At 61.0% G+C, this 56,239-nt stretch carries 54 protein-coding genes and 1 pseudogene (1 of these 55 cut by a window edge); 32 read left to right on the forward strand and 23 right to left on the reverse strand.

Annotation, left to right across the window (positions count from 1 at the left end; genetic code table 11):
• Positions 1–276: 276 nt before the first annotated feature.
• A complete protein-coding gene (locus tag BFQ00_RS11300) occupies positions 277–1,497 on the reverse strand; it encodes a CaiB/BaiF CoA transferase family protein (RefSeq protein ID WP_065933570.1) in 1,221 nt (406 codons plus the stop codon).
• Positions 1,498–1,510: 13 nt separating this feature from the next.
• Entirely contained in the window at positions 1,511–2,692 is a 1,182-nt protein-coding gene (locus BFQ00_RS11305; protein ID WP_065886800.1) for an acyl-CoA dehydrogenase, read from the reverse strand.
• A gap of 158 nt (positions 2,693–2,850) precedes the next feature.
• Here BFQ00_RS11305 and BFQ00_RS11310 point away from each other — a divergent pair, with 158 nt between their 5' ends.
• The 19 genes from BFQ00_RS11310 (at position 2,851) to BFQ00_RS11400 (ending at position 23,269) form a co-directional block, all read left to right on the forward strand.
• Positions 2,851–3,786, forward strand: a complete 936-nt coding sequence (locus tag BFQ00_RS11310; protein ID WP_065933571.1) for a LysR family transcriptional regulator — start codon at positions 2,851–2,853, stop codon at positions 3,784–3,786.
• Positions 3,787–4,201: 415 nt separating this feature from the next.
• The gene (locus BFQ00_RS11315) at positions 4,202–5,323 is read left to right on the forward strand and encodes a Re/Si-specific NAD(P)(+) transhydrogenase subunit alpha (RefSeq protein ID WP_065933572.1); all 1,122 of its coding nucleotides are present in this window, start codon (positions 4,202–4,204) and stop codon (positions 5,321–5,323) included.
• Positions 5,324–5,338: 15 nt separating this feature from the next.
• Positions 5,339–5,659 (forward strand): NAD(P) transhydrogenase subunit alpha, encoded by a 321-nt coding sequence (locus BFQ00_RS11320; RefSeq protein ID WP_003187417.1) that lies wholly within the window; start codon positions 5,339–5,341, stop codon positions 5,657–5,659.
• Positions 5,659–7,095: an NAD(P)(+) transhydrogenase (Re/Si-specific) subunit beta gene (locus tag BFQ00_RS11325; RefSeq protein ID WP_065933573.1), complete on the forward strand. Its 1,437-nt coding sequence runs from the start codon at positions 5,659–5,661 to the stop codon at positions 7,093–7,095. Before BFQ00_RS11320 ends, BFQ00_RS11325 begins: the two co-directional genes overlap by 1 nt.
• Before the next feature lie 234 nt (positions 7,096–7,329).
• Complete coding sequence (locus BFQ00_RS11330) at positions 7,330–8,823, forward strand: acetyl-CoA hydrolase/transferase family protein (RefSeq protein ID WP_065933574.1); 1,494 nt, start codon at positions 7,330–7,332, stop codon at positions 8,821–8,823.
• A 318-nt stretch (positions 8,824–9,141) separates the two neighbouring features.
• Positions 9,142–9,357 carry a DUF1127 domain-containing protein gene (locus BFQ00_RS11335; protein WP_012721550.1) on the forward strand — a complete coding sequence of 72 codons (216 nt, stop codon included), beginning with the start codon at positions 9,142–9,144 and terminating at the stop codon, positions 9,355–9,357.
• 332 nt (positions 9,358–9,689) lie between these two features.
• A complete protein-coding gene (locus BFQ00_RS11340) occupies positions 9,690–10,010 on the forward strand; it encodes a DUF2388 domain-containing protein (RefSeq protein WP_065933575.1) in 321 nt (106 codons plus the stop codon).
• Positions 10,011–10,101: 91 nt separating this feature from the next.
• Entirely contained in the window at positions 10,102–10,410 is a 309-nt protein-coding gene (locus tag BFQ00_RS11345; protein WP_065933576.1) for a DUF2388 domain-containing protein, read from the forward strand.
• A gap of 38 nt (positions 10,411–10,448) precedes the next feature.
• Positions 10,449–10,769: a DUF2388 domain-containing protein gene (locus BFQ00_RS11350; protein WP_056790589.1), complete on the forward strand. Its 321-nt coding sequence runs from the start codon at positions 10,449–10,451 to the stop codon at positions 10,767–10,769.
• Positions 10,766–12,727 (forward strand): DUF7844 domain-containing protein, encoded by a 1,962-nt coding sequence (locus tag BFQ00_RS11355; RefSeq protein ID WP_065933577.1) that lies wholly within the window; start codon positions 10,766–10,768, stop codon positions 12,725–12,727. Before BFQ00_RS11350 ends, BFQ00_RS11355 begins: the two co-directional genes overlap by 4 nt.
• Before the next feature lie 368 nt (positions 12,728–13,095).
• Positions 13,096–14,403 (forward strand): CitMHS family transporter, encoded by a 1,308-nt coding sequence (locus BFQ00_RS11360; protein WP_065886794.1) that lies wholly within the window; start codon positions 13,096–13,098, stop codon positions 14,401–14,403.
• A gap of 67 nt (positions 14,404–14,470) precedes the next feature.
• Positions 14,471–15,238, forward strand: coding sequence for a TerC family protein (locus tag BFQ00_RS11365; protein ID WP_017139071.1), 768 nt, complete (start codon positions 14,471–14,473; stop codon positions 15,236–15,238).
• A gap of 278 nt (positions 15,239–15,516) precedes the next feature.
• The gene (locus BFQ00_RS11370; RefSeq protein WP_065895299.1) at positions 15,517–17,175 is read left to right on the forward strand and encodes a Na/Pi cotransporter family protein; all 1,659 of its coding nucleotides are present in this window, start codon (positions 15,517–15,519) and stop codon (positions 17,173–17,175) included.
• A 58-nt stretch (positions 17,176–17,233) separates the two neighbouring features.
• Complete coding sequence (locus tag BFQ00_RS11375; RefSeq protein ID WP_065933578.1) at positions 17,234–18,616, forward strand: M16 family metallopeptidase; 1,383 nt, start codon at positions 17,234–17,236, stop codon at positions 18,614–18,616.
• Between the two features lie 70 nt (positions 18,617–18,686).
• On the forward strand, positions 18,687–19,718 hold the full coding sequence (locus BFQ00_RS11380; protein ID WP_065933579.1) for a DUF5924 family protein: 1,032 nt from the start codon (positions 18,687–18,689) through the stop codon (positions 19,716–19,718).
• A 54-nt stretch (positions 19,719–19,772) separates the two neighbouring features.
• On the forward strand, positions 19,773–20,921 hold the full coding sequence (locus BFQ00_RS11385) for an ABC transporter permease (protein WP_065897863.1): 1,149 nt from the start codon (positions 19,773–19,775) through the stop codon (positions 20,919–20,921).
• The gene (locus BFQ00_RS11390) at positions 20,918–21,721 is read left to right on the forward strand and encodes an ABC transporter ATP-binding protein (protein WP_065886789.1); all 804 of its coding nucleotides are present in this window, start codon (positions 20,918–20,920) and stop codon (positions 21,719–21,721) included. Before BFQ00_RS11385 ends, BFQ00_RS11390 begins: the two co-directional genes overlap by 4 nt.
• A 1-nt stretch (position 21,722) precedes the next feature.
• Complete coding sequence (locus tag BFQ00_RS11395; RefSeq protein ID WP_065886788.1) at positions 21,723–22,661, forward strand: MlaD family protein; 939 nt, start codon at positions 21,723–21,725, stop codon at positions 22,659–22,661.
• Positions 22,658–23,269 (forward strand): ABC-type transport auxiliary lipoprotein family protein, encoded by a 612-nt coding sequence (locus BFQ00_RS11400; RefSeq protein ID WP_065933580.1) that lies wholly within the window; start codon positions 22,658–22,660, stop codon positions 23,267–23,269. The genes BFQ00_RS11395 and BFQ00_RS11400 overlap by 4 nt, the downstream gene beginning before the upstream one ends.
• Positions 23,270–23,363: 94 nt before the next feature.
• Here BFQ00_RS11400 and BFQ00_RS11405 read toward each other — a convergent pair whose 3' ends face one another.
• The 5 genes from BFQ00_RS11405 to BFQ00_RS11425 all read right to left on the reverse strand — a co-directional run bounded on the left by BFQ00_RS11405 (position 23,364) and on the right by BFQ00_RS11425 (position 27,735).
• Complete coding sequence (locus BFQ00_RS11405; RefSeq protein WP_048721443.1) at positions 23,364–24,593, reverse strand: nucleoside recognition domain-containing protein; 1,230 nt, start codon at positions 24,591–24,593, stop codon at positions 23,364–23,366.
• A gap of 97 nt (positions 24,594–24,690) precedes the next feature.
• On the reverse strand, positions 24,691–26,022 hold the full coding sequence (gltP, locus tag BFQ00_RS11410; RefSeq protein WP_065886786.1) for a glutamate/aspartate:proton symporter GltP: 1,332 nt from the start codon (positions 26,020–26,022) through the stop codon (positions 24,691–24,693).
• A 715-nt stretch (positions 26,023–26,737) separates the two neighbouring features.
• Positions 26,738–27,205, reverse strand: coding sequence for an inhibitor of vertebrate lysozyme family protein (locus BFQ00_RS11415; protein WP_065933581.1), 468 nt, complete (start codon positions 27,203–27,205; stop codon positions 26,738–26,740).
• A gap of 2 nt (positions 27,206–27,207) precedes the next feature.
• Entirely contained in the window at positions 27,208–27,372 is a 165-nt protein-coding gene (locus BFQ00_RS11420; RefSeq protein ID WP_003187386.1) for a DUF1328 domain-containing protein, read from the reverse strand.
• A gap of 78 nt (positions 27,373–27,450) precedes the next feature.
• On the reverse strand, positions 27,451–27,735 hold the full coding sequence (locus BFQ00_RS11425; protein WP_065933582.1) for a hypothetical protein: 285 nt from the start codon (positions 27,733–27,735) through the stop codon (positions 27,451–27,453).
• A 401-nt stretch (positions 27,736–28,136) separates the two neighbouring features.
• Here BFQ00_RS11425 and algB point away from each other — a divergent pair, with 401 nt between their 5' ends.
• Entirely contained in the window at positions 28,137–29,483 is a 1,347-nt protein-coding gene (algB, locus tag BFQ00_RS11430) for a sigma-54-dependent response regulator transcription factor AlgB (protein ID WP_057725682.1), read from the forward strand.
• Between the two features lie 10 nt (positions 29,484–29,493).
• Positions 29,494–31,281 carry an ATP-binding protein gene (locus BFQ00_RS11435; RefSeq protein WP_065933583.1) on the forward strand — a complete coding sequence of 596 codons (1,788 nt, stop codon included), beginning with the start codon at positions 29,494–29,496 and terminating at the stop codon, positions 31,279–31,281.
• Positions 31,282–31,289: 8 nt separating this feature from the next.
• Here BFQ00_RS11435 and BFQ00_RS11440 read toward each other — a convergent pair whose 3' ends face one another.
• The 6 genes and pseudogenes from BFQ00_RS11440 to BFQ00_RS30445 form a co-directional block, all read right to left on the reverse strand.
• Entirely contained in the window at positions 31,290–32,066 is a 777-nt protein-coding gene (locus tag BFQ00_RS11440) for an N-acetylmuramoyl-L-alanine amidase (RefSeq protein WP_065897861.1), read from the reverse strand.
• Positions 32,067–32,155: 89 nt separating this feature from the next.
• Positions 32,156–34,192, reverse strand: a complete 2,037-nt coding sequence (locus BFQ00_RS11445) for a diguanylate cyclase (protein ID WP_065933584.1) — start codon at positions 34,190–34,192, stop codon at positions 32,156–32,158.
• Positions 34,189–35,067 (reverse strand): endonuclease/exonuclease/phosphatase family protein, encoded by an 879-nt coding sequence (locus BFQ00_RS11450; protein WP_065933585.1) that lies wholly within the window; start codon positions 35,065–35,067, stop codon positions 34,189–34,191. Before BFQ00_RS11450 ends, BFQ00_RS11445 begins: the two co-directional genes overlap by 4 nt.
• Positions 35,068–35,077: 10 nt before the next feature.
• A complete protein-coding gene (gene dsbA / locus BFQ00_RS11455) occupies positions 35,078–35,713 on the reverse strand; it encodes a thiol:disulfide interchange protein DsbA (RefSeq protein ID WP_065886779.1) in 636 nt (211 codons plus the stop codon).
• Positions 35,714–35,881: 168 nt separating this feature from the next.
• Positions 35,882–36,493: a c-type cytochrome gene (locus tag BFQ00_RS11460; RefSeq protein ID WP_065933586.1), complete on the reverse strand. Its 612-nt coding sequence runs from the start codon at positions 36,491–36,493 to the stop codon at positions 35,882–35,884.
• A 33-nt stretch (positions 36,494–36,526) separates the two neighbouring features.
• Positions 36,527–36,628 (reverse strand): annotated as a pseudogene (locus BFQ00_RS30445) (cytochrome); the annotation flags it as partial.
• 211 nt (positions 36,629–36,839) lie between these two features.
• Between BFQ00_RS30445 and yihA the strand changes: the two are divergent.
• Entirely contained in the window at positions 36,840–37,481 is a 642-nt protein-coding gene (gene yihA / locus BFQ00_RS11465) for a ribosome biogenesis GTP-binding protein YihA/YsxC (protein WP_042943980.1), read from the forward strand.
• Between the two features lie 269 nt (positions 37,482–37,750).
• Here yihA and polA read toward each other — a convergent pair whose 3' ends face one another.
• On the reverse strand, positions 37,751–40,546 hold the full coding sequence (gene polA / locus BFQ00_RS11470) for a DNA polymerase I (protein ID WP_065933587.1): 2,796 nt from the start codon (positions 40,544–40,546) through the stop codon (positions 37,751–37,753).
• A 74-nt stretch (positions 40,547–40,620) separates the two neighbouring features.
• On the opposite strand from polA, the gene BFQ00_RS11475 reads away from it, so the two are divergent.
• Together BFQ00_RS11475 and BFQ00_RS11480 are read left to right on the forward strand one after the other, a co-directional pair.
• A complete protein-coding gene (locus BFQ00_RS11475; RefSeq protein WP_017528747.1) occupies positions 40,621–40,911 on the forward strand; it encodes a DUF2782 domain-containing protein in 291 nt (96 codons plus the stop codon).
• A gap of 56 nt (positions 40,912–40,967) precedes the next feature.
• Positions 40,968–41,921 (forward strand): homoserine kinase, encoded by a 954-nt coding sequence (locus BFQ00_RS11480; RefSeq protein WP_065933588.1) that lies wholly within the window; start codon positions 40,968–40,970, stop codon positions 41,919–41,921.
• A 143-nt stretch (positions 41,922–42,064) separates the two neighbouring features.
• Here BFQ00_RS11480 and BFQ00_RS11485 read toward each other — a convergent pair whose 3' ends face one another.
• Positions 42,065–42,994, reverse strand: coding sequence for a zinc ABC transporter substrate-binding protein (locus BFQ00_RS11485; RefSeq protein WP_065933589.1), 930 nt, complete (start codon positions 42,992–42,994; stop codon positions 42,065–42,067).
• Between the two features lie 58 nt (positions 42,995–43,052).
• Here BFQ00_RS11485 and zur point away from each other — a divergent pair, with 58 nt between their 5' ends.
• From zur to BFQ00_RS11505, 4 genes are read left to right on the forward strand one after another with little or no spacing between them, the layout of a single operon-like run.
• On the forward strand, positions 43,053–43,535 hold the full coding sequence (zur, locus tag BFQ00_RS11490; RefSeq protein ID WP_065933590.1) for a zinc uptake transcriptional repressor Zur: 483 nt from the start codon (positions 43,053–43,055) through the stop codon (positions 43,533–43,535).
• Positions 43,535–44,314 (forward strand): zinc ABC transporter ATP-binding protein ZnuC, encoded by a 780-nt coding sequence (gene znuC, locus BFQ00_RS11495; RefSeq protein WP_065886773.1) that lies wholly within the window; start codon positions 43,535–43,537, stop codon positions 44,312–44,314. Before zur ends, znuC begins: the two co-directional genes overlap by 1 nt.
• The gene (gene znuB / locus BFQ00_RS11500) at positions 44,307–45,095 is read left to right on the forward strand and encodes a zinc ABC transporter permease subunit ZnuB (RefSeq protein WP_065933591.1); all 789 of its coding nucleotides are present in this window, start codon (positions 44,307–44,309) and stop codon (positions 45,093–45,095) included. Before znuC ends, znuB begins: the two co-directional genes overlap by 8 nt.
• 37 nt (positions 45,096–45,132) lie before the next feature.
• Entirely contained in the window at positions 45,133–45,852 is a 720-nt protein-coding gene (locus tag BFQ00_RS11505) for a PA5502 family lipoprotein (RefSeq protein WP_065886771.1), read from the forward strand.
• Between the two features lie 99 nt (positions 45,853–45,951).
• On the opposite strand, the gene katE is transcribed toward BFQ00_RS11505, so the two are convergent.
• Positions 45,952–48,093, reverse strand: a complete 2,142-nt coding sequence (gene katE / locus BFQ00_RS11510; RefSeq protein ID WP_065933592.1) for a catalase HPII — start codon at positions 48,091–48,093, stop codon at positions 45,952–45,954.
• Positions 48,094–48,358: 265 nt separating this feature from the next.
• Between katE and BFQ00_RS11515 the strand changes: the two genes are divergently transcribed.
• Genes BFQ00_RS11515 through BFQ00_RS11525 form a run of 3 tightly spaced genes read left to right on the forward strand, consistent with a single transcriptional unit; the run spans position 48,359 to position 50,862 of the window.
• Complete coding sequence (locus BFQ00_RS11515) at positions 48,359–49,366, forward strand: methionine ABC transporter ATP-binding protein (protein WP_065895278.1); 1,008 nt, start codon at positions 48,359–48,361, stop codon at positions 49,364–49,366.
• Positions 49,366–50,040 carry a methionine ABC transporter permease gene (locus tag BFQ00_RS11520; protein WP_065933593.1) on the forward strand — a complete coding sequence of 225 codons (675 nt, stop codon included), beginning with the start codon at positions 49,366–49,368 and terminating at the stop codon, positions 50,038–50,040. The genes BFQ00_RS11515 and BFQ00_RS11520 overlap by 1 nt, the downstream gene beginning before the upstream one ends.
• A gap of 51 nt (positions 50,041–50,091) precedes the next feature.
• A complete protein-coding gene (locus BFQ00_RS11525; protein WP_065886768.1) occupies positions 50,092–50,862 on the forward strand; it encodes a MetQ/NlpA family ABC transporter substrate-binding protein in 771 nt (256 codons plus the stop codon).
• A gap of 156 nt (positions 50,863–51,018) precedes the next feature.
• Here BFQ00_RS11525 and BFQ00_RS11530 read toward each other — a convergent pair whose 3' ends face one another.
• Genes BFQ00_RS11530 through BFQ00_RS11550 form a run of 5 tightly spaced genes read right to left on the reverse strand, consistent with a single transcriptional unit; the run spans position 51,019 to position 54,942 of the window.
• Positions 51,019–51,654 (reverse strand): SCO family protein, encoded by a 636-nt coding sequence (locus tag BFQ00_RS11530; RefSeq protein WP_065933594.1) that lies wholly within the window; start codon positions 51,652–51,654, stop codon positions 51,019–51,021.
• Positions 51,651–52,550: a heme o synthase gene (gene cyoE / locus BFQ00_RS11535; protein WP_065933595.1), complete on the reverse strand. Its 900-nt coding sequence runs from the start codon at positions 52,548–52,550 to the stop codon at positions 51,651–51,653. The genes BFQ00_RS11530 and cyoE overlap by 4 nt, the downstream gene beginning before the upstream one ends.
• Positions 52,538–53,617, reverse strand: a complete 1,080-nt coding sequence (locus tag BFQ00_RS11540; protein WP_065933596.1) for a COX15/CtaA family protein — start codon at positions 53,615–53,617, stop codon at positions 52,538–52,540. Before BFQ00_RS11540 ends, cyoE begins: the two co-directional genes overlap by 13 nt.
• A 10-nt stretch (positions 53,618–53,627) precedes the next feature.
• The gene (locus BFQ00_RS11545; protein ID WP_065933597.1) at positions 53,628–54,212 is read right to left on the reverse strand and encodes a hypothetical protein; all 585 of its coding nucleotides are present in this window, start codon (positions 54,210–54,212) and stop codon (positions 53,628–53,630) included.
• Positions 54,178–54,942 carry an SURF1 family protein gene (locus tag BFQ00_RS11550; RefSeq protein ID WP_065933598.1) on the reverse strand — a complete coding sequence of 255 codons (765 nt, stop codon included), beginning with the start codon at positions 54,940–54,942 and terminating at the stop codon, positions 54,178–54,180. The genes BFQ00_RS11545 and BFQ00_RS11550 overlap by 35 nt, the downstream gene beginning before the upstream one ends.
• A gap of 31 nt (positions 54,943–54,973) precedes the next feature.
• Here BFQ00_RS11550 and BFQ00_RS11555 point away from each other — a divergent pair, with 31 nt between their 5' ends.
• Positions 54,974–55,177 carry a twin transmembrane helix small protein gene (locus tag BFQ00_RS11555; protein WP_057725706.1) on the forward strand — a complete coding sequence of 68 codons (204 nt, stop codon included), beginning with the start codon at positions 54,974–54,976 and terminating at the stop codon, positions 55,175–55,177.
• 6 nt (positions 55,178–55,183) lie between these two features.
• On the opposite strand, the gene BFQ00_RS11560 is transcribed toward BFQ00_RS11555, so the two are convergent.
• Complete coding sequence (locus BFQ00_RS11560; protein ID WP_065886763.1) at positions 55,184–56,071, reverse strand: cytochrome c oxidase subunit 3; 888 nt, start codon at positions 56,069–56,071, stop codon at positions 55,184–55,186.
• A gap of 35 nt (positions 56,072–56,106) precedes the next feature.
• Positions 56,107–56,239, reverse strand: the 3' end of a protein-coding gene (locus tag BFQ00_RS11565) for a cytochrome c oxidase assembly protein (protein ID WP_065933599.1). 419 nt of this gene lie beyond the right edge of the window; only the last 133 of its 552 coding nucleotides appear in the window; the start codon falls outside the window, past its right edge — the gene reads right to left on this strand; the stop codon is at positions 56,107–56,109.

A 56,239-nucleotide genomic window follows, 5' to 3' on the forward strand; every position in this document is an offset into this window, starting at 1 on the left:
CGATCTCTCGTAAGCGGGAGGCGAATTCTACAGCGTTACACGCTGCTGTCAACACCTCTTTTTCAACTTCCTTTTGGCTTCGATGAACTGAAGCAACCTGCCGCCGAAACTCATTTAACTCATTGTTTACCAAGGAGTTTTCCGTTTCGACTGCGCCGGAAGTGGGGCGAATTATAGGCGCACAGAATCCGCCGTCAACGACTAATTTCGTTTTCTTATCAAATAGTTAGAATTGATCAGAAAACGACCGACGCTCCTCTATATAGAAGAGATCGCTCAGATAACGCCGGCCTCTCTTAAAGCAGCTACATTCGACGGCGCCAGCCCCAGCACACTTTGCAGCACTTGAATCGTATGCTCACCCAACAGCGGAGGCGCATTGCGATATTCCACGGGCGTCTTGGAAAGCCGGATGGGACTGGCAACCTGAGGGACCATCCCCGCCAACGCGTGAGGCAACTCTATGGCCAACCCACGCGCCTTGACCTGCGGATCGGCAAACATCTGCGCCAGATCATTGATCGGCCCACACGGCACACCTACCTTCTCCAACTGCGATACCCACTCTGCCGTAGTCTTGAACACGGTCGCCTGCCGAATCAGCGGGACCAGCACCGCACGATTGGCAACTCGCATCTTATTCGTAGAGAACCGCGGATCATCCGCCCACTGGGGTTGCCCGGCCACCTCGGCGAACTTGCGAAACTGCCCGTCATTACCCACGGTCAGGATGAAATCACCATCAGCCGTAGGAAAGTCCTGATAAGGCACGATGTTCGGATGCGCATTGCCCAGACGCTTTGGCGAAACTCCAGTGGTCAGGTAGTTCATCGCCTGGTTAGCCAGGCAAGCTACCTGCACATCCAGCAGCGCCATATCAATATGCTGCCCACCGCCGTCGTGATCCCGGTGAGCAAGCGCCGCCAGGATGGCTACGGTCGAATAAAGCCCGGTGAGAATATCGGTCAATGCCACCCCAACCTTCACCGGCCCCGCGCCCTCATCCCCCTCAGGCCGACCGGTGAGGCTCATCAACCCACCCAGCCCTTGAATCATGAAGTCATAGCCGGCACGGGTTGCATAAGGGCCGGTCTGGCCAAAGCCGGTAATCGAGCAATAGATCAGCTCCGGATTGATCGCCTTGAGCGACTCATAATCCAGACCATAAGCTGCCAGGCCACCCACTTTGAAGTTCTCGATCAGAATGTCCGACTTGGCAGCCAGGTCACGCACCAGCTTCTGCCCCTCAGGCCTGGTGAAGTCGATGGTCACCGACGCCTTGTTCCGGTTGGCGGACAGGTAGTACGCGGCCTCACTGGTGTTCTCACCATCAGCATCCTTGAGAAAAGGCGGCCCCCAGGCGCGCGTGTCGTCACCATTGCCCGGCCTTTCGACCTTGATCACCTCGGCCCCAAGGTCCGCGAGTATCTGCCCGGACCAAGGGCCCGCCAGTACTCGCGATAAATCCAGTACACGCAGATGCGAAAGCGCGCCCATGTCCGTGCTCCTATTAATAGAAGGCCTGAAGACCGGTTTGCGCGCGCCCCAGGATCAAGGCATGCACGTCATGCGTACCTTCATAGGTGTTGACCACTTCCAGGTTGACCAGATGACGCGCCACCCCGAACTCGTCGGAGATGCCGTTGCCGCCCAGCATGTCCCGGGCCATGCGCGCGATATCCAGGGACTTGCCGCATGAGTTGCGCTTCATGATCGAAGTAATCTCAACCGCCGCCGTTCCCTCGTCCTTCATCCGCCCCAGGCGCAGACAACCTTGCAGCGCCAACGTGATCTCGGTCTGCATGTCGGCCAGCTTCTTCTGGATCAACTGCGTCGCCGCCAACGGGCGACCAAACTGATGACGATCAAGGGTGTACTGGCGCGCGGTATGCCAGCAGAACTCCGCAGCCCCCAGCGCGCCCCAGGAGATGCCGTATCGCGCCGAGTTCAGGCAAGTAAACGGACCTTTCAAGCCACGCACGTCGGGAAAGATGTTCTCTTCGGGCACAAACACGTTGTCCATGACAATTTCGCCCGTAATGGACGCCCGCAAACCGACCTTGCCGTGAATCGCCGGAGCACTCAGGCCTTTCCAGCCCTTCTCCAGTACAAAACCGCGGATGTCGCCGGCGTCGTCCTTGCCCCACACCACGAACACATCGGCGATCGGGCTGTTGGTGATCCACATCTTCGCGCCGGTCAGGCTGTAGCCGCCTTCCACTTTGCGCGCACGGGTAATCATCGCGCCTGGATCAGAGCCGTGGTTGGGCTCGGTGAGACCGAAGCAGCCGATCCATTCGCCGGAGGCCAGTTTCGGCAGGTACTTTTGCTTTTGCGCTTCGGTGCCGAATTCATTAATCGGCACCATGACCAATGAGGACTGCACACTCATCATCGAGCGATAACCGGAATCGACACGCTCGACTTCTCGAGCAATCAACCCATAGCTGACGTAGTTCAAGCCACTGCCACCGTATTGCTCGGGAATCATGGCCCCCAGCAAGCCAGTTTCGCCCATCTCGCGGAAAATCGCGGGGTCGGTCTTTTCATGACGGAAAGCTTCAAGCACACGGGGCGCCAACTTGTCCCGAGCAAATTGCTCGGCGCTGTCGCGCACCATGCGCTCTTCTTCGGTGAGCTGTTGATCCAGCAGCAGCGGATCGATCCAGTTGAAGCTTGCCTTGCCAGCCATGAATAAGTCCTCACGAAAAGAATCAAAACGTCGTGCAGGCAGACTAGGCCGGGGCGACGCCGAGGGCAAACGAGGTTTCTGCATGGGGTTGTGCTAATTTCTCACTTCGTAACGCCTGACAAGGCCAAAAAAGCGCCTTATATGTGAGGACAATGTACATGCGCAGGAAAATCCCCAGCACTACCGCGCTTATCAGTTTCGAAGCAGCCGCCCGCCATGAGAGCTTCACCAAGGCAGCACAGGAGCTTTCCATCACTCAAGGTGCGATCTGCCGACAGATCGCCAGCCTTGAAGAGTTTTTGAGTGTCGAACTGTTTCGACGCTCGCGGCGCGGGGTAAAGCTGACCGAGGCGGGGCTGTCTTATAGCCGCAGGGTGGCAACGCAACTGGATGCAGTAGAACGCGACACTCTTTCAGTCATGGGCCAGCAGGGCGCGAATGTCATCGAACTGGCCGTGGTACCGACTTTCGGCACCCAATGGCTGATCCCGCGCCTGAAGGACTTTCAACAGCGGCACCCGGAAGTGACGGTCAACCTGACCAACCGCACGCGCCCCTTCCTGTTTGCCGACACCGAGTTCGACGCTGCGATCTATTTCGGCGATGCCGACTGGTCCGGCACCGAATCCCACAGGCTCATGGGGGAAAACCCTGTCCCCGTGTGCAGCCCACGCTTACTCGGCGACCGCGCGCACTTTACCCCCCAGGAAATGGCCGACCTTCCCCTCTTGCAGCAGACAACGCGCCCTTACGCCTGGCGCCAGTGGTTCAACGCCCAACAGGTGAGCGTTCCCCGCGACATGACAGGCCCGCGTTACGAGCTATTCTCAATGTTGTCCCAGGCGGCAATGCATGACATGGGCATTGCGCTGATCCCGCCCTTCCTGATCCAGCGAGAGTTGAAAGAGCAGCACCTGGTGATCGCGAGCCACCAAACCCTGCCCAGCGATAAGGCGTATTACCTGATGATTCCGGAACGAAAGGTCAAATCCGCGTCCCTGCATGCGTTCCGCGACTGGCTCATCGAGCAATCTCGGCGCTACAACCCCGACACCCAAGGCCAACCCCCATTTGCTGACCTTGTAGTCAACTAAATCAAAGCACTACAGATATACGCGGATGTCGCATTTAAACAGACTGTATCTGCTGAACAAAAAAGGGGCGCAAAGCCATGAATGATACGGCTTGTAGCGACTATTACGGTTCAATAACCGACTAATTACGCTGACGATTAAAAAACCGCGCGTTACCGCCTACAAGCCTTTAATTGCTTGTATTTAAAGAGGTTATTTCGGCGCATTGCGACAATCAGTCACAGGGTGACTTGTAGTTAATTTTTCGTCACCCGTCATAATCCCTTGAAGGCCGTAAAGTTCGCCTGCAAAATGCCGCGCCCCGCTGTCATTTCAGCGGGATCGTGCTGATCGGCCGCCCCAGCTGCGCCACTCACGGCGCACTGGCCTTTTTACAAAAAGATCAAAAGCAAAAAGATCATGCAGGAGATTTGACGTGCACATTGGTGTTCCTCTCGAAACCCAGACCGGTGAAACGCGGGTGGCTGCCACCCCGGAAACCATCAAGAAGCTGATCGGCCAGGGCCATAAGGTCACTGTACAAAGCGGCGCCGGCATCAAAGCCAGCATCGTCGACAGTGCCTATGAAACGGCAGGCGCAACCATTGGCAGCGCCAGCGATGCGTTTGGCGCCGAACTGATCCTCAAGGTGGTTGCGCCCAGCGACAGCGAACTGGCGCTGATCAAAAGCGGCACCGTATTGGTGGGCATGCTCAACCCGTTCAGCAACGAAACCATCGCCAAGCTCGCAGAGCGCGGCATCACGGCCTTCGCGCTCGAAGCTGCGCCACGCACCTCCCGGGCCCAGAGCCTGGATGTGCTGTCCTCCCAAGCCAATATCGCCGGCTATAAGGCCGTGTTGCTGGCGGCCCACCACTACCCGCGCTTCATGCCGATGTTGATGACCGCCGCAGGCACGGTGAAAGCCGCTCGCGTGTTGATCCTCGGCGCCGGTGTTGCAGGCCTTCAGGCGATTGCCACGGCGAAACGCCTGGGTGCGGTGATCGAAGCGTCTGACGTTCGCCCGGCCGTGAAGGAGCAGATCGAATCCCTCGGTGCCAAGTTCGTTGATGTGCCTTACGAAACCGATGAGGAGCGCGAATGCGCGGTCGGCGTCGGCGGTTACGCACGTCCCATGCCCAGCAGCTGGATGCAGCGCCAGGCCCTGGCGGTGCATGAGCGCGCCAAGCAGGCCGACATCGTCATCACCACGGCGTTGATCCCCGGCCGTAAAGCGCCGACCTTGCTCAGCGCCGAAACCGTCGCGCAGATGAAGCCAGGCTCGGTGGTCATCGACCTCGCGGCAGCCCAGGGCGGCAACTGCCCACTGACAGTCGCAGATCAAGTCGTGGTGGAAAACGGCGTAATCATCTGCGGCCCGACCAACCTGGCCGGCGCCGTGGCAGCCGATGCCTCGGCCCTGTACGCGCGCAACCTGCTGGACTTCCTGAAACTGGTGTTCACCCAGGAAGGGCAGTTTGAAATCAACCTCGAAGACGACATCGTCGCCGCGTGCCTGATGTGCCGCGACGGCCAAGTCATCCGCAAAAACGCCTAAGCAGGGATTCAGACGATGGAAGAGCTTATCTCCCCCGGTATCTACAACCTGATCATCTTTGTGCTGGCGATTTATGTCGGCTACCACGTGGTCTGGAACGTGACACCCGCGCTGCACACGCCGTTGATGGCCGTGACCAACGCCATTTCGGCAATCGTGATCGTCGGCGCCATGCTTGCCGCCGCCCTCACGGTCACACCGCTGGGCAAGACCATGGGCACCCTGGCCGTGGCCCTGGCGGCGGTCAATGTGTTTGGTGGTTTCCTGGTCACCCGGCGAATGCTTGAGATGTTCAAGAAAAAAGCCCCGAAAGTAAAAGAAGAGGCGCCCAAGTAATGAGCATGAACCTCGTCACGACGCTCTACCTGATTGCGTCGATCTGTTTCATCCAGGCCCTCAAAGGCCTCTCGCACCCGACCACTTCGCGGCGCGGCAACCTGTTCGGCATGCTCGGCATGGCGCTGGCGGTACTCACCACCGTTGGCCTCATCTATAAGCTCGGCGCTGAGCTGGCGACGGCCGGTATCGGCTATGTGATCGTCGGCCTGCTGATCGGCGGCACTGCCGGCTCGGTCATGGCCAAGCGCGTCGAAATGACCAAGATGCCGGAACTGGTCGCGTTCATGCACAGCATGATCGGCCTGGCTGCGGTATTCATCGCCATCGCGGCGGTCGTCGAGCCGCAATCGCTGGGTATCGTCAAGCACCTGGGCGACGCCATTCCTGCGGGCAACCGCCTGGAACTGTTCCTCGGTGCCGCCATCGGTGCAATCACCTTCTCCGGTTCGGTGATCGCCTTCGGCAAGCTGTCGGGCAAGTACAAGTTCCGCCTGTTCCAGGGCGCACCGGTGCAGTTCGGCGGCCAGCACAAGCTCAACCTGGTGCTGGGCCTGCTGACGCTGGGTCTGGGCCTGGCCTTCATGTTCACCGGCAACCTCACGGCCTTCGCAGTGATGCTGGCCCTGGCCTTTGTACTGGGCGTGCTGATCATCATCCCCATCGGCGGCGCCGACATGCCGGTGGTTGTCTCGATGCTCAACAGCTACTCAGGCTGGGCGGCGGCAGGGATCGGCTTCTCGCTGAACAACTCGATGCTGATCATCGCCGGCTCCCTGGTGGGCTCCAGCGGCGCGATCCTGTCGTACATCATGTGCAAGGCGATGAACCGCTCCTTCTTCAATGTGCTGCTCGGCGGCTTCGGCAATACACCGGACGCCGGTGCTGCGGCAGGTTCCAAGGAAGCACGGCCGGTGAAGTCCGGCTCGGCCGACGATGCGACTTTCCTGCTGACCAACGCCGACACCGTGATCATCGTGCCGGGTTACGGCCTGGCCGTGGCTCGGGCGCAACACGCGCTCAAGGAACTGACCGAGAAGCTGACTCATCGCGGTGTGACGGTAAAGTACGCGATCCACCCTGTGGCGGGCCGTATGCCCGGGCACATGAACGTACTGCTGGCCGAGGCCGAAGTGCCGTACGACCAGGTGTTCGAGATGGAAGACATCAACTCCGAGTTCGGTCAGGCCGACGTGGTACTGGTGCTGGGCGCCAACGACGTGGTCAACCCGGCCGCCAAGAACGATCCGAACTCACCGATCGCCGGCATGCCGATCCTTGAAGCGTTCAAGGCCAAGACCATCATCGTCAACAAGCGCTCGATGGCCAGCGGCTACGCAGGCCTGGACAACGAGTTGTTCTACCTGGACAAGACCATGATGGTCTTCGGTGATGCCAAAAAGGTTATCGAAGATATGGTCAAAGCTGTCGAATAACACTGCGCCAGCGCAATACCCGAAACCCCGGCCTCCGATAGGCTGGGGTTTTTTCTTTCCCATGCTCTGCGTGGGAATGCAGCCAGGGATGCTCTGCGTCCCGCTTTGCACACTCCGATGAAACCCGACCAAAGGCTCTAAATCGCCACTCGGCATTCGACCATGGTAGCGGGCCGAAACTTTTTGAAATCACTACACTGCCCAACTTGCTTCCGCAGCCTGAGATAACCATTCATGTACCGTGATCGTATCCGCTTGCCTTCGTTGTTGAACAAGGTCATGAGCGCGGCAGACGCCGCTGCACTGATCGAGGACGGCATGACCGTCGGCATGAGCGGCTTCACCCGCGCCGGTGAAGCCAAGGCCGTCCCCCACGCCCTGGCCGAGCGCGCCAAGACGTCCCCGCTGAAAATCACCCTGATGACCGGCGCCAGCCTCGGCAACGACCTGGACAAGCAATTGACCGAAGCCGGCGTGCTGTCACGCCGCATGCCGTTTCAGGTCGATAGCACCTTGCGCAAGGCAATCAACGCCGGCGAGGTGATGTTTATCGATCAGCACCTGTCGGAAACCGTCGAGCAACTGCGCAACAACCAGCTCAAGTTGCCGGACATCGCCGTGATTGAAGCCGTTGCCATCACCGAACAAGGCCATATCGTGCCCACTACCTCGGTGGGCAACTCCGCCAGCTTCGCGATTTTTGCCAAGCAAGTCATCGTCGAGATCAACCTGGCGCACAATCCGAACCTGGAGGGGCTGCACGACATTTATATCCCTTCCTATCGGCCAACCCGCACGCCGATTCCGCTGGTCAAAGTCGACGATCGTATTGGCAGCCCGGCGATTCCCATCCCGCCCGAGAAGATCGTCGCCATTGTGATCACCAACCAGGCCGATTCCGCCTCTACCGTGACGCCACCCGACAGCGACACCCAGGGCATCGCCAATCACCTGATCAACTTTCTGAAACAGGAAGTCGATGCCGGGCGCATGACCAACAAGCTCGGCCCGCTGCAGGCCGGGATCGGCAACATCGCCAACGCAGTGATGTGCGGTTTGATTGACTCGCCGTTCGAAGACTTGACCATGTATTCGGAAGTGCTGCAGGACTCGACGTTCGATCTGATCGACGCGGGCAAGCTGAGCTTCGCCTCCGGCAGCTCGATTACCCTGTCGGAGCGGCGCAATGCCGATGTGTTCGGCAATCTTGCGCACTACAAGGACAAGCTGGTGCTGCGCCCGCAGGAAATCTCCAACCATCCTGAAGTGGTGCGCCGCCTGGGCATCATCGGCATCAATACAGCGCTGGAGTTCGATATCTACGGCAACGTCAATTCCACTCATGTCTGCGGCACGCGGATGATGAACGGTATTGGCGGCTCCGGGGACTTTGCGCGCAATGCGCACCTGGCGATCTTCGTGACCAAGTCGATTGCCAAGGACGGCGCGATTTCAAGCGTAGTGCCGATGGTCAGCCATGTGGACCATACCGAACATGACGTCGACATCCTGGTGACCGAAGTGGGCCTGGCGGACTTGCGTGGTCTGGCACCCCGCGAGCGTGCCCGCGTGATCATCGACAACTGTGTGCACCCGGCGTATCGCGACGCGCTGAACGGCTACTTCGTTGCCGCCTGCGCTATCGGCGGGCATACCCCGCATATCCTGCGCGACGCACTGAGCTGGCACATTAACCTGGAAGAAACCGGGCATATGCTCAAGGCTTGAGGGATATACAACCGGGTTGGTGCCAATACAGTTTCATCAGCCCGGTGGTTTGATCGCCTCACCTTTCAAAAACTGTACTGCTGTACCGGTCATTTCCTACAGAAATATCCCACAACCCTCCTCGAAAAAGCCTATTTCGCACTGTTACGGTGCGAACAGGTACAGTTGCCCCCATTTCGTACCGTACAGCCTCTATAAACAGTTAACTGGCCCCTCACAATACAGGTGAACTGTATCTAGAGAGTCTTGCGTGCGAGGAGGATCATTGGCATCAGTTAAACCACTACCTAATCCCGCCACAAGCGGAAGGATGTCATCATGGAACGTACACTCAGTTCCGAACTGTTCTTCGAAGAAAAAGCTGTTAACACCCAGGCTTCCCTGCCTTTGCGCGTTATCGCCAACCTGATGTTGTGGCAGCGCCGCATCTCCAGCCGCCACCAATTGGCTCGTCTGGATTCGCGTCTGCTGGCTGACGCCGGTATCAGCGAAGCTCAACGCTACGAAGAGCTGAGCAAGCCGTTCTGGCGCTGATTGGCGCTCGCTGGCCCTGACCCGCCGGGTCCACCGCCAGCACTCTGATTTGTCAAAGCAAAGCCCGCCCCGGGTAACCGGAGGCGGGCTTTGTTGTATCTGGATATGGGAACCGGAAACAGCAGCCATCTACCGAACCAGTACAGTTTTCGTATTTATAAATAACACCATAACAGTTAACCGCAGGCTTCCGAATGAGCAAGCGGTGACCTAATATCCAGTCACCACGTGGCGAACCTTGTAGAACGGGCGTCAGATGCCCAATTGCCCAACGTCCGTTTCACTGTGGCGGTTCTACGCCACCTTATTTGCTCATCTACAGGAGTCACCCCATGTCCCGTCTTCGCCTGCTGTGCACCGCCACCCTGTTGGCCGTTGCTGCCAACGCCAACGCGAGCAGCTTTATCGTCACCACCGATTCGATCGTTGGCGCGCTGAAAGCCACCTCTGACGCCACGTCCGATGCCACCTCCTCCCTGCGCGACAACAAGGTGGTGCGAGCCGCCCGTGACGACGCGGCCAGCTTTGTCGCAAGCGAAGGCGCCATCCGTGGTGTGAAACTGGAAAGCGCCCTGGCGCAGATCCGCCAGCAGGCACCGCAATTGAACACCGCCACTGACGCTCAATTGGCCCAGGCAATCCTGGCGATCTAACGCCAGGGCCGGCAGGAAGAGCCCGTCAGTGCACTGGCCCTCACCCGGCCATTGCGCTAGCCTTGGCGCTCGTTTTCAGTTGTCGAGTGCCATGGCTTTTTCATACCGCCTGTTGATTGTTCCAGTAATGCTCTGTGCCTGCTGGGCACCATTGGCTTCGGCCTTTGACGTCTCTGTTCAGAGCACCGTTGTCAGCGCGTACGCCACCAGCAAGGTGACGTCTGCGCCGTTTGATAACAAGTTGGTCCGGGTCGCCAGGGATGATGCTGCTGCTTTCATTGCCACAGACGGCCAATGGCGGGGCGCACGCCTGGAGTCCGCGCTGGATTACCTGCGCCGCACCCAGCCAAAACTTCATGCAAGCGACCTTGAACTGGCGCAGGCAATTCTCGTCCAATAATCATCTTTGTATAGCCATCTTTGTATTGGAGTCACCCCATGCGTAGCCCGTTGATCGTCGCCGCCCTCGGCCTGCTGTTTCTGGCTGATGTCGCCCAGGCGCAAACCCTGAAGGCCACCAGTAACATCGTGGTTCGCGCTTCGGCGCGCACCATTGATTTCACCTCTGACACCACCACCTCGATCCGCGATTCCAAGATCGTGCGCGAAGCCCATGATGATGCCGCCAGTTTCGTCGCCACCCATGGCGAGATCCGTGGCGCGCAACTCGAGGCCGCCTTTGACACCCTGCGCACCCGCGTACCAGAAGCCCGTGATGCCAGCGACCAGACGCTCGCCGAAGCTATCCTCGCTCTGTGAGGCGAATCAAGGCCTGGCTCCTGGCCGGGGCTGTGCTGCTGTGTGCCGGTGCGGCCCAGGCCAGCCTGCAACTGCAGCTCAAGACCGATGGCCTGAGCCCGGCTGAACAGCAGGCCAGCCAGGCATTGCTCGATGAAGCGATGGGCGCCCTGCCGCCGCGCTTCATCGAGCAACTGGACCGCCGCATCGAGGTCGGCTGGACCGACAAGATGCCTGAAAACGCTTACGGCCAGGCCTCCCTGGTGTCCGAGCTGGACCTCAACCGAAACCTGCTGGCCAGCCTGACCGACGGCAGCGCCGCCACCCGCAAAACCAACCGCCCCCACGGCACCGTGCGCCGGGAAATGCTCGCCACTGTGCTGCATGAACTGACCCACATCTATGACCGTGCGCGCCTGTGGTCCAAAGACGAGCGCGCCCTGATCCAGCGTTGCAGCCGCCAGAACAACATCACCGGCCTGATTGGCCTGCCCGATCAATGCCGTGGCCAGAACGACCGTCGCTTCACCCTGAGTGACGACCCTCGCCTGCTGGACCTCGCCGGCTGGCCGCAATATGTCGGCCGTCGCGGCGAACGCGAGCAGCACAACAACCAGGTGGTTCGCAGCCCGGATATCTACGAAACCACCAGCCCGCTGGAATTCGTCGCGGTCAACATGGAGTACTTCCTCCTCGACCCCAGCTACGCCTGTCGCCGTCCCGCGCTGGCGCGCTATTACAAGGAACATTTCGGCTGGGCGCCGCCCGGGCAGGATAAGTGCGGCAGTACCTACGCCTTTCTGAACGCCGGCAACGATTTCGCCAAGACCCCGCTCGGCCAGATCGACCCGGAGCGTGTGTACGAAATCGACTACCTGCTCGCCGAAGCCAACCAGAATCTGGTGAGCCGCTGGGGCCATAGCATGCTGCGCCTGGTCATCTGTGCGCCCGGCCGTCCTCGCGGGCCGGATTGCCGGCTGGACCTGGATCAGCACCTGGTGCTGTCCTACCGCGCCTTCGTCGGTGACGTACAGCTGTCGAGCTGGGATGGCCTGGTGGGCAAATACCCGTCGCGACTGTTTGTCCTTCCGCTGGCCCAAGTCATCGACGAGTACACCAAGACTGAACTGCGGGGCCTGGCGTCGGTGCCGCTCAAGCTCAATCGCCAGGAAATCAACGAAACTGTCGAACACGCCGCCGAGATGCATTGGAGCTACGACGGCAACTACTTCTTCATTTCCAACAACTGTGCGGTGGAAAGCTTGAAGCTGTTGCGCAGCGGCAGCGCCAACCCGCAATTGACCGGCCTGGACAACATCACCCCCAACGGCTTGCTGGAGGTGCTCAGCGCACGCGGGTTGGCCGACACCAGCGTACTGAATGACAAGCGCGAAGCGTTGCGCCTGGGCTATCACTTTGACTCGTTCCGCGAGCGCTACCAGGCGATGTTCGATGTACTGCGCAAGCGCCTGCCGATCAAGCAGACCCAAGTCGAAGACTGGCTGTCGCTGAATGCGCAGGAGCGCCGCCAATGGTTCAGCCAGGCCGACTTGCGAACCAGTGCCGCGTTGCTGTTGCTGGAACAGGCCAGCTTTCGCAAACAATTGATGCTTGCCCAGGACGAAGTCAAACAGCGCTACCTCAATGCGCGGGAGCTGAAGAACGGTGGCATGGAAAAAGCCAACAACACGTTGCAGCAAATCCTCGCCAACAGCGGCTTCCTCAGTCGCCCCGCCGAGTTGCTCGACAGTGGCGGCTACGGCCTGCCGCAGCCTTCGGAGGCCAAGCGGCTGGAATCGGAAAGTGCCGAGCGCCAGAAGCAACTGCAATCGCTGACCGGCGAGCTGGATAAAGAAGTCAGGGCGCTGCTCGATCCGTCCCGCGCGGCCGAGATTGCCGCTTGCGAGGCCAATCTCAAGCAAATGGGTGAACACCTGCGAGCATTGCATAAAGCGGCCGGCGGCCTCGAACTGCCGTAAACACTCAGCGAATCAAGTGATCCCAATGTGGGAGGGGGCTTGCCCCCGATAGCGGCGGGTCAGCCAGCCATAAGCTGCCTGACCCACTGCAATCGGGGGCAAGCCCCCTCCCACATTTTTTTATCCGCATAAGCCGCAAGACCGAGTGTCACCTGTTTTCCCGGCGAAAGCTGGCTGAAAGCTTACCCGTCTAGGATCGCCCCACTGTCGGCAATAGACCGACTGTTAACAACAACAATGGTGATTCCCGATGTCCGCCCGTACCCGTCTGTTTGTCCCTACTCCCCCCGTACGCCTCGTGCCTTTCGTTCTGCGCTGACCCCACCCGGTTCGCCATTCCCTAGCCGCGCTACGCCTGGAGTATTCCTATGCTGACTTTCCTTGGCTTTGCCATGGTCATCACGTTCATGTTCCTGATCATGACCAAGCGCCTGTCTGCGCTGATCGCCTTGATCATCGTGCCGATCCTGTTCGCGCTGTTCGGCGGCTTCGCGCCGAAGATCGGTCCGATGATGCTCGAAGGCATCACCAAGCTCGCGCCGACCGGCGTGATGCTGATGTTCGCCATCCTCTACTTTGCCCTGATGATCGACTCCGGCCTGTTCGACCCGGCCGTGCGCAAGATTCTCAAGATGGTCAAGGGCGACCCGCTGAAAGTCTCGGTCGGCACCGCCGTGCTGGCCCTGGTGGTGTCCCTCGACGGTGACGGCGCCACCACCTACATGATCTGCGTCGCTGCGATGTTGCCGCTGTACAAGCGCATCGGCATGAGCCCGCGCATCATGGCCGGCTTGATCATTCTTGCCGGTGGCGTGATGAACATGACCCCCTGGGGCGGCCCGACCGCTCGCGCCGCCAGCGCGCTGCATGTGGACCCCTCGGATATCTTCGTACCGATGATCCCGGCCATGGCGGCCGGCGTGGTAGCGATCCTGGCGATTGCCTATATGTACGGCAAGCGCGAGCGCGCACGCCTGGGTGAACTGCATCTGCAAGGCGACGAGATCGACCACAGCGAAATCAGCGTGTCGCAATTTCCCGACGCCCGCCGTCCGAAGCTGATCTGGTTCAACGGCGCGCTGACGCTTGCCCTGATGTGCACGCTGATCGCCGGCCTGCTGCCGCTGCCCGTGCTGTTCATGGTGGCGTTCAGTATCGCGATGATCGTCAACTACCCGTGCCTGCAACAGCAGAAAGACCGCGTCGCCGCCCACGCCGGCAGCGTATTGGCGGTGGTCGGGTTGATCTTCGCCGCCGGCATCTTCACCGGCATCCTGTCGGGCACCGGCATGGTCGATGCCATGTCCAAGAGCCTGCTGGCGGTTATCCCTGAAGCCTTGGGACCGTACCTGGCGGTCATCACGGCGCTGGTGAGCATGCCGTTTACCTTCTTCATGTCCAACGATGCGTTCTACTATGGCGTGCTCCCCGTGCTGGCCGAAGCTGCCAGCCACTACGGCATCACCGCCGTGGAGATGGCGCGTGCGTCGATCGTCGGGCAACCGGTGCATCTGCTCAGCCCACTGGTACCCTCCACCTACTTGCTGGTCGCCCTGGCAGGTATCGAGTTTGGCGATCACCAGCGCTTCACCCTCAAGTGGGCAGTGCTGGTGTGCCTGTGCATAATGTTCGCCGCGCTGCTGATGGGGATTTTTCCACTGTTCAGCACTCTATAATCGTACCGACTCCTCACCGCGTGGCGCTACAGTCCGCGCGGTCTAACACTTGCTCAAAGGAATACACATGGAATGGCTGACCAATCCGGAAATCTGGATTGCCTTCTTCACCCTGACGGCGCTCGAGATCGTCCTGGGCATCGATAACATCATCATGATTTCGATCCTGGTCAGCCGCATGCCCAAGCACATGCAGGCGCGCACCCGGATCTTCGGCCTCGCCCTGGCGATGGTCACGCGCATCCTGTTGCTGCTGTCGATCACCTGGGTCATGCAACTGACCGCCGACCTGTTCGTGGTCTTCGGCCAGGGCATCTCCGGTCGCGACCTGATCCTGTTCTTCGGTGGCTTGTTCCTGCTGTGGAAAAGCTCCCAGGAGATGTACCACGCCCTGGAAGGTGAAGACGAAACGCACGACGAACCGGGTGGCAAGGGTGGCAAGTTCATCTACACCATCATCCAGATCGCGATCATCGACATCGTGTTCTCCCTGGACTCGGTCATCACCGCCGTCGGCATGGTTTCCCATGTGCCGGTCATGGTCGCCGCCATCGTGGTTGCCGTATTGGTGATGATGCTGGCCGCCGGCACCATCAGCGAATTCATCGACAAGCACCCGTCGCTGAAGATGCTGGCGCTGTCGTTCCTGCTGGTGGTGGGTACCGTGCTGATCGCCGAATCCTTCGACGTTCACGTGCCAAAAGGCTACGTCTACTTCGCCATGGCGTTCTCGCTGGCGGTGGAAGCGGTGAACATCAAGATGCGCACCGCCATCGCGAAAAAGAAGAAGCAGCAGGATCCGGTGAAACTGCGCAAGGATATTCCGGGTCAATAAACCCAAACGTCGCGCACCACCAAAACGCTGTAGGAGCGAGCTTGCTCGCGAAGAATTCAGGGACACCGCGTTGATTCAGATTGCACGCGTTATCGTTGGCGTTCTTCGCGAGCAAGCTCGCTCCCACACAGATGACAGTTTTGTTTCAATCCCGCGATCAGCTATGCGATGCTGGCGCAGAGCCCATTCGCCAACTACAGCTTAAGTACAAGACGTAGAACGGCACGCGGCAACTTTCCTTCGCTCCTGCTGGAGCTCACCTACACGGGGGGCCGAGCATGCTGACCTTGCTCAATCTGCTTTCCGCCGTGACCCTGCTGATCTGGGGCACGCACATCGTCCGTACCGGCATCCTGCGGGTCTACGGCTCCAACTTGCGCCAAGTCATCGGGCAGAACATGTCCAAGCGCTGGCTGGCGTTTGTCGCCGGTATCCTGGTGACAGCCATGGTGCAGAGCAGCAATGCCACGGCGATGCTGGTGACGTCCTTTGTCGGCCAGGGGTTGATGAGCCTTACGCCCGCCCTGGCCACCATGCTCGGCGCCGACGTCGGTACCGCGTTGATGGCGCGGGTGCTGACCTTTGACCTGTCGTGGTTGTCACCGCTGCTGATCTTCCTCGGGGTGATTTTTTTCCTTTCGCGCAAACAGACGCGGGCAGGGCAGCTGGGCCGGGTCGGGATTGGCCTCGGGCTGATCATTCTGGCCCTGCAATTGATCGTCGAAGCTGCCGGGCCGATTACCCATGCCCAGGGCGTCAAAGTCATCTTCGCTTCGCTGACCGGCGATATCCTGCTCGACGCCCTGGTCGGTGCGCTGTTCGCGATGATTTCCTACTCCAGCCTCGCCGCAGTGCTGCTCACGGCAACCCTGGCCGGTGCCGGCGTGATCGGTCTGCACGTGGCCATCGGCCTGGTGATCGGCGCCAACATCGGCAGTGGCATCCTGGCCTTTCTCAGCACCAGCATGCAGAACACCGCGGGGCGGCAAGTCGCCCTGGGCAGCCTGTTGTACAAATTGATCGGCCTGCTGTTGATCATTCCGGTACTCGACCCACTCGTCCGCTGGATGGACGGCCTGGACTACAGCACCCAAGGCATGGTCATCACCTTTCACCTGCTCTACAACGTCAGCCGCTGCCTGATCCTGTTGCCCACTATCGGCCCGATGGCGCGGCTGTGCGAATGGCTGCTGCCGGAGCGCCCCGAGACCAACGGCAAAGCCAAGCCGCGCCATCTGGACCTGGCCTCGCTGAACACGCCGAGCCTGGCGCTGGCCAACGCCGCCCGCGAAACCCTGCGGCTCGGCGACCTGATCGACAACATGCTCACCTCGATGCAGGAAGTGCTGCGCGGCAACCAAACCGCCATTACCCAGCAAATGCGCAGCCTCAGCGATGACGTCGAGGCGCTTTATAGCGCGATCAAACTTTACCTGGCGCAAATGCCCCGTGAAGACCTGAGTGAGCAGGACAATCGACGCTGGGCAGAAATCATCGAACTGTCGATCAACCTGAAGCTGGCAGGCGACCTGATCGAGCGCATGCTGCGCAAAGTGCAGCAGCAGAAGACGTCCCAGCGCCGGCAATTTTCCGAAGTCGGCCTGGAAGAACTCAGCGGCCTGCACAGCCAACTGATCGCCAATCTGCGCCTGGGCCTGTCGGTATTCCTCAGCGGCGACCCGGAAAGCGCCCGCCAGTTACTGCGGGAGAAACGCCGCTTTCGCGCCCAGGAGCGGCGCCTGGCCCACGCTCACGTCAGCCGCTTGCAGCGTAAAATCGTACAGAGCCTGGAAACCAGCTCCCTGCACCTGGAGCTGATCGCCGACATGAAGCGCCTGAACTCGTTGTTTTGCAGCAGCGCTTATGTCGTGTTGGAAACGTCCGACACCGGCGCACTCTCCGCCGACGATATTGCCGACATCACCCATTCGCCCTGAACGTACGCCAGCGAGCGAAGTCAGTTAACAACGGACCTCATTCGCCAGGAAGCTTGTTATGCGTCGCCTGTTACTCGCCTGCCTGCTCATGGGCTCGGCACACACCTTTGCCTTTGACCGCCTGCAGGTCGAAGGCTATACCTTGCCCAACGGCCTGCAATTGCTGCTCAAACCGGGGACCGAGCGCGGGCATGTGGCGATCCGCCTGGTAGTCGGCGTGGGCCTGGACGATTTCAGCTGCGACCAGAAAGAACTGCCGCATTTGTTCGAGCACCTGCTGTTCAGCGGCATCGACGGCGGTAACGAAGGCGACCTCGAAGACCGCATGCAGGCCCTGGGCGGGGAGTGGAATGCCTACACCAGCAACGCAGACACCACGTTCGTGATCGAGGCGCCTGCGCAGAACCAGCGCAAGGTATTGGACCTGCTGCTGGCAATCGTCACCCGCACCCAACTGACCGACGCCAATATCAACGCCGCCAAGCAGGTGGTCGAGCGCGAGGACGGTGGCCATTATTCCCACTTGCAACGCCTGCTGGACCGCCAGGACCTGGGCCACAACGCCAGCAACCAGCTGGCCGTCGAGTTGGGCCTCAAGTGCGCCGAACGCGCCGAGGTCAACGCTCTGACCCGCGACCAGTTGGAGGCGCTGCGCAAAAACTGGTACGCACCGAACAACATGACCCTGATCGTCGTCGGCGATCTGGACAAACTGCTGCCTGCCTACCTGGAACGCACCTATGGCCAGCTCGACCCGGTCGAGCCGAGCGAACATCGACCGCTGCCGCAAATCCAGCAGGCCGCCGCCAGCCATCGTGACCTGATCCACGGCTGGGTCGGCGACAATGCCAAGCTGCACTGGCTGTTCCCGGAGCCGGTGCTGGACGACCAGCATGATGAAACCTACGACCTGCTCAAGGACTACCTCGACTGGGCGTTGTACCGCCAATTGCGCCTAGGGCACGGCCTGTCCTACGGGCCGTGGAGCGAGCGTGAAGTGCTCGGCGGCGTGGGCTTCCTGAGCCTGAACGCCGACCTCGAACGGGAAAACCTCGAGCAAGCCGAGCAGGTATTGCAAGACCTCAAGGCCCGCTTGCTCAAGGATGGCCTCGACCCGGCGGTGTTCGCGCGCCTGCAGCAAGCCGCCATTGCACGTCAGGCCTGGGCCGTGCAGGGCAACAGCGCGCTGGCCGACTACTATTGGAGCGCTGCCGGCGAATATGACGATGGGCGCTTCAGCGACCCGGCCAAACGTATCAAGGCCGTGACCCTGGCCCAGACCAATCAGGCCATGCGCCAGGTATTGGAGCAGCCGGGCTACTGGCGCATCGAAAAACCGCTGTTGAGCTACAACGCCCTGAGCTGGATAGGCGCGGGCGTGCTGGGACTGATCGCGGTTGCGTGGATCGCCCTGCGGTTTTATCGCAAACGGCTCGCGTAATGAGGCGCCGAACAGCGGACCAAGACGTTATTCTGTCGCGGATTTTTCTAACCCTTATTGTGAATCGCCCATGCCGAACCTGCCGCCCCTTATCCAGCGCGTCATAGAACTGATCAAGCGCTACCCTGGGGTGATCGCACTCGGCGGCTTCATCTCGGGTGTGGGCAGCTTCATCCTGGTGGACCGCCAGCAAGGCATGGCCAGTTGGATCGCCGTGATCCTGCTGGTGAGCTGGTTGTGGCTGATGCTGGAAAACAGCTTCACGCAGCTGTTCACCAAGATGTTCAACCGCGAGATACCGGAACCGCTGCTGCGCTATGCGACCCAGATGATCCACCAGGAAAGTCTGTTTTTCGTGTTGCCGTTCTTTTTCGTCACCACGGCCTGGAACAGCGGCCAATCGGTGTTCACCGGCCTGCTCGGCGCGGCGGCGCTGGTCTCGATCATCGACCCGCTGTATTACAAGTGGCTGGCGCCCAAGCGCTCGCTGTTCCTCGCCTTGCATACGCTGACATTGTTCGCCGCACTGCTGACCGCGCTGCCGATCATCCTGCACCTGACGACCGCCGAAAGTTACAAACTGGCACTGGGCGTCGCCATGGCCCTGTCGATTCCGAGCCTGGCCGCCAGCCTGCCGCTGCGCAGCGTCAAAGGCTGGGCAATGCTGCTGGGGGTGACGGCCGCTATTGGCTGCGCCGGCTGGTTGCTGCGTAGCTGGGTGCCACCTGCCACCCTGTGGATGACTGAAGTGGCCATCAGCACCCAGCTGCAAGACCGCACACCGGGCGACGACCTCAAGCAAGTCAGCGCCGCCCAGCTGCGCAGCGGCGGACTGTACGCCTACACCGCAATCAACGCGCCGCGCGGCCTCGATGAGCGGATCTACCATGTGTGGAAATTCAACGGCAAGGAAGTCGACCGCATTGCCCTGGATATCCATGGCGGCCGCAAGGAGGGCTACCGCGCCTGGACGCATAAGCAGAACTTCCCGCCGGATGCGGTAGGCCGCTGGCAGGTGCGGGTGCTCACCGAAGACGGGCAAGTGATTGGCGTGCTGCGCTTTAACGTCACCGACTCAGCACAAACGGACAACCCGCCATAGGCCCGATCGTGCTATTACGTAGCAATTGTGGACAGCCAAATACGCTCGGAGCTTATGACCACTCCCACGACGGCCGGCGCGGCCCAACTCGATACGTCCCGCACACCGCCGTTGCTGCGCATTACCGGTGACTGGACGCTTGCCCATTACGCAAAGCTGAAGAAGCTGTCGAACACACTCGACGGCCAATACGACGCCGGCGCGCACATCGACCTTAACGGCCTCGGCGCCCTGGATACTGCCGGCGCTTCGCTGCTGGTGGAGTTGCTGGGCCCCGAACGTATCGAACGCTCCGCCGAGCAGAGCGATTGCAGCCTGTCCGCCGCCGACCGGGCACTGCTCAAGACGGTCTACCGCTCGCTCAATGATTTTTGCGTACCGCTCAAGGAGCCGGAAGAGGGCGCCGGTGTGCAACTGCTGGCGCGCATCGGCCGCGCCGTGGACACCGTCTGGCAAGACGGGATGAAACTGCTGGGCTTCATCGGCCTGATCCTCGAAACCTTCGTGCGCGGCATCCTGCGGCCCAAGCGCTGGCGCCTGACGCCGGTGGTCGCGCATATCGAACAGACCGGCCTGGATGCCGCGCCTATCGTTGCGCTGCTGACCTTTCTGGTCGGCGCCGTGGTGGCCTTCCTCGGCGCCACCGTGCTCAAGAGCTTCGGCGCGACGATCTTCACCGTGGACCTGGTGGCGTTTTCATTCCTGCGCGAATTTGGCGTGTTGCTCACCGCCATCCTGATCGCCGGTCGCACGGCCAGCGCCTTCACCGCACAAATCGGCTCGATGAAGGCCAACGAAGAAATCGACGCGATCCGCACCCTGGGCCTGGACCCGATGGAGCTGCTGGTGCTGCCGCGGGTCCTGGCATTGCTGGTGGCGCTGCCGATGCTGACATTCCTGGCGATGCTCTCGGGGATTGTCGGCGGTGGCGTGGTGTGTGCGGTGGCCCTGGATATTTCGCCGGCGATGTTTCTGTCGCTGCTGCAATCGGACATCGGCGTGCAGCATTTTCTGGTGGGCATGGTGAAAGCGCCGATCTTCGCGTTCCTGATCGCCGCAATCGGTTGCCTGGAAGGCTTCAAGGTCAGCGGCAGTGCCGAGTCGGTCGGCGCGCACACCACCTCCAGCGTGGTGCAGTCGATTTTCGTGGTGATCGTGCTGGACGCGGTCGCGGCAATGTTTTTCATGGAGATGGGCTGGTGAGTCGTCTGCATCGAGCGCCCACTGAGGCGGTGATTGAAGTTCGCGGCCTGTGCAATCGCTTTGGCAGCCAGAGCGTGCACGAGAATCTCGACCTGGATTTGTACAAGGGCGAGATCCTGGCGGTGGTCGGCGGCTCCGGCAGCGGCAAGTCGGTGTTGCTGCGCAGCATCGTCGGCCTGCGGCGACCCAGCGAAGGGCAAGTGCGGGTATTGGGCAAGGACCTGCCGAATTTGTCCGAGCATGAACGTTCACTGGTGGAACGGCGCTTCGGCGTGCTGTTCCAGAAGGGCGCCTTGTTTTCCTCGCTGACCGTCACCGAGAACGTCGCCTTGCCGTTGATCGAGCATGCCGGGCTCAGCCGCGCCGATGCCGAGCATCTGGCGGCGGTCAAGCTGGCCCTGGCCGGGCTGCCGTTGTCGGCGGCCGACAAGTACCCGGCGTCGCTGTCCGGCGGCATGATCAAGCGCGCCGCCCTGGCGCGCGCGCTGGCCCTGGACCCGGACATCCTGTTTCTCGACGAACCCACCGCCGGCCTTGACCCGATTGGCGCGGCGCAATTCGACCAACTGATCCTGACCCTGCGCGACGCGCTGGGCTTGAGTGTGTTCCTGGTCACCCACGACCTCGACACGCTGTACACCATCACCGACCGCGTGGCGGTGCTGGCGCAGAAGAAAGTCCTGGTGGCGGACGCCATCGATGTCGTCTCGGAAACCGATGACGCCTGGATCCACGAATATTTCCACGGCCCCCGAGGCCGCGCGGCATTGGATGCCGCTCAATCGCTCAACGAGGTATGACATGGAAACCCGAGCCCATCATGTGATGATCGGACTGTTCAGCGTAATAGTGGTGGTCGGCGCGATGCTGTTCGGCCTGTGGCTGGCCAAATCCAGCGTCGACAGCGCCTTCCAGGACTATGAGGTGGTATTCAACGAAGCGGTCAGCGGCCTGTCCCAGGGCAGTTCGGTGCAGTACAGCGGGATCAAGGTGGGCGATGTCACCAGCCTGCGTCTGGACCCCAAGGACCCGCGCCGCGTGCTGGCGCGCATCCGCCTGGCCGGGCAAACGCCGATCAAGGAAGACACCCAGGCCAAACTGGCACTGACCGGCATCACCGGCACGTCGATCATCCAACTCAGTGGCGGCACCCCGCAGAGCCCGGAACTCAAGGGCAAGGACGGCAACCTGCCGGAGATCATCGCGTCGCCGTCGCCCATCGCCCGCCTGCTCAATAACAGCAACGACCTGATGACCAGCGTCAACCTGCTGCTGCATAACGCCAACCAGCTGTTCTCCCGGGAAAACGTCGAACGCTTGAGCACCACCCTGGACAATCTGCAGCAAACCACCGGCGCCATCGCAGAACAGCGCGGCGACATCAAAGTGGTGATGCAGCAATTGATGCAAGTGAGCAAGCAGGCCGGCGGCGCACTGGAACAGACCACCGTATTGATGCGCAACGCCAACGGTTTGCTCAACGACCAAGGCAAGCAAGCCTTTGGCAGCGCGGAGCAGGCAATGAAGTCCCTTGAGCAAAGCACCGCCACCCTCAACACCTTGCTGGCCAACAACAAGGACTCGGTGAACAGCGGCCTGCAGGGCCTCAATGAACTGGCGCCGGCCGTGCGCGAACTGCGCGAAACCCTCGGTTCGCTGCGCGCCATCTCCCGCCGCCTGGAAGCCAACCCCAGTGGTTACCTGCTGGGCAGTGACAAGAACAAGGAGTTCACGCCATGAAGCGTGCTTACCGAATCATCGCCCCCGTGGCCTTTGCATTGATGAGCGCGTGCTCGATCCTGCCCAAGCCGGACCCGTCGGACGTCTACCGCCTGGCGTCGACCCAGCCCGTCAGTCAAGGTACGTCGGTGAGCTGGTCACTGCGCGTGACCAAGCCACAGACCAGCGAATTTCTCGACAGCCCACGCATCGCGGTGGTGCCCAATGGCGATCTGATCAGCAGCTATGCCCACTCGCGCTGGAGCGACCCGGCGCCGGTGCTGTTGCGCAATCGCCTGCTGGATGGCTTCCAGCGTGACGGGCGGGTGACGCTGTTGAGTACCGATGAGACCAACCTGCAGGCGGACTATGAGCTGGGAGGCCAGTTACAGGCGTTTCAGAGCGAATACCACGGCACGGCAGTGGAAGTGGTAATTCGCCTGGATGCGCGGCTGGTGCGCGGCAGCGATCAGCGGATTATTGCCAGCCGGCGGTTTGAGGTAAGGCAGCAGGTGGGGGAAACCAAGGTGCCTTCGGTGGTGGCTGCTTTTGGGCAAGCCGGGGATCAACTGAATAGGCAGGTAGTGGATTGGGTTGTGGCGCAAGGCAATACTGCTGCAAAACACTGAAGGCCTCATCGGGGGCAAGCCCCCTCCCACATTTTTTAATGTGTTCACAGATCGACATGTGGGAGGGGGCTTGCCCCCGATGGCTATCTAAGCCTTAACCAAAGAACCAGTAGCACACCGCAATAGCCGCCACCACACCGGCAAACTCCGCCAACAACGCACATCCCACCGCATGCCGCGCCCGCTGGATGCCCACCGACCCGAAGTACACCGCCAACACATAAAACGTGGTCTCGGTACTGCCCTGGATCGTCGCCGCCACCAACGCCGGGAAGCTGTCCACCCCCTGGGTCTGCATGGTCTCGATCAGCATCGCCCGCGCCGCGCTGCCGGAGAACGGCTTGACCATCGCGGTGGGCAGTGCGTCGACAAACCGCGTGTCCATGCCGGTCCAGGCCACCAGGTGGCGAATCCCTTCCAGGCCGAAGTCCAGGGCGCCGGAGGCACGCAACACACCCACCGCACAGAGCATCGCCACCAGATAGGGCAGCAGGTTCTTGGCGACGTCGAAGCCTTCCTTGGCACCTTCGACGAAGGCCTCATACACCTTGACCTTGCGCAAGGCGCCGATCACCAGGAACAGCATGATCAAGCCAAACAGCGTGAGGTTGCCCAGGATCGAAGACAAACCGGCCAGCGCCGTGGCGGACAGGGTCGCCAGCAGCGCCATGAAGCCCCCCAGCACCAACGCGCCGGGAATCAGGTAGGCGAGCACGACCGGATCCCACAGGCGCAGGCGCTGCATCACCGCTACCGACAGCAGGCCCACCAGCGTCGACGCGCTGGTGGCCAGCAGGATCGGCAGGAACACCAGCGTCGGGTCGGCAGCGCCTTGCTGGGCGCGGTACATGAAGATGGTCACCGGCAACAGCGTCAGCGAGGACGCATTGAGCACCAGGAACAGGATCTGTGCGTTGCTCGCCGTATTGGGGATGGGGTTGAGTTCCTGCAGCGCCTTCATGGCCTTGAGGCCGATGGGCGTGGCGGCGTTGTCCAGGCCCAGGCCGTTGGCGGCGAAATTGAGGGTGATCAAGCCGATGGCAGGGTGACCGGCGGGCACCTCCGGCATCAGGCGACGAAACAGCGGGCCCAGAGCCTTCGCCAGCCAGTCGACGATCCCGGCTTTTTCGGCGATACGCAGAAAACCCAGCCACAACGTCAGGGTGCCGAACAAGAGCACCATGACCTCCACCGACAATTTGGCCATGGCAAAAATGCTTTCCACCATCGCCGCAAAAATTCCGGCGTTACCGCCCACCAGCCATTGCGCCAGTGCTGACACCATTGCCACCACAAAGAAGCCAAGCCACAGGCCATTGAGCATCAGTTGAATCCCCCGAAAGATGGGCGAATGATAACGGGGCTGGCAGAAACGACAAACCCCGGAATTATCCGGGGTTTGTGTCAGAGCATTCGAGCGATCAGCCGCGAGTGATCTCGCCGGCCGGCAGCACCTCTTTGCTGCGCCAGTGCGGCAGCGAATTCCAGTAGCGCTCGCCCTTGGCATCGTCGTACATGCCTTCCCAGCGCGAGATAACCAGCACGGCCAAGGCGTTGCCGATCACGTTCAGCGCGGTACGCGCCATATCCATCACACGGTCGACACCCGCGATAAACGCCAGGCCTTCCAGTGGGATGCCCACGCTGCCCAGGGTAGCCAGCAACACCACGAAGGACACACCCGGCACGCCGGCGATGCCTTTGGAGGTGACCATCAGGGTCAGCACCAGCATCAGTTGCTGGCCGATCGACAGGTCGATGCCGTACAGCTGGGCAATGAAGATCGCGGCGATGCTTTGATACAGGGTCGAACCGTCGAGATTGAACGAGTAACCCGTCGGCACCACGAAGCTGCAGATCGCCTTGGGCGCGCCGTAGGCTTCCATCTTCTCGATCACACGCGGCAGTACGGTTTCGGAACTGGCGGTGGAGTAGGCAAGCACCAGCTCGTCCTTGAAGATGCGCATCAGCTTGAGGATCGAGAAACCAAACAGGCGGGCGATCAGGCCCAGCACCGCAAACGCGAAGAACAGAATCGCGACGTAAACCAGGATCACCAGCTTGGCCAATGGCAGCAGCGAGGCGAAGCCGAAGTTGGCGACCGTCACCGCGATCAGCGCAAATACACCGATAGGGGCGTACTTCATGATCATGTGAGTGACTTTGAACATGCTTTCGGACACGCCCTGGAACATGGTCACCAGCGGCTCGCGCAGTTCCGGCTTGAGGCTCGACAAGCCCAGGCCGAACAGCACGGAGAAGAAGATGATCGGCAGCATCTCGCCACGGGCGACGGCTGCGAAGATGTTCGACGGGATCAGGTTGAGAATGGTCTCGATGAACGCATGCTCATGCTGCACTTCGGCGGCGGTGGCCTGGTACTTGGAGATATCGACAGTACCCAGGGTACTCATGTCGATGCCCGCGCCCGGATGGAACAGGTTGGCCAGCAACAGGCCGACCACGATGGCGATGGTGGTGACGACTTCAAAGTAAAGGATGGTCTTGACGCCGATGCGGCCCAGCTTTTTCGCGTCACCCACACCGGCAATACCGACGATCAGCGACGAAATCACGATTGGGATAACGATCATCTTGATCAGGCGGATAAAGATATCGCCTGCCGGCTGCAGCACGTTGCTGATCCACCAGGCCTTTTCAGCACTGAAATGGTTGAGCACTGCACCGATTGCGATCCCCAGCACCAAACCGATGAGGATCTGCCAGGCGAGGCTTAGCTTTGCCTTCTTCATGTCATTACCCTTACTTCAAGTGAACTTAAGGCAAATGCGCCAGCTGGACCGCTCGAAAGCGAAAAAGTGTGAGCATCTGCCTCCATGGAAGGTCACCGCAGCGTGGCCGAAATGGCTTACTGGCAGGCGAAAAAAGGCGCAACTATTCCCATGCAAGGCGGCGACGTCTAATGCCGTAAACGCCTACCCTATGCCGAATCGGCATGGTTTTTTTTGAAAATAATTGTCTGAACGGTCAGTTCGGATACGCCATTGAAGCGGGTGAACCGGCCGTGAAGCTGCCAATTCCGGCTTGCGCAGAGGTAGCCGAGGACTTGGGGTGGTGGGTAGAAAAGCCTGGAATATCCGCGGCATGGCGTAAGAAACAGCCTGTTGCGCTCGGAAAAATTTATCGATGGATGGTCGCGCCGACACAATACGTAATGATTGGCGAGAGGCAAAACGAGGAATGCCAGCTATGACCGGCATGATGCCCGGGCTTTGAGAGTCATAAGCCCGCCGCAAGTTCAGCAAGCTTGAGGACTTGTGAACTTGCGTCGCAGCTTTTCACCTGACCCGGCCCTTGCGCAGGCACTCCCTGTACCCGTAGGTCACGCCGATCCTGATCGATCAGAGCAACCCGGCCCCCTGGTCATGCATCGCATTTGGTATGCGATGCAAACAGAAAGAAGCAAACTGGCTTCTTTCTATGGACGCCGGCTCCGTAAGACGGAACCTAGTACCAATTCGGATCTTTCTTCAGCTGCTCAATGAGCAGCTTCTGCATACCTTCATCCGGCTTACCGATAAAGCGGTAATCGGCATGCCGCGTCGGCGATTTGTCCGCCGGCAGGCCGGCCGGGACTTCCACCAACATGGCGTAGGCATCTTCCTTATCGAAGCTGAAAGCGACGATCAGGCGCTTGTTCCGGCAGGTATCTGCCGTTTCACACAGCGGACCTACCAGGTACTTCTCACCATCTTCTTCGACAGCATTCATCTGCTCCGCCGCGCCCGACAGGTTCATCACCCATTCGGGCAGGCGCTGCTCTTTCTTGACCACGCCTTGCCAGGTTTCACGGTATTGCGCATCCGTGCTGAGCAATTCATTGGCCCGGGATTGGCCGTCATTGGCGGCCATCACCAGGCTGCTGCCGCCCAACAGCAGGGCGGCGGCTATGGCTTTAAAAGGCACAGTGGTCATATTCAGCCTCGGCCTTTGCGACCAAAGAAGAACGACGCGATAAACATCACCAGGAAGACCACGAAGAGAATCTTGGCGATACCCGTAGCGGTGCCGGCGATACCACCGAAGCCCAGGACTGCAGCCACAATGGCGATGATCAGAAATGTGATTGCCCAACTCAACATGGTGATTCTCCTTAAGCTTTCATAGGGGTAACAGCGGTGATGCCATGCAATCGCTCGACACGAGCGACGATGTGTTGCTTAGAACACCCAGCGTTCTTGAACCGGCAGTTCGCTCAGGGTGGACTCCTGGTCTGCCAGTCGCAGTTGCGGGGCGGTTACATCAGCAGTCGTGCTGCCAACGGAACGGAAATGGGTCTGGGTCATGACGGGGCGTTCGAACTGCGGGGCTTGCTGCTGACTCTGCTGCCAATGCTGCATCTGCTGGCCGGCAATCAGCGTGACCATCAACGCCAGGCTGGCGAACAGACCTTGCTGCACATGAAGCGGCGATACACGCAATTGGCTGAGGCTTTGGCGAGTCATACTGCTTTCTCCCGCATTCTGATTATTCGGTCATGACGCTCTATGCAGTACTTATTGCAGAGCTCATGCCAGCTTTTTTACAAAATAAAACTCAATAAAATCAGATAGTTAAGAATTATCTATCGGCACACAGCACAGCATCCTGCACGATGCACCGTCAGGGGCCGTGCGAAATGCACGATGGTCAGTGGTCGGGTCGAGGGATCGAAACCGAATGGACGATTGCCGAAGGGGCGAGAAGCTATGAAAACGCCACTAGATCGGGCCTTTTACTAGGGCGTGTAGGAAGATGTGCAGATAGCTACGCGATGCTTCCTTTTATCGATCAGAATAAACCATGCAACTTGCCCGATTATTCCGGGACTAAACACCAACATTCACAGTTAAGGAGCGCGGGACAGATGGAATCAGCCAAGGAACTTCAAGGCCGCATTCTTTTAGTGGATGACGAGTCCGCGATCCTCCGGACCTTCCGCTATTGCCTGGAAGATGAAGGCTACACCGTCGCCACCGCCAACAGCGCGGCCCAAGCCGATGCCTTGATGCAACGCCAAGTGTTCGACCTGTGCTTTCTCGACCTGCGCCTGGGCGAGGACAACGGCCTGGATGTATTGGCGCATATGCGTATTCAAGCGCCATGGATGCGTGTCGTGATCGTTACCGCCCATTCGGCGGTGGACACTGCGGTCGATGCGATCCAGGCCGGCGCCGCCGACTACCTGGTCAAGCCCTGCAGCCCGGATCAGCTGCGCCTGGCCACCGCCAAGCAGCTGGAAGTACGCCAGCTCTCGGCACGCCTGGAAGCCCTGGAAGGCGCGGTGCGCCAGCCCAAGGACGGCCTCGACTCCCATAGCCCGGCCATGATGGTGGTACTGGAAACCGCACGGCAGGTCGCCGGCACCGATGCCAATATCTTGATCCTCGGCGAGTCAGGCACCGGTAAAGGCGAGTTGGCGCGGGCCATTCACGGCTGGAGCAAACGCTCGAAAAAATCCTGCGTGACCATCAACTGCCCATCGTTGACCGCAGAACTGATGGAGAGCGAACTGTTCGGCCACAGCCGCGGCGCATTTACCGGCGCCAGCGAGAGCACATTGGGCCGCGTCAACCAGGCCGACGGCGGCACGCTGTTTCTCGACGAGATCGGCGACTTTCCGCTGACTCTGCAACCCAAGTTGCTGCGATTCATTCAGGACAAGGAATACGAGCGAGTGGGCGACCCGGTTACCCGCCGCGCAGACGTGCGTATTCTCGCCGCCACCAACCTGAACCTGGAAGACATGGTGCGCGACGGCCGCTTCCGTGAAGACTTGCTGTACCGCCTCAACGTCATCACGTTGCACCTGCCGCCGTTGCGCGAGCGTAGCGAAGACATTCTCACCCTGGCCGACCGCTTCCTGGCGCGTTTCGTCAAGGAATATGCCCGCCCGGCGCGCGGCTTCAGCGATCAGGCGCGCGAAGCGCTGCTCAACTATCGCTGGCCCGGCAATATCCGCGAGCTGCGCAACGTGGTGGAGCGCGCCAGCATCATCTGTCCTCAGGAGAAGGTCGAGATCAGCCACCTCGGCATGGCTGAGCAACCGACCAACAACGCCCCACGCATCGGTGCGGCACTGAGCCTGGACGAATTGGAAAAAGCCCATATCGGCGCGGTACTTGCCACCAGCGATACGCTGGATCAAGCCGCCCGCACCCTCGGCATCGATGCGTCGACCCTGTATCGCAAACGCAAACAGTACAACTTATGAGCTGTACCTCATGAAGCTCGCGATGAAACTGCGCACCCGGTTATTCCTGAGCATCTCGGCGCTGATCACCGTGGCCCTGCTGGGGCTGATCCTGGGCCTGGTCAGCGTGATGCAGATGGCCAAGACCCAGGAGTCGTTGATTCGCAGCAATTTCGTCACCCTCGACCTGGGCGTGAAGTTGCGCCAGAGCCTGGGCGATCAACTGATCATGATGCTCGAAAAGCGACCTGATCCGGCTGCCCTGCAAGCCTCCAAACAGCGCTACTTTGACCTGTTGGACCAGGGCATAGCCCATGAACAGCGTGACGGTCACACCCACGGTTTCGAGCAGGCACGCGAGGACTATCAGAACCTGCTGCAGGCTTTTGACGAGTCTCAACAGAACCCGTCTCTGCCGAGCAGCAGGCAAAAGCTCACTGAAGCCTTCAATACCCTGCGCAACGGGCTGATCGTCCACCACAAGCTGGCGCTGGAAAATATCAGCACCAGCGAGCATAAATCCCGTGAACGTGCGCTGCTCGTCGCCAGCTTGCTGGGGCTGGTCGGCCTTGCGGTGCTGATCATCGGCTTCGTGACCGCCCATGGCATTGCCCGGCGATTCGGCGCACCCATCGAAGCGCTGGCCAAGGCTGCCGATAAAATCGGGCAAGGCGATTTCGAAGTGACATTACCGATATCGACGGCGGCGGAAATGAACCTGCTGACCCGTCGCTTCGGCATCATGGCCGAGGCCTTGCGCCAACACCAGGCCACCAATGTCGATGAGTTGCTCGCCGGTCAGCAGCGCTTGCAGGCGGTGCTCGACAGCATCGACGATGGCCTGCTGATGATCGACCGCCAAGGCCGCCTTGAACACCTCAACCCCGTCGCGCAACGCCAGCTGGGTTGGGACGAAGAGCGCCTCGGCCAGGGCCTGGGCGAAGCGCTGGGCCGCCCGGAAATGGATGAACAACTGCATCTGGTGCTGCGCGGCGGCAACCTGGAGCGGGCGCCGGAAGATCTGGAAGTGGAAGTCGAAGGTGAGCTGCGCCTGCTGACGTACAGCCTGACCCCGGTGAGCCACACCGAGGGGCATATTCTGGGCGCCGTGATGGTGCTGCATGACGTCACCGAGCAACGTGCCTTTGAGCGGGTGCGCAGCGAGTTCGTGTTGCGCGCCTCCCATGAATTGCGCACACCGGTGACCGGCATGCACATGGCCTTCGGACTTTTCCGCGAGCGAGCCAAGTTCCCGGCGGAGTCACGCGAAGCCGACCTGCTGGACACGGTCAACGAAGAAATGCAGCGGTTGATGCAGTTGATCAACGATTTGCTCAACTTCTCGCGCTACCAGAACGGCCTGCAGAAACTCACGCTGGGGCCGTGCGACGTCACCGACCTGCTGGAACATGCCCGGGCCCGGTTCGCCGAACCGGCGAACGCGCAACGCGTCGAACTGCTGGTGGAAGCCCAGCCAGGCCTGCCACGCCTGTACGCCGACCAGGCGCAACTGGAGCGCGTGCTCGACAACTTGCTGGGCAATGCCCTGCGGCATACTGCCGAGGATGGGCAGATTCGCTTGCAGGCGCGACGTCATGGCGAACGGGTGATTATCAGCGTCGAGGACAACGGTGAAGGCATTGCCTACGGCCAGCAGGGGCGCATCTTCGAGCCCTTCGTGCAGGTAGGGCGCAAGAAAGGCGGCGCCGGCCTGGGGCTGGCGCTGTGCAAGGAAATCGTGCAATTGCACGGCGGCCGCATGGGCGTGTATTCACGGCCGGGGCAGGGCACACAGTTCTATATGGCCTTGCCTCTGTAAGACCCCATTCAGCGTTGGTTCAAGGCGCGCAGGATTGCCGCACTTTGTGCATCCGGCGTTCCGTCGAACAACGATGGGCGGAAACGCATCTGGAATGCGGCGATCACGTGACGCGTGGCCACGTCCAGCTCACCAGTTTGGGGCGTCGGGTAGCCCAGACGCGCCAGTTCTTCCTGGAACCAGGTGATGCTCGGCAACTGCGCGGCGTACTGCTGCTGCAATTGCGCCACTGCCTGGGCATTCGGCCAGACCCCCAGGCCCTCATCGGCCAGGCGCTTCCATGGGAACAACGGGCCCGGGTCCAATTTGCGCAGCGGCGCGATATCGCTATGCCCGATGATGTTCCTGGGGTTGATACCGTTACGCTTGCTGATGTCCTTAAGCAGCACCACCAACGACTTCACCTGCGCCTCGGAGTACGGGTACCAGACCCGGCCGGTCGGAGTATCGCTATAGCCGGGGTTGACGATCTCGATGCCGATGGAGCTGGAGTTGAGCCAGGTACGCCCCATCCACTCGCTTTCCCCCGCATGCCAGGCACGCTGGCTTTCATCAACCAGCTTGTAGATTGTGCCTGAGGCGTCATCGCCGATCAGGTAGTGGCTGCTGACCTGGCCGTGGGTCAGCAGCGCCAGGGAGCGCTCAAGGTTGGCAGAGGTGTAATGCACCACCACGAACTGCACGCGGTTGTCGTGATTCACGGAAGGATGACTGGTATTGAGGCGCGGGCCGCTGGAGCAGCCGGCGAGCAGAACAACGGCAACGGCGATGAAGAAAGATTTCATAGGAGAAGGCATTACACAAAGGACGATAATGCAACAGTGTAACGTACCGCTGGCGGGCAAGCGGTCAAATTACATATTCAGAACATTTTTTACGCCGCCTGCACCCGATTACGCCCCGCCGCCTTGGCCCTGTAAAGCGCTTCATCGGCACGCTTGAGTACCAGGTCACTGCGCTCGCCCGGCTGGAACTGCGCCACCCCCATGGATACGGTGATGGTCACCGGCTCGCCCTTGAAGTGGAACGGGCAAGCCTCGATGGCCACTCGCAACACGTCACCGACAGCCAAGGCATCCGCCAGGGCCGAATCGGGCATCAACAACACAAATTCTTCGCCGCCGAAGCGCGCAATAAAATCGGTCGGACGCAGGCGTTTGCGCAGCACATTGGCGATGATCTTCAGGACTTTATCGCCGGCCAGGTGGCCGTAGCCGTCGTTGATGCGCTTGAAGTGGTCGAGGTCCAGCATGGCCAGTGACAGGCTGTTGCCACGCTGGTGCCAGGCATTGACCTCATGATCCAGGCGCTCACTCCAGGCCGCGCGGTTGGGCAGGCCGGTGAGCGGATCGATCAGCGCCTTCTGGCGCTGTATCTCCAAATGCTCACGATAGCCCTGGGCTTCCTGCTCCATGTTCGCCACCCGTTCAGCTAGGCCCTGGAGCCGCGCGGCCACTTCCTGCTCGCGCTGGTCGCGCTGTTGTCGGTGCTCGTCCATGGTGCCGAGCAAGCCCTCGAGGTGGCTCTCCAGCACCTGCTTGAGGCTGTCCAGATCGGCGGCGTCCTGCACGCTGCTTTGCAGGCCGTCTACCTGTTCGCGAATTTGCGTGTCCAGCTCCCGCGCGGCGGAGCGGCTGTCGGCGTGCCCCTCGCTGGCGACCTGCAGGTGACCCTGAAATGCCTCAAGACGCTCGTTGAGCTGTTTAAGATAAGCCTCGAACTCATGCTGGCCGCTGTCGGTAACCGCCAGCATCAGCACCGCCAGGTCGTCGAGGATCGGCAGCAGCTCGTACCAGTTCAAGCCATCGGCCAGGCGTTCGCGCATGGCTTCGGCCTGTGGTCGGTGGCCCTCGGGCAGGGACAGGTCTTCCAGCAGGCCGAGCAAGGTGTCTTCAATATGCTTGGCAACCGAGCTATAGGAAGGCTCGGGCGAATCGGGCAGGGCGTAGACACCATCCGACTGCAGGGCGTCGGGGTCAGGCTCTGCGGTATCCAATACGGGCGGGAGTGAAAGGCTGCCGATCAGCGTTTCCTCTGGCGTATCGACGGAGTCTTGGGGTGCTTCGATAAAAGCCGCGAGTGCACTTTCGGCAGCGGCGTCTTCGGCTGGCGTTTCAGGCGCCTCGCGATCGAAGGTTTCGTCGGGCATGGGCGCGAGCGGCGTTTGAGCAGGCGCTTGGAACTCGGACGTTACGCCGGCCGGTGCCTCTTCGACGGCAGGCGCAGAGACGTCCGTTGTCGGCGGCAACGGCGCGAAAGCTCGCAATGCCTGGGTCAGCTCCTCGGACTGCGCGGGCTCCGCAGCTTCAGACGCCGCAGGCGAGGGCGCGACGGAGAGTGGCGCAGGGGGTGTCTCGGGCTCGGGCGCTTCGTTTGAGGGCTCCTTGGCACCAAACAGGCGCTGCAATAACCCGGGCCCGGAGCGCGGCGTTTCGCCATCCGGCTCCAGGTTATTCAGCGCCTGTTCCTGCAGGCTGCTCAACTCGCTGAGCAGCAGCGGTATTTCCCGTGCCTGCCCGACTCGACCGTCAAGCTGCTTGGCGAAGGTTTTCAGCGGGCGCGCCACCTCACGGGGTAGCGGCAGTTTCTGCAACTGCGCGACCAGGGCGGTGAGGGCGGTACTGATTTGGTCAACCCGGGTTTCGCGGCGCTGCTCGGAATCCAGCACGGCCTTTTCCAGACGCGGCAGCAGGGCGGCCAGGGCGGCGTCCATGTCGTCAGTGCGCACGACATCGCGCATTTCCTTCATGCATTGATCGACAGCGCGGTCAGTCCCTTCCGCCGCCAGCGTGCTGCGCACCAGCCCTCGACGCAACAGATCGAGGCGGGCGGCCCAGCGGCGTTCGAGCTTGTCTTGCTGCTCAACGCCTTTAAGGTACTTTTCTTTCCAGCGCTGGGCGTCGTCACTCATGCAAGAGGTCCGCCGGGGCCTGGGCTCAACGCGGGGAACGCATCAGCCGTCAGCGAGCCCGGCAGACGAATTTCCACCGCGACCGGCAGGTGATCGGAAATAGGGTGCGCCAGCACCTGCACACTTTCCAGTGTGAGGCTCGGGCTGAGCAGGATATGGTCAAGGCAGCGCTGCGGGCGCCAACTGGGAAACGTGGCTTCGACTTGCGGCGCCAGTAAGCCGAGGTCACGCAGCGGGGAATTCTGCAGCAGGTCGTTGGCGTGGGTGTTCATGTCCCCCATCAACACCTGGTGCTTGTAGTTGCCAATCAAGTCGCGCACGTAGGCCAACTGGAGGTTGCGCGTACGCCCGCCGAGGGCCAGGTGCATCATCACCACCACCAAGGCTTCCGGGCCTTCGCCAAAACGCACCAGGATCGCACCGCGCCCCTTGGGGCCTGGCAACGGGTGATCCTCGATGACTGTCGGCTTCAGGCGACTGAGCACACCATTGCTGTGCTGCGCCAGGCGCCCGAGGTTGCGATTGAGTTGCTGGTACCAGTAGGGAAAGGCACCGAGCTGGGCAAGGTGCTCCACCTGATTGATGTAGCCGGAGCGCAGGCTGCCGCCGTCGGCTTCCTGCAGGGCGACCAGGTCGAAGTCGCTGAGCAGGTCGCCGATTCTCTGCAGGTTGCCGGTACGCCCCTTGTGCGGCAGCAAGTGCTGCCAGCCACGCGTGAGGTAGTGCCGATATTTCTCGGTACTGTTACCCACCTGAATATTGAAACTGAGCAGGCGCAGGCGGCTGTCCGCCGGCAGGCCTGTGGACTCCAGGTGATGTTCGTTGACCTGCGGATCATGCAGGCCGACGACACGCTCGGTACCCCAACGACGCATGGCGAGCCCCTTACTTGGCTGCGCGCTCTTTGGCGATCAGCTGGTCGGCGACATTGAGGACCGCTTCAGGACCACCGGCAGTGCCAAGGTCGAAACGGTACTTGCCGTTGACGATCAGGGTCGGTACGCCTTGCACGCCATACTTCTGCGCGAGTTCCTTGGCCTGCTTGATCTGGCCCTGGATGGCAAAGGAATTGAAGGTGGCCAGGAACTTGTCTTTATCGACACCCTGGGTGGCAACGAAGTCAGCCATTTCGTCCGGTTTGGTCAGGCGCTTGCCTTCTTTCTGGATCGCGTTGAATACCGCGTTGTGGACCTTGTGCTCCACACCCATGGCTTCCAGGGTCAGGAACAGCTGGCCGTGGGCATCCCATGGGCCGCCGAACATGGCCGGAATGCGTTTGAAGTTCACGTCCTTGGGCAGCTTTTCGGCCCAGGGGTTGATGGTCGGTTCAAAGGCGTAGCAATGCGGGCAGCCATACCAGAACAGCTCCACCACCTCGATTTTGCCGGGCACCGAAACCGGGACCGGGTTAGTCAGTTCAACGTAGGTTTTACCGGCTTCAAGCGGCACGTCGGCAGCTTGTGCGGTCATGCCGAAGAGACTGGCAGTGACGAGAGCGGCGCTGAGGATCAGATTACGCATGCTTTACTCCTGGACAAATAAAGTCGCCTCACGCGACCTTTATGTGTGACAGGTCTACGCGGACATGAGTTCGTTAGTGTAACGGCAGCGGCCACAAAAAAGGGCGGCCGTGGCCACCCTTTTTATGCTTGCATCGACGGATTAATCGAGCGTTAACGTTGCCGTCTGTCAGTGCAGGCCCTGGATGTAACTGGAGATTGCAGCAATGTCTTCATCGCTCAGTTTGCGGGCAATGGTGCGCATGGTCATTGCGTCGCCATCATTGGCCCGGCCGGCTTCTTCCTTGCGGAAATCGGTCAGCTGTTTGGCGATGTAGGCAGCGTGCTGGCCGCTCAAGTGCGGGAAGCCGGCGGCGGCGTTGCCTGCGCCATTTGGCGAATGGCAGCCGGTACAGGCGGGCAGGCCCTTGTCCAGGTCGCCGCCACGGAACAGTTTCTCGCCACGGGCGACCAGTTTCGGATCGGCAGCTCCCACACTGCCTTTCTGGCTGGCAAAATACGCCGCGATGTCAGCGATGTCCTGATCGCTGGAGTTGGTCAGCAAGCCGGTCATTTCCAGCACCACGCGTTTGCCATCCTTGATTTCGTGCATCTGCTTGGCCAGGTAACGTTCACCCTGGCCGGCCAATTTGGGGAAGTTCGGCGCCGGGCTGTTACCGTCCGGTCCATGGCAAGCACCACACACGGCGGCTTTCGCCTGCCCCGCGGTAGCGTCGCCTGCGGCATGGGCAATACCGGTGATGCCCAAGGTCAACAGCAGACTCACGATCAGTTTGTTCATCAGCTAATCCAACTACGGCTAAGGGTTTAAGAGTTATCTACCGGGTTTACTCACCATCAACTCATTGATGGCCTGGTAATCCTCGGTACTGCAGTCCATGCACAAACCACGCGGCGGCATTGCCTTGAAACCCTGGGGCAATCACTTGACCATGTGTCGATCAATTCAGGGTTTGAGAGCGTTTTGCGTTCTAATGCGCAATAAAGGTCTTTTCGCTCCCGTGAACGTCATCCTTCGCTGGGACAAAGCACACACAAAATCTGCGGCATTATATACTGGCGCTACTGAAACGGAAACGACACCGCTTGCCGCACCCTTTTTCGGCACCGCCCACATCGGAAATCTCATGCAACTCAAGAATCCCATCCTCGGCCTGTGCCAACAGTCCACCTTCATGCTCAGCGCCGCCAAAGTGGACCAATGCCCCGATGACGAAGGCTTTGAAGTCGCCTTTGCCGGCCGTTCCAACGCTGGCAAGTCCAGCGCCCTGAACACGCTCACCCATGCCAGCCTGGCACGCACCTCGAAAACCCCGGGTCGCACGCAGTTACTCAATTTCTTCAAGCTAGACGATGATCGGCGTCTGGTCGACCTGCCGGGCTACGGTTATGCAAAAGTCCCTATCCCGTTGAAGCTGCACTGGCAGCGTCACCTGGAGGCTTACCTGGGTGGTCGGGAGAGTTTGAAAGGTTTGATCCTGATGATGGACATCCGTCATCCAATGACCGATTTCGACCTGTTGATGCTCGATTGGGCGGTCGCCAGCGGCATGCCAATGCATATCCTGCTGACCAAGGCCGACAAGCTGACCTACGGCGCGGCCAAGAACACCCTGCTCAAAGTGCAGTCCGAAATCCGCAAGGGTTGGGGCGATGCCATCACCATCCAATTGTTCTCCGCGCCAAAGCGCATGGGCCTGGAAGACGCCTACACCGTACTGGCCGGCTGGATGGAATTGGCGGACAAGGGCGCGGAAATCGCCGAATAACTTTTGCGCAGGCAAAAAAAACCCCGGACTTCGTATGGGGAGGGGAAGTTCGGGGTCCAAGTTCCGAACCGCTAGGGCGGGGTTCGGATATCTGCCAACACTTAACACAACATAGGAGCATTGAAGGGCTTCACCACCCATTCAGTAACTCTGAGTGGCAGTTCACAGGTTAAGTTCCGGCAGGTTCAAAAAACACTTGGAAATAACTGACGGCAGCTTCCGATCTAAAGCGTTTCGCCATCACCGGGTGTGACGGCGAAACCGCAGAATCAATGCGCCTCGTCCCAGTTATCGCCCACGCCCACGTCCACCACCAGGGGCACGTCCAACTGAGCCGCAGCGCTCATGTGCTCGCGAATTCTTTCGCTGACCTCGGCGACCAGATCCTCACGGACCTCCAGTACCAGTTCGTCGTGCACCTGAAGGATAACCTTGGCGTCCAGGCCTGATTCCGTCAGCCAGTCGTCCACCTTCACCATGGCCTTCTTGATGATGTCCGCTGCCGTGCCCTGCATCGGCGCGTTGATCGCGGTGCGTTCTGCCGCCGCGCGCTCCTGGGGCTTGTTGGAGTTGATGTCCGGCAAGTACAGGCGCCGCCCGAAGAAGGTTTCCACGTAGCCCTGGTCCGCCGCCTGGGCACGGGTGCGCTCCATGTACTCGCGCACACCGGGGTAGCGGGCGAAGTACACATCGATATAGGCCTTGGCGGTCTTGGTGTCGACGCCAATGTCCTTGCCCAACTTCTGGGCGCCCATGCCATAAATCAGGCCGAAGTTGATCGCCTTGGCGCTGCGGCGCTGGTTGGAGGTGACTTCGCTCAACTCAACCTTGAACACCTCGGCAGCCGTGGCGGTGTGCACGTCCAGGTCGTTGCGAAAGGCATTCATCAACCCTTCGTCCTTGGACAGGTGCGCCATGATCCGCAATTCGATCTGCGAGTAGTCCGCCGCCAGCAGCTTGTAACCCTTGGGCGCGATAAACGCCTGGCGAATGCGTCGCCCCTCGGCGGTGCGCACCGGGATGTTCTGCAGGTTCGGATCGCTGGAGGACAGACGCCCGGTCGCCGCCACCGCCTGGTGGTAGGACGTATGAATACGCCCGGTACGCGGGTTGATCTGTTCCGGCAGGCGGTCGGTGTAGGTGCTTTTCAGCTTGCTCATGCTGCGGTACTGCATGAGTACCTTGGGCAATGGAAAATCATCCTCCGCCAGCTTGGCCAGCACTTCTTCAGCGGTGGATGCCTGGCCCTTGCCGGTTTTTTTCAATACGGGCATGCCGAGCTTCTCGTAGAGGATCGCCCCGAGCTGCTTGGGCGAACCCAGGTTGAATGCCTCACCGGCGATTTCGAAGGCCTGGCGCTCCAGTTCGATCATCTTGTTGCCCAGCTCGATGCTCTGGATGCCCAGCAGCTCCTTGTCCACCAAGGCGCCCTGGCGCTCGATACGCGCCAGCACCGGCACCAACGGAATTTCGATATCCGTCAGTACGCTGGCCAGGCTCGGGATCGCGGTCAACTTCGCGTGCAGTGCCTGATGCAAACGCAAGGTCACGTCGGCATCTTCGGCTGCGTAGGGGCCGGCTTGCTCAAGGGCGATCTGGTCGAAGGTCAGCTGTTTGGCGCCCCTGCCGGCGATGTCCTGGAAGCTCACGGTGGCGTGGTCCAGGTACTTCTTCGCCAGGCTGTCCATGTCATGGCGGGTCGCGGTGGAGTTCAGCACGTAGGATTCGAGCATGGTGTCGAAAGCGATGCCGCGCACGGTGATGCCCTGCGCCGGGTCGCCACCGATGGCGCAGTTGGCCAGGATGTTCATGTCGAACTTGGCGTGCTGGCCCACCTTGAGCTTGGCCGGATCTTCCAGCAAGGGCTTCAAGGCCAGCAGTACGGTGTCACGGTCCAATTGCTCCGGCGCGCCCGTGTAGGCATGCGTCAGCGGGATATAGGCGGCTTCGTGGGCCTGTACCGCAAACGACAGCCCAACCAATTGGGCCTGTTGGGCGTCGATCCCGGTGGTCTCGGTATCGAAGGCAAACAACGTCGCGTCGTTGAGTTTCTTCAGCCACAGATCAAACGTGGCCTGGTCAAGAATGGTGGTGTACACCGCCTCCACCGGCACCGCGATAACCGCCTCGGCAGGCGCCTCGGCGGCAGGTGCAACTTCGTTGGCCGCCTTGAGTTCGACACGCTTGCTATCGCGCTGGATCTCGTCGTACCAGCTCTTGAACTCGAGCAGCGTGTACAGCTCCAGCAACTTTTCGCGATCCGGCTCGATCAGGTGCAAGTCGTCCAGGCCGATGTCCAGGGGCACGTCGATTTTGATCGTCGCCAGCCGATAGGACAGGAACGCCATCTCCCTGTGCTCTTCCAGCTTGGCCGCCAGCGTCTTGGCGCCCCGAATCGGCAGGGTCGGCACAATGTCCAACTGCTCATACAGCTCTTTGAGACCGCCATTGACCCCCACCAGCAAACCGGAGGCGGTCTTCGGACCGATGCCGGGAACCCCAGGGATGTTGTCGGAGGAATCGCCCATCAACGCCAGATAATCGATGATCTGCTCCGGAGCGACGCCGAATTTCTCCTTTACGCCCTCGATGTCCATCGAACTACCGGTCATGGTGTTGACCAAGGTAATGTGCCCGTCCACCAGTTGCGCCATGTCCTTGTCGCCGGTGGAGATCACCACCGGGCGGTCAGCGGCGGCGCTGCTGCGGGCCAGGGTGCCGATCACGTCATCGGCCTCGACGCCTTCGACGCACAGCAACGGGAAGCCCAGGGCGATCACGCTCTGGTGCAGGGGCTCGATCTGCAGGCGCATGTCATCGGGCATGCTCGGGCGATTGGCCTTGTAGTCGGCGAACATTTCATCGCGAAAGGTTCCGCCCTTGGCGTCGAATACCACGGCGAAGGGGCTGTCCGGGTATTGCTTGCGCAGGCTCTTGAGCATGTTCAACACGCCCTTGACCGCACCGGTCGGCAGGCCTTTGGAGGTGGTCAGCGGTGGCAGCGCGTGGAAAGCGCGGTACAGATAAGAAGAACCGTCCACCAGGACGAGGGGCGCTTGGCTCATGAGCAGGATCAACCTTTTCGGCGGGTCAGGCGCTAGAATAGCCGGACCAATGAAAACAAAGGGACAAGGTTATCATGCGTACATTCAATCGCCTGCTGTTGACTGGCTTGATTGCACTCGCTCCGATGGCTGCCATGGCGGCAGACGATGCCCCATCGGGCGATCCGGAAGTGACCATTCGCACGGAAGGCGACAAGACCATCCAGGAGTACCGTCAAAACGGCTTCCTGTATGCCATCAAGGTAACGCCAAAAGGCGCTCCACCGTATTTCCTGGTACGCGCGGATGGAACCGACGCGAACTTCATCCGTTCTGACCAGCCGGATATGCTGATCCCGTCATGGAAGATCTTCGAATGGAAATGATTCCCTAATTTCAACCGGCGCCGCCCTGAGCGGCGCCCGTAACGGCAGTTTTAACCATGTCTGTGTTCACCCCCCTGGCTCGGTCCGAGCTGGAAACCTTTCTTGCCCCTTACGGGCTCGGCCGCCTGCTTGATTTCCAGGGGATTGCCGCCGGTAGCGAAAACACCAATTTCTTTATCAGCCTGGAGCAGGGCGAGTTCGTCCTGACCCTGGTCGAGCGCGGCCCCGTGGCAGAAATGCCGTTCTTTATCGAACTGCTCGACGTGCTCCACGACGCCGACCTGCCGGTGCCCTACGCCCTGCGTACCACCGACGGTATCGCTTTGCGCGAACTCAAGGGCAAACCCGCCTTGCTGCAACCGCGCCTGGCCGGCAAGCACATCACGCACGCCAACGCCCAGCATTGCGCCCAGGTCGGCGACCTGCTCGGCCACCTGCACCTGGCGACCCAGGGCGACAAGGTTCTGGAGCGCAGGACCGATCGCGGGCTGGAGTGGATGCTCAGTGAAGGCGCGCAGTTGATTTCGCACCTGAACGACGCACAACAGCGCCTTCTGCAGGACGCGTTGAACGAGATAGAAGCCCACAAGGCGCAGATTCTCGCCCTGCCACGCGCCAACGTTCATGCCGATCTGTTCCGCGATAACGCGATGTTCGAAGGCACGCACCTGACCGGCCTGATCGACTTCTACAACGCCTGCTCCGGGCCGATGCTGTATGACGTCGCCATCGCCTTGAATGACTGGTGTTCGGACGCCGACGGCGTGATTGATGGGCCGCGCGCCCGTGCGCTGCTGGGTGCTTATGCGGGGTTGCGGCCGTTTACCGCCAAGGAAGCCGAGCTATGGCCGACCCTGTTGCGCGTGGCGTGCGTGCGGTTCTGGCTGTCGCGGCTGATCGCAGCCGAGTCGTTTGCCGGGCAGGATGTGTTGATTCACGATCCTGCCGAGTTCGAGCATCGCCTGCTGCAGCGCCAGCAGGTCACTGTGCATCTGCCGTTCGCGCTCTAAAGACCTGCTCAGTCCAAATGTAGGAGCGAGCTCGCTCGCGAAAAACGTCAACGATAACGCGTGCTTTCTGAATGAACGTGGTGCCTGTGAGTTTTTCGCGAGCAAGCTCGCTCCTACAACAAGCCTTAACGCTTGCCCCACATTTAGAGTGACTCCAGGCATCCAGCCAGATCATTGCCGAGCTTTTCCAGCACCTGCTCATACCCCTGCGCAGTGGCCGGGGTGTAGCCGCCCAGCGCATCCAGCTCCGCCAATTTAACCGGCAACCCGGCAACCAATGTTTCGGCCAAGCGCGGCCGCAACGGCGGCTCGCTGAACACGCACGTCTTGCCCACTTCCTGCAGCCGCGTACGCATCGCCGCCACATGCTGGGCGCCGGGCTGCACTTCGGCGGCTACGCTGAACACGCCGGTGTGCTTCAAGTCGTAAGCGTCTTCGAAGTAATCAAAGGCTTCGTGAAATACAAAGTAAGGCTTGCCTTCAACGCCTGCCAGGCGCTTCTTCAAGCGTATATCCAGCGCATCCAGGCGACCCGCGAAGGCTTTGGCGTTGCTCAGGTAACGCTCGGCGTTGGCCGGGTCGGCCGCACTGAGGTCAGCCGCCATCCGCGCCGCGATGACGCGCGCGTTCACTGTCGACAACCACAAATGCGCGTCGACGCTGCCGGCACGATGATCGTGATCATGCTCGTCGGCTTCGTCGGCATGGGAGTGGCTATCTTCGCCGAAACGGCGCAGTTTCATGCCTGGCAGGTCCTGCACGGCCACCGTCGCCGCGGTCCGGCCCTTCAGCACGCGCGGCAGGAAAGTTTCCATGTCAGGCCCGATCCAGTACAGCAGGTCGACCGACTGCACGCGCCGTACGTCGGATGGACGCAAGGCGAAGTTATGCGGCGACGCACCCGGCGGCAACAACACCTCCGGAACGGCCACTCCGTCCTGCACAGCCGCGGCGATCAGTTGCAGCGGCTTGATGCTGGTCAGCACCTTGACCTCGGCCTGAGCGGCGCCAGCCACGAACAAACTGGTGACAAATACGACAAAAACGGGAAAAAGTCGGGACACGATGACCACTCAATGGCATAGGAACAGGTAACATAATAACGTCTCTATCAAATATCTGTCGCCGCTCATGCCTATAACACCGCTTGCCAGCCGTCCCCATGACCACTCTCACTGCGTTCACAGCGCATTGTCGGAGGCCGACACCCTATGCGCGCAGAAGGGCTTGCGCCTGACCGCGCTGCGTCGACGCGTGCTGGAGCTGGTGTGGCAAAGCCACAAGCCGCTGGGCGCGTACGACATCCTTGGCGTGCTGAGCGAACAGGACGGCCGCCGCGCCGCGCCACCTACGGTTTACCGCGCGCTGGATTTCCTGCTGGAAAACGGCCTGGTGCACCGCATCGCCTCGCTCAATGCGTTTGTCGGCTGCAACCACCCGGAGCACGCGCACCAGGGCCAGTTCCTGATTTGCCGCGAGTGCCACGCCGCCATCGAGCTTGAACAGAAAAGCATCAGTGATGCCATCGTCAAAAGCGCCGCCGACGTCGGCTTCAGCGTCGAAGGGCAAACGGTCGAAGTGGTCGGCCTGTGCTCGGGCTGTCAGGGGGCTTGATGAGCAACCCGTTAATCCGCCTGGAGCAGGTCGGGGTCACGTTCGCCGGGCAACACGTGCTGGACAACATTGCGCTGAGCGTGGAGCCGGGGCAGATCGTGACCCTGATCGGCCCCAATGGCGCCGGCAAGACCACCCTGGTGCGCGCCGTGCTCGGCCTGCTCAAGCCCGACCGCGGCAGCGTATGGCGCAAGCCCCGGCTGCGCGTGGGCTATATGCCGCAGAAGCTGCACGTGGACCCCACATTGCCGCTGTCGGTATTGCGTTTCCTGCGTCTGGTGCCAGGTGTAGACCGCGCCCGCGCCCAGGCGGCGCTCAAGGAGGTCGGCGCCGAACAGGTGATCGACAGTCCGGTGCAGAGCATCTCCGGCGGTGAAATGCAGCGCGTGCTGCTGGCCCGCGCCCTGCTGCGCGAGCCGGAGCTGCTGGTGCTCGATGAGCCGGTGCAAGGCGTCGACGTCGCCGGCCAGGCCGAGCTGTACAGCCTGATTACCCGGTTGCGCGACCGCCATGGCTGCGGCGTGCTGATGGTCTCCCACGATTTGCACCTGGTGATGAGCACCACCGATCAAGTGGTCTGCCTCAACCGTCACGTGTGCTGCTCCGGCCACCCGGAACAGGTCAGCGGCGACCCGGCGTTCGTGGAGCTGTTCGGCAAGAACGCCCAGAGCCTGGCGATCTATCACCACCATCACGACCACGCCCACGATCTGCATGGCGCCGTTGTCGATGACGCTTCTACCCCCCACGTTCATGGAGATAGCTGCAAGCATGGCTGATTTTCTGCTCTACGCCCTGCTGGCAGGCTTGGCTCTGGCGTTGGTGGCGGGCCCGCTGGGCTCGTTCGTGGTTTGGCGGCGCATGGCGTACTTTGGCGACACCTTGTCCCATGCCGCACTGCTTGGCGTGGCCATGGGCTTCCTGCTGGACGTGAGCCCGACCATCGCCGTAACCGTCGGCTGCCTGCTGCTGGCGGTGTTACTGGTGACGCTGCAGCAGCGCCAGCCGCTGGCGTCCGACACGCTGCTGGGCATCCTGGCGCCGAGCACCCTGTCCCTGGGCCTGGTGGTGCTGAGCTTCATGCATGAAGTACGCATCGACCTGATGGCCTACCTGTTTGGCGATCTGCTGGCGATCAGTCCTACCGACCTGGCATGGATCCTTGGTGGCAGCGCGGCGGTGCTTTTGGTGCTGGTGAGCCTGTGGCGCCCGCTGCTGGCAATCACCGTGCACGAGGAGCTTGCAACGGTCGAAGGTTTGCCCGTGCCGGCCCTGCGCCTGGCGCTGATGCTGCTGATCGCGGTGGTGATCGCTGTCGCGATGAAGATTGTCGGCGTATTGTTGATCACCTCGCTGCTGATCATTCCAGCCGCCGCCGCTCAGCGCCATGCCCGTTCGCCAGAGCAAATGGCCATCGGCGCCAGTCTGCTGGGCATGCTGGCAGTGTGTGGGGGCCTGGCCTTGTCATGGTTCAAGGACACGCCGGCCGGGCCGTCGATTGTGGTGTCGGCGGCCGCCCTGTTTCTGCTGAGTTTTGTCCTGCCCCGTCGAGGGGTGTAGACTTGCTCGCTTTTTGCGCAAATAGAGAGTCGCAGGAATGAAGCCGTTCACTTTCCGTTATCTGCTCCTTGCCGCATTTTCCCTGCTGCTGGGCGCCTGTCAAAGCACACCGCCCGCCGCCCCCGAAGCGCCGGACCCGCGCGCTGCGGCCATCGCGCAGCTGGAGCAAAACCTGGCCAGCAGCGAATTGGCCACGGCCGAAGACCAGCTCGCCACCTTGCAGGCCCAATCGCCCAATGACCCGGCACTTGAGGCTTACCAGCGCCAGCTGGCCGAAGCGTACCTGCAGCGCAGCCAGATCGTGCTGCAAAAGGGTGACGTCAACGCCGCCGCCACGGCGCTGAGCCGTGCCCGCGCGCTGATGCCCAAGGCCCCGGCCCTGACCGGCGGCGTCAACAGCGCCATCAGTCATGCGCGCAAAGCCGAGCTGGATCAGGCCGAGGCCGCCCTGAAAGCGGCCGAAGCCAAGCCCGCCGCCAAGGTCATCGACCCGGTGGCGCCGAGCACCACCGTGGCGCTGAATTTGGCGGATGTCGAAGCCATGCGCCATCAACTGGATGCCATCGCCACCGACGTGGTGAATTACCAGTGCGACGTCAGTATCCAGGTGCCACGCACCGAGGATTACCCGTGGCTGGCCACATTGCTGACCAAACGGGTGAAGCGAATTGATTCGGGGTATGACCTGAAGATTCACCGGCAGATTCTGAAGCACATTCCGGCGCAGGTTGTGCTGATTCCGCGTAAGGCGGACTAAAAGCATCGGGGGCAAGCCCCCTCCCACACTTGAATGCATTCACAGTTCAACGTGGGAGGGGGCTTGCCCCCGATGACGATCTAACAAACAACCAACAAATTAAGCCGGAATCGCCTTAGCCTTCGGCTCCCGCTCCCACACCCGATGCTGAGCAATCGCGGCAAAGAACGCCTTGAACGCCTTGGCATCCGCCCCCACGATCAACCCCGCATCCGCTTCCAGCTTCAACAGGTCGAGCAATGGCTTCACGTCGCTGGCGACCGCAATGGCCTTCAGGTGCTTGTACGCTTCCAGCACGTAATGCAATGCCACGCCGTCGCCGCTCAGGGCCTTGACCGACTCCTTGCCGCCCGGGATAAACACCGCGTCGAACGCAATGGACGGCATGCCTTCCATCGACGCATCCACCGGCAGCGACTTGCCATCGGCCGTGGTCACAGGCGCCGACGTCGGCCCGAGCAGCTTGGCATGCGCACCTTCAGCCTCCAGGGCTGCCTTGAGTGCAGCAATCGCCGCACCGTCCACGCCGTTCGCCGCCAGAATCGCCACTTTGCGCGTCTTGATGTCGCCCGACAGCAAATTCACCTGGCTCAAGGCTGGCGATGCTTTCAACGACGTTTCACGCACAGGCACCGTGCCTTTGGTCGGCGCCGGCAAGCCCAGGTTCTGCGCAACGCGCTTGGCCAGTTCCAGGTCGATGTTGGCCAGAATCTCATTCACCTGGCGGGCACGAATATGCTCGCGCTCGACCTTGCCCAACTCGAAGCTGTAGGCGGCGATGATGTGCTCTTTCTCGTGATGGCTCATGCTGTTGAAGAAAAGCGTGGCCTGGGAGAAGTGGTCGCCGAACGATTCGCTACGCTCGCGCACCTTGTTGGCATCAACGCGCTCGTAGTAAGTCTCGAAGCCACCATCCGTAGGACCGGGAGGTGTTTCCTTCGGCCAGCCGCCATCGATGGAGTTGGGCTCATAAGCCGCACGCCCTTTATCGATCACCGTGCGATGCTGAGCGTCGCGCTGGCCGTTATGGAACGGCGCCACTGGGCGGTTGATCGGGATCTCATGGAAGTTCGGCCCGCCGAGACGGCTGATCTGGGTGTCCGTGTAGGAAAACAGACGACCTTGCAGCAGTGGGTCGTTGGTGAAGTCGATACCCGGCACGATATGGCCCGGGCAGAACGCAACCTGCTCGACCTCGGCAAAGAAGTTGTCCGGGTTACGGTTGAGCACCATCTTGCCCAGCGGCGTGATCGGTACCAGTTCTTCCGGGATGATCTTGGTCGGGTCGAGCAGGTCGAAGTCGAACTTATGCTCGTCTTCTTCTGCAACGATCTGAACGCCCAGCTCCCACTCGGGGTAATCGCCGCTTTCGATCGATTCCCACAGGTCGCGACGGTGGTAGTCGGTGTCTTTACCGGCCAGCTTTTGCGCTTCGTCCCATACCAGCGAGCAGGTGCCGACTTTCGGCCGCCAGTGAAACTTCACAAAGCTCGACTTGCCTTCGGTGTTGATCAAACGGAAGGTATGCACGCCAAAGCCCTGCATGGCACGCAGGCTTTTTGGAATGGCGCGGTCAGACATTGCCCACACCACCATATGCGCCGACTCAGGCACCAGCGAGACAAAATCCCAGAACGTATCGTGCGCCGATCCGCCGGTAGGAATCTCGTTGTGCGGCTCGGGCTTAACGGCATGCACGAAGTCAGGAAACTTGATGGCATCCTGAATGAAGAACACCGGCATGTTGTTGCCCACCAGGTCGAAGTTGCCTTCGTCGGTGAAAAACTTCACGGCGAAACCGCGTACGTCACGCACGGTGTCACCGGAACCACGCGGGCCCTGCACTGTGGAAAAACGCGCGAACACCGGCGTTTTATGCTCTGGAGTCCGTAGGAACCCAGCCTTGGTCAGCGCCGAATGATCGCCGTAGCTCTGGAAATAGCCATGGGCGCCAGTACCACGGGCATGCACGATGCGCTCCGGAATACGCTCATGGTCAAAGTGCGTGATCTTTTCACGCATGATGAAGTCTTCCAGCAGCGACGGGCCACGCGCGCCGACCTTCAGGGTGTTCTGGTTGTCAGAGATTTTCACGCCCTGGTTGGTGCGCAGGGCCTGACCGGTCGCATCGGAACGGAATTCTTCCAGCGCCTGCAGTTTGGCGTTGGTATTGCCTCGGTCCAGGGTATCAGTGCCCGCGAGTTCACTCTTCGGCGGGGTGGCTGGCTTCTTGGTACTCATCAGTCAAAACTCCTTAGTCAAAGTGGCCAGAGCGGTCCCCGGCTCATTTGAGCGAAACCCCGGACACGGCACCCGGGAGATCGAATTGCTTAAGTAGTGACTGACAGGGTTTTGAGCCGTTCCTTTTTTATGACCTTTGGTCTCGTTATTGCCAAATCGCTGGATGGATGCGAAATAAATGCTAAGAAACGCTATACGGACAGGCTAAAATGCGCGCCCGGCTAACCGCTGATCCCTTTTCCATGCGCCCCACAAGGTTCGCTACGTGATCGAGTTTCAAAACGTCCATAAAACCTACCGCGTCGCCGGTAAGGATATTCCCGCCCTGCACCCCACCAGCCTGCGCGTCGAAAACGGCCAGGTGTTTGGCCTGATTGGCCACTCGGGTGCGGGAAAAAGTACCCTGCTGCGCCTGATTAACCGCCTCGAAGAACCCAGTGGCGGGAAGATCACGGTTGATGGTGAAGAAGTCACCGCGCTGGATGCCAACGGCCTGCGCCGTTTTCGCCAGCAGGTCGGGATGATCTTCCAGCACTTCAACCTGCTGGCGTCCAAGACCGTTGCAGACAACGTGGCGCTGCCGCTGACATTGGCCGGCGAATTGTCGCGCAAGGACATCGACCTGCGCGTGGCCGAACTGCTCGCCCGCGTCGGCCTGTCGGACCACGCCAGGAAGTACCCGGCGCAATTGTCCGGCGGCCAGAAACAGCGCGTCGGCATCGCCCGCGCCCTGGCCACCAAACCCAAGATCCTGCTGTGCGACGAGGCCACCAGCGCCCTCGACCCGCAGACCACCGCCTCGGTCCTGCAACTGTTGGCCGAGATCAACCGCGAACTCAAGCTGACCATCGTGTTGATCACCCATGAAATGGATGTGATTCGCCGCGTCTGCGACCAGGTGGCCGTGATGGACGCCGGCGTGATCGTAGAGCAAGGCTCGGTGGCCGACGTGTTCCTGCATCCAGAGCATCCGACCACCAAGCGCTTCGTCCAGGAAGCCGAACAGGTCGACGAAGGCGAGCAACGCGACGACTTCGCCCACGTGCCGGGCCGTATCGTGCGCCTGACCTTCCAGGGGGACGCGACCTACGCGCCATTGCTGGGTACCGTCGCCCGGGAAACGGGGGTGGACTACAGCATCCTCGCCGGTCGTATCGACCGCATCAAAGACATTCCCTACGGGCAATTGACCCTCGCCGTCACCGGCGGTGACATGGACGCCGCGTTTGCGCGCTTCACCGCCGCTGACGTTCATATGGAGGTGCTGCGCTAATGGACGTTTTCCTGAACTTCTTTGCCAACATCGACTGGTCCGAAATCTGGCTCGCCACTGGCGATACCATGATCATGCTGTTCGGTTCGCTGTTCTTCACGGTCGTGCTCGGCCTGCCGTTGGGCGTACTGCTGTTTCTGACGAGCCCGCGCCAACTGTTCGAACAGAAGGGCCTATATGCGCTGCTGTCGCTGGTCGTGAACATCCTGCGCTCGCTGCCGTTCATTATCCTGCTGATCGTCATGATTCCGTTCACGGTGTTGATCACCGGGACATCGCTGGGTGTGGCAGGTGCGATTCCGCCGCTGGTCGTGGGCGCCACACCGTTCTTTGCGCGCCTGGTGGAAACCGCCTTGCGTGAAGTCGACCGCGGCATCATCGAGGCCACTCAGTCGATGGGCGCAACGACGCGTCAGATCATCACCAACGCCCTGCTGCCCGAAGCCCGCCCCGGCATCTTCGCGGCGATTACGGTGACAGCGATTACACTGGTGTCCTACACGGCGATGGCCGGGGTAGTCGGTGCCGGTGGCCTGGGCGACCTGGCGATCCGCTTCGGTTACCAACGCTTCCAGACCGATGTAATGGTGGTCACCGTGGTAATGCTGTTGATCCTGGTGCAAATTCTGCAAACCGTCGGCGACAGGCTGGTGGTGCACTTTTCTCGAAAATAACGGCCATGGCCGGCCTTGTGCCGGCAGATGTCCGAACAAGGAGCTTGCTGGATGAAAAAACTACTGGTTGCTTTCGCCGCCGTTGCCGCGTTTTCCGCCCATGCCGAGACCATCACGGTCGCCGCATCGCCGGTGCCGCACGCGGAAATCCTCGAATTCGTGAAACCTGCGCTGGCCAAAGAAGGCGTGGACCTGCAGGTCAAAGTCTTCACCGATTATGTGCAGCCGAACGTACAGGTGGCTGAAAAGCGCCTGGACGCCAACTTCTTCCAGCACCAGCCGTACCTGGATGAATTCAACAAGGCCAAGGGCACTCACCTGGTGAGCGTCGGCGGCGTGCACCTGGAACCGCTGGGCGCGTACTCGAGCAAATACAAGAAGCTGGCCGACCTGCCTGACGGCGCCAACGTGGTGATCCCGAACGACGCCACCAACGGCGGCCGTGCCCTGTTGCTGCTGGCCAACAACGGCCTGATCACCCTGAAGGACCCGACCAACATCCTGTCGACCATCAAGGACATCACCGGTAACACCAAAAACCTGAAATTCCGCGAACTGGAAGCCGCCACCCTGCCGCGCGTACTGACCCAGGTCGACCTGGCGCTGATCAACACCAACTACGCGCTGGAAGCCAAGCTGGACCCGTCCAAGGACGCCCTGGTGATCGAAGGCAGCGACTCGCCTTACGTCAACATCCTGGTGACCCGCGAAGACAACAAGGATTCGGACGCCGTGAAGAAGCTGGTTGCAGCCCTGCACACGCCTGAAGTGAAGCAATTTATCGAAGAGAAGTACAAAGGCGCGATCAAGCCGGCGTTCTGATTCAAGGCGGACGCAGAGCGTGGGAACGATCTCCAACACACTGGAGATCAAAATGTGGGAGGGGGCTTGCCCCCGATAGCGGCGGGTCAGTCAACATCTTCATCGACTGACACCCTGCTATCGGGGGCAAGCCCCCTCCCACATTTGTATTGTGCGTTATTTACGCTGCAGCAACCCCGGCAACTGCGCCACCAGCTTCTGGTTGTTCAACGGCGCACGAATGAACCCGCGCTGGGTGCCATCCGGGCCGATCAGCGCCAGGTTGCCGCTGTGGTCGACGGTATAGTTCGGCTTGCTGGTGTCCGCAGGAATGAAGGGAATGCTCACGGCATTCGAGACCTTCTGCACCTCCTGCACAGTGGTGCCGGTCAACCCCCGGAATTGCGGGTCGAAATAGCCCAGGTACTGCTTGAGCTGGGTCGGGGTGTCGCGGTTGGGGTCGACGCTGACCAGGATCACCTGCAACTTGTCCACCGCCTCTTTGGGCAGTTCGCTCTTGATCTGGCGCAGTTGGGCGAGGGTGGTCGGGCAGATGTCCGGGCAGAAGGTGTAACCGAAGAACAGCAGGCTCCACTTGCCTTTGAGCTCATTGACCAGCACCGGCTGGCCGTCCTGGTCGGTCATGCTCACCGCAGGCAGCTGGCGGCTTTGCGGCAGCAGGATAATGCCGGCGTCGATCAGCGCGGTCGGGTCGCCCTGGCCTTTGCCCGAGAGCACCTTGTTGACGGTCAGGCCCATGATCAATGCCACCAGGGCCACCAGAATGAAGACAGTTTTTTGAGTTCGAGTCATAGGTTCAACAGTAGGTAGTGGTCTACGAGCAGCGCGATAAACAGCAACAGCAGGTACCAGATAGAGTACTTGAAGGTGTTGACCGCCGCGTGCGGCTGGCTGCCACGGTACAGCACCCAGGCCCATTGCAGAAAGCGCCCGCCCAATACCGTCGCACAGGCCAGGTACAACAGCCCGCTCATATGGATGACATAGGGCATCAGGCTCACCGCCAGCAGGGCGAAGGTGTAGAGCAGGATATGCACTTTGGTGTAATGCTCGCCGTGGGTGACCGGCAGCATCGGGATGTCGGCCTTGGCGTACTCCTCCTTGCGATGGATGGCCAGCGCCCAGAAGTGCGGCGGGGTCCAGGCGAAGATGATCAGCACCAGCAGCAGCGGCTCGGCGCTGACATGCCCGGTCACGGCGACCCAGCCCAACAACGGCGGCGCGGCACCGGCCAGGCCACCGATGACGATATTCTGCGGCGTTGCGCGCTTGAGAAACCCGGTATAGATCACCGCGTAGCCCAGCAACGAAGCCAGGGTCAGCCAGGCCGCCAGGGGGTTGGTGAACGCCAGTAACAGCGCCAGGCCCGTCACCGCCAGCACCAACGCAAACACCAGCGCCGCAACGGCCGAGACCCGCCCCTCGGCCAGTGGCCGTTTGTGAGTGCGCGCCATCAGCGCATCAATGCGCCGATCCACCACATGGTTGACCGCCGCCGCCGCGCCCGCACACAGGGCAATGCCCAGGTTGCCGAACGCCAGCACCGTCCACGGCACCCCGGCGCGGGTGGCGAGGAACATGCCCACCAGCGAGGTGATCAGCATCAGCACCACCACTTTCGGCTTGGTCAGCTCCAGATAGTCACGCCAGACCGCCTGGCCGTGACGCGCGCCGATCAGGGACGCCATGGCATCTCTCCTTTAAGGGTCATCAGGCCCGATGCCGGTTTTCGCGGAGTGAACCGCCAGGTGATTGGTCGTGGGTGGCGCACCCGAACCAGGCTGGTGCGCGCGTGATAATTGACCAGCACCAGGGTCAGCAAGAGCGCTGCGCCCCCGGCGTTGTGCGCCACCGCCACCGGCAGCGGCAAGCCGAACGCCACATTGCTCAGGCCCAGGCTGATTTGCGCCGCCAGGGCGATCAACAGCAAGCCCGCCAGGCGCGTCATGCCCACCGCGCGCAACTGCCAGGCCAGGCCCAGCAGCACCAGCGTGACCAGCACCGCACCCACGCGATGGGTCAGATGAATGGCGGTGCGCGCATCGCTGTCCAACTGACCGCCCAGGTAATTGGGGCCGATATGCTGGGTCAGGTGAAAGCCATTGGCGAAGTCCGCCGTCGGCCACCATTGACCGTGACAGGTCGGCAAATCGACACAGGCCACCGCTGCATAGTTGGCGCTGACCCAACCGCCCAAGGCAATCTGCCCGATCACCAGCACCAGCCCCGCCGTTGCCCAATATTGCAGGCGCCTGGGTACGATCAATGCGGGCAGCACGCCGGACAGACGCAGGCTCAGCAGGAACAGCAGGCTCAAGGTGGCAAAGCCGCCCAGCAAGTGGCCCGTCACCACCTGCGGCCACAGCTTCAGCGTCACCGTCCACATGCCAAACGCCGCCTGGGCGCACACCACTATCAATACGAACAGCGGCAATTTCACCGGCTGGCCCGGGTCACGCCGGTGGCTCCAGGCCCGCGCCGCCAACAGCGCGATGAGGATGGCGAGGGTGCCGGCAAAGTAGCGGTGGGTCATCTCGGCCCAGCCCTTGTCGGCCTCCACTGGCGTATCAGGAAAGTGCAGTTCGGCATGGGCCAGTTGGGCTGCGCTTTGCGGCACGCCGATAAAGCCATAGCACCCCGGCCAGTCCGGGCAACCCAGGCCAGCATGGGTCAGGCGGGTATAGGCACCGAGCAACACGACAATCAGCGCGAGCAGGGTGGCAAACAACGCGAGGCGAAATCCAGGCTTGGCCATGACGATGCCCTTATCCGATGTTCGACAGTTTCAACAGCAGGCGCAGGTCGTTGAGCAAGTCCTTGCCGTTGACCTTGGCGTCGTAGCGCAGCACCAGGTTGCCGTGGGGGTCGACGATCCACAGTTGCGCATCGCCAGGCGCGGCGGCATTGCGGTTGAAGGTCGACAGGTCCAGTGAATAGCGCTGCAATTGCGGGTATTCGGCCTTGAGCCGGGTGTCGTAGTCGGTGCCGACCGGCTGCGCACTGGCCAGCGCGTGGCTGGCACGGGACGCGTCGCGACCCAGGCCGATCTGCAGCTGGCGCGCCAGGTACACAAGTTGCTGGCACTCGGCGGCGCAGAGGGCGGGCGCGGTGACCAGCAACTGCCAGCGATCCTCATCGGCCTGCACGCCTATGTCTGCGCGGGTCTGACCGTTACCGATCAGTTCACCGTGATAACTGCGGCTGTCCGGCACCCAGAATTGCAGTTTGTACATAAAGGTCGCCAGCACCATCGGGCCCACCACCATCAGCAGGATCAGGAGCAACTGCCAGCGGCCCTTACGCCGGTCCGGCGCTTCAGACACGTTGAGTGGATTCATGGCGGCTCCCATGGTGCTTCTCCTTTGCGTTGTGCCATCCGAGGTAGAGGTAAAGCGCCAGCAGCGCCAGTGACATGGCAAACCACTGCACCGCATACCCCAGGTGTTTTTCCGGCCCCATGGCGACCACAGGCCAGTGGGTGTCGTACGTACCGGGCCCGGCTTCGGCGCGCAGTTCAAAGGCGAACCCATTGCGGCCCAATTCGGCCCACAGGGCGACGGGGTGCAACGCGGTCAGCAGGCGCGGCCATTGCACCGTCGCGGGATCAACCTGCAACTGGAAGGTTTCGCCGGGAGCGACGTACACCCAGGCGACCAGATTCACCGGTTGACCCGGCGTGGCGAACGCCGGTGGCGTACGGCGATCCGGCCAGGGCAGCCAGCCGCGATTGAGCAGCACCCAAAGGCCGCTGGCCTGATCATGAAAGGGTTGCAGCAACTCGACACCGGCCTTGCCGTCGCGCATACGGTTGTCGAGCAATACACTGTGGTCGGCATCGAAGCTGCCACGCAGATGAACCCGGCGAAAGGCTGGATCGGCGCTCGTCTCAAGCTGCTCGCTGCCAATAGGCTCGGCGGCACGCCGCTCGGCGTAGGTGTCGACCAGCCGCTGTTTTTCCTGACCGCGCGACAGCTGCCAGAAGCCCAGGCCAATCATCAACGGCAGCAGCATCAGCACCACCAACGTCGGTGCGATGCCGGGCCTGAAGCGCTGCCGGGCACTGGCTATACTGGATTTCATTGCCCCTCCCCGTATGGCCCGGAGCCAGACCATGCTCAAAGCACTGATTGCCCTGATGCTGATCGCGACCGTTGCGAGCCTGTTCAGTGGCTTGTTCTTCCTGGTCAAGGACGAGGGTCGTTCCAACCGCCTCGTCACTGCCCTGACCGTACGTGTGGTGTTGGCCGCAATCACCGTGGGGCTGATCGCCTGGGGCTTTTTCAGCGGCCAGTTGGTCTCGCATGCGCCGTGGTAGAACGGCTCACAGCACATACACAAAGAAAAACAGCCCAATCCACACCACATCCACGAAGTGCCAATACCAACTGGCCGCCTCGAAACCGAACTGGTGCTCGGCATTGAAATGCCCCTTCAGGATGCGCATCAGCATCACAAACAGAATGATCGTGCCGATGGTCACGTGGGCGCCGTGAAACCCGGTGAGCATGAAGAAAGTCGCGCCGTACACGCCCGAACCCAGCGTCAGGCCCAGCTCTTTATAGGCGTGGATGTACTCCTCGGCCTGGAACCCGAGAAAGGCCAGGCCCAGCAGTACGGTCAGCGCCAGCCAGAGCTTCAGCGCGCCGCGATGCCCTTTGCGCAGGGCATGGTGGGCAATGGTGATGGTCACGCTGGAGCTGACCAGCAGGATGGTGTTGACCAGCGGCAGGCCCCACGGGCTGATGGTGCCTTTGGGCGCCGGGTACAGCTTGGGGTCCGGGTTGTTCAGCAAAGGCCAGGCGAACTCGAAATTGGGCCACAACATATGCGCGATGCCCTTGGGCCCCTCGCCCGCCAACCATGGCCCCGACCAGGTGCGCACGTAAAACAGCGCACCGAAGAACGCGATGAAGAACATCACTTCGGAAAAGATGAACCAGCTCATGCCCCAGCGAAACGAACGGTCCATTTGCGCACTGTACAAACCGGCGCGGCTCTCCTTGATCACTGCGCCGAACCAGCCGAACAGCATGTACGCCAGCAACAGGCCGCCAACGAAAAAGATCCACGGGCCGTGGGATTCCGGGCGCAGCGCCTTGAGGTCGTTGAACCACACGGCCAGTCCATACACGGTCACCAACAGGCCAATCGTGGCAATTATCGGCCATTTGCTTTGCGCCGGTACGTAGTACGTATCATGAGTCGACATGTATTCGCTCTCCTGATTGAGCGGGCAAACAGTAGCTAGCCGCCGCTGCGGGCCGCCCCGGGCGGCTGACGCGCGGTGATATCGAACAGCGTGTACGCCAGGGTCAAATGCTTCACATCCCTGGGCATGGCGCGATCGACGATGAAGCGCACCGGCATCTCGATACGC

The sequence above is a fragment of the Pseudomonas sp. 28 E 9 genome (assembly GCF_900004785.1).
In the GTDB taxonomy this organism is placed as follows: Bacteria; Pseudomonadota; Gammaproteobacteria; order Pseudomonadales; family Pseudomonadaceae; genus Aquipseudomonas; species Aquipseudomonas orientalis_A.

What these genes read in the sequence shown, in the direction of transcription:
- katE (WP_065933592.1), bottom strand. Translation starts at nt 48,093, where the DNA reads ATGAGTACCAAGAAGCCAGCCACCCCGCCGAAGAGTGAACTCGCGGGC.
- BFQ00_RS11375 (WP_065933578.1), top strand. Translation starts at nt 17,234, where the DNA reads ATGCGTCGCCTGTTACTCGCCTGCCTGCTCATGGGCTCGGCACACACC.
- BFQ00_RS11480 (WP_065933588.1), top strand. Translation starts at nt 40,968, where the DNA reads ATGTCTGTGTTCACCCCCCTGGCTCGGTCCGAGCTGGAAACCTTTCTT.
- BFQ00_RS11400 (WP_065933580.1), top strand. Translation starts at nt 22,658, where the DNA reads ATGAAGCGTGCTTACCGAATCATCGCCCCCGTGGCCTTTGCATTGATG.
- yihA (WP_042943980.1), top strand. Translation starts at nt 36,840, where the DNA reads ATGCAACTCAAGAATCCCATCCTCGGCCTGTGCCAACAGTCCACCTTC.
- BFQ00_RS11425 (WP_065933582.1), bottom strand. Translation starts at nt 27,735, where the DNA reads ATGACTCGCCAAAGCCTCAGCCAATTGCGTGTATCGCCGCTTCATGTG.
- BFQ00_RS11380 (WP_065933579.1), top strand. Translation starts at nt 18,687, where the DNA reads ATGCCGAACCTGCCGCCCCTTATCCAGCGCGTCATAGAACTGATCAAG.
- BFQ00_RS11550 (WP_065933598.1), bottom strand. Translation starts at nt 54,942, where the DNA reads ATGAAATCCAGTATAGCCAGTGCCCGGCAGCGCTTCAGGCCCGGCATC.
- BFQ00_RS11460 (WP_065933586.1), bottom strand. Translation starts at nt 36,493, where the DNA reads ATGAACAAACTGATCGTGAGTCTGCTGTTGACCTTGGGCATCACCGGT.
- BFQ00_RS11395 (WP_065886788.1), top strand. Translation starts at nt 21,723, where the DNA reads ATGGAAACCCGAGCCCATCATGTGATGATCGGACTGTTCAGCGTAATA.
- BFQ00_RS11415 (WP_065933581.1), bottom strand. Translation starts at nt 27,205, where the DNA reads ATGACCACTGTGCCTTTTAAAGCCATAGCCGCCGCCCTGCTGTTGGGC.
- BFQ00_RS11545 (WP_065933597.1), bottom strand. Translation starts at nt 54,212, where the DNA reads ATGGGAGCCGCCATGAATCCACTCAACGTGTCTGAAGCGCCGGACCGG.
- BFQ00_RS11435 (WP_065933583.1), top strand. Translation starts at nt 29,494, where the DNA reads ATGAAGCTCGCGATGAAACTGCGCACCCGGTTATTCCTGAGCATCTCG.
- BFQ00_RS11555 (WP_057725706.1), top strand. Translation starts at nt 54,974, where the DNA reads ATGCTCAAAGCACTGATTGCCCTGATGCTGATCGCGACCGTTGCGAGC.
- BFQ00_RS11440 (WP_065897861.1), bottom strand. Translation starts at nt 32,066, where the DNA reads ATGAAATCTTTCTTCATCGCCGTTGCCGTTGTTCTGCTCGCCGGCTGC.
- BFQ00_RS11530 (WP_065933594.1), bottom strand. Translation starts at nt 51,654, where the DNA reads ATGACTCGAACTCAAAAAACTGTCTTCATTCTGGTGGCCCTGGTGGCA.
- polA (WP_065933587.1), bottom strand. Translation starts at nt 40,546, where the DNA reads ATGAGCCAAGCGCCCCTCGTCCTGGTGGACGGTTCTTCTTATCTGTAC.
- BFQ00_RS11335 (WP_012721550.1), top strand. Translation starts at nt 9,142, where the DNA reads ATGGAACGTACACTCAGTTCCGAACTGTTCTTCGAAGAAAAAGCTGTT.
- BFQ00_RS11405 (WP_048721443.1), bottom strand. Translation starts at nt 24,593, where the DNA reads ATGCTCAATGGCCTGTGGCTTGGCTTCTTTGTGGTGGCAATGGTGTCA.
- BFQ00_RS11345 (WP_065933576.1), top strand. Translation starts at nt 10,102, where the DNA reads ATGGCTTTTTCATACCGCCTGTTGATTGTTCCAGTAATGCTCTGTGCC.
- BFQ00_RS11520 (WP_065933593.1), top strand. Translation starts at nt 49,366, where the DNA reads ATGGACGTTTTCCTGAACTTCTTTGCCAACATCGACTGGTCCGAAATC.
- BFQ00_RS11310 (WP_065933571.1), top strand. Translation starts at nt 2,851, where the DNA reads ATGCGCAGGAAAATCCCCAGCACTACCGCGCTTATCAGTTTCGAAGCA.
- BFQ00_RS11385 (WP_065897863.1), top strand. Translation starts at nt 19,773, where the DNA reads ATGACCACTCCCACGACGGCCGGCGCGGCCCAACTCGATACGTCCCGC.
- zur (WP_065933590.1), top strand. Translation starts at nt 43,053, where the DNA reads ATGCCTATAACACCGCTTGCCAGCCGTCCCCATGACCACTCTCACTGC.
- BFQ00_RS11540 (WP_065933596.1), bottom strand. Translation starts at nt 53,617, where the DNA reads ATGGCCAAGCCTGGATTTCGCCTCGCGTTGTTTGCCACCCTGCTCGCG.
- gltP (WP_065886786.1), bottom strand. Translation starts at nt 26,022, where the DNA reads ATGAAGAAGGCAAAGCTAAGCCTCGCCTGGCAGATCCTCATCGGTTTG.
- znuB (WP_065933591.1), top strand. Translation starts at nt 44,307, where the DNA reads ATGGCTGATTTTCTGCTCTACGCCCTGCTGGCAGGCTTGGCTCTGGCG.
- BFQ00_RS11330 (WP_065933574.1), top strand. Translation starts at nt 7,330, where the DNA reads ATGTACCGTGATCGTATCCGCTTGCCTTCGTTGTTGAACAAGGTCATG.
- BFQ00_RS11305 (WP_065886800.1), bottom strand. Translation starts at nt 2,692, where the DNA reads ATGGCTGGCAAGGCAAGCTTCAACTGGATCGATCCGCTGCTGCTGGAT.
- BFQ00_RS11505 (WP_065886771.1), top strand. Translation starts at nt 45,133, where the DNA reads ATGAAGCCGTTCACTTTCCGTTATCTGCTCCTTGCCGCATTTTCCCTG.
- BFQ00_RS11445 (WP_065933584.1), bottom strand. Translation starts at nt 34,192, where the DNA reads ATGAGTGACGACGCCCAGCGCTGGAAAGAAAAGTACCTTAAAGGCGTT.
- znuC (WP_065886773.1), top strand. Translation starts at nt 43,535, where the DNA reads ATGAGCAACCCGTTAATCCGCCTGGAGCAGGTCGGGGTCACGTTCGCC.
- BFQ00_RS11420 (WP_003187386.1), bottom strand. Translation starts at nt 27,372, where the DNA reads ATGTTGAGTTGGGCAATCACATTTCTGATCATCGCCATTGTGGCTGCA.
- BFQ00_RS11320 (WP_003187417.1), top strand. Translation starts at nt 5,339, where the DNA reads ATGGAAGAGCTTATCTCCCCCGGTATCTACAACCTGATCATCTTTGTG.
- cyoE (WP_065933595.1), bottom strand. Translation starts at nt 52,550, where the DNA reads ATGGCGTCCCTGATCGGCGCGCGTCACGGCCAGGCGGTCTGGCGTGAC.
- BFQ00_RS11350 (WP_056790589.1), top strand. Translation starts at nt 10,449, where the DNA reads ATGCGTAGCCCGTTGATCGTCGCCGCCCTCGGCCTGCTGTTTCTGGCT.
- BFQ00_RS11365 (WP_017139071.1), top strand. Translation starts at nt 14,471, where the DNA reads ATGGAATGGCTGACCAATCCGGAAATCTGGATTGCCTTCTTCACCCTG.
- BFQ00_RS11360 (WP_065886794.1), top strand. Translation starts at nt 13,096, where the DNA reads ATGCTGACTTTCCTTGGCTTTGCCATGGTCATCACGTTCATGTTCCTG.
- BFQ00_RS11340 (WP_065933575.1), top strand. Translation starts at nt 9,690, where the DNA reads ATGTCCCGTCTTCGCCTGCTGTGCACCGCCACCCTGTTGGCCGTTGCT.
- BFQ00_RS11450 (WP_065933585.1), bottom strand. Translation starts at nt 35,067, where the DNA reads ATGCGTCGTTGGGGTACCGAGCGTGTCGTCGGCCTGCATGATCCGCAG.
- BFQ00_RS11560 (WP_065886763.1), bottom strand. Translation starts at nt 56,071, where the DNA reads ATGTCGACTCATGATACGTACTACGTACCGGCGCAAAGCAAATGGCCG.
- BFQ00_RS11370 (WP_065895299.1), top strand. Translation starts at nt 15,517, where the DNA reads ATGCTGACCTTGCTCAATCTGCTTTCCGCCGTGACCCTGCTGATCTGG.
- BFQ00_RS11525 (WP_065886768.1), top strand. Translation starts at nt 50,092, where the DNA reads ATGAAAAAACTACTGGTTGCTTTCGCCGCCGTTGCCGCGTTTTCCGCC.
- BFQ00_RS11475 (WP_017528747.1), top strand. Translation starts at nt 40,621, where the DNA reads ATGCGTACATTCAATCGCCTGCTGTTGACTGGCTTGATTGCACTCGCT.
- algB (WP_057725682.1), top strand. Translation starts at nt 28,137, where the DNA reads ATGGAATCAGCCAAGGAACTTCAAGGCCGCATTCTTTTAGTGGATGAC.
- BFQ00_RS11325 (WP_065933573.1), top strand. Translation starts at nt 5,659, where the DNA reads ATGAGCATGAACCTCGTCACGACGCTCTACCTGATTGCGTCGATCTGT.
- BFQ00_RS11300 (WP_065933570.1), bottom strand. Translation starts at nt 1,497, where the DNA reads ATGGGCGCGCTTTCGCATCTGCGTGTACTGGATTTATCGCGAGTACTG.
- dsbA (WP_065886779.1), bottom strand. Translation starts at nt 35,713, where the DNA reads ATGCGTAATCTGATCCTCAGCGCCGCTCTCGTCACTGCCAGTCTCTTC.